51 protein-coding genes and 5 tRNA genes (2 of these 56 running past the window's edge) are annotated in these 56,697 nt (G+C 73.7%); 44 read left to right on the top strand and 12 right to left on the bottom strand.

The features are described 5' to 3' along the window. Nucleotides 1-829, top strand: the 3' portion of a protein-coding gene (ccsB, locus tag FE251_RS13665) for a c-type cytochrome biogenesis protein CcsB (protein ID WP_230976435.1). The gene continues 125 nt to the left of window position 1, outside the view; 829 of the gene's 954 nt are visible here — the last part of the coding sequence; its start codon lies off the left edge, out of view; it ends in the stop codon at nt 827-829. Between the two features lie 212 nt (nt 830-1,041). Here the strand turns inward: ccsB and FE251_RS13660 are convergent, their stop codons facing one another. Continuing rightward, entirely contained in the window at nt 1,042-1,452 is a 411-nt protein-coding gene (locus tag FE251_RS13660) for a PLD nuclease N-terminal domain-containing protein (RefSeq protein ID WP_139949045.1), read from the bottom strand. Between the two features lie 66 nt (nt 1,453-1,518). Between FE251_RS13660 and FE251_RS13655 the strand changes: the two genes are divergently transcribed. Further along, nucleotides 1,519-1,812, top strand: a complete 294-nt coding sequence (locus FE251_RS13655; RefSeq protein WP_139949044.1) for a DUF4229 domain-containing protein — start codon at nt 1,519-1,521, stop codon at nt 1,810-1,812. Nucleotides 1,813-1,818: 6 nt separating this feature from the next. Here FE251_RS13655 and FE251_RS13650 read toward each other — a convergent pair whose 3' ends face one another. Next, nucleotides 1,819-2,688, bottom strand: a complete 870-nt coding sequence (locus tag FE251_RS13650; RefSeq protein WP_139071339.1) for a 1,4-dihydroxy-2-naphthoate polyprenyltransferase — start codon at nt 2,686-2,688, stop codon at nt 1,819-1,821. A gap of 82 nt (nt 2,689-2,770) precedes the next feature. After that, nucleotides 2,771-3,958 carry an AMP-binding protein gene (locus FE251_RS13645; RefSeq protein WP_139949043.1) on the bottom strand — a complete coding sequence of 396 codons (1,188 nt, stop codon included), beginning with the start codon at nt 3,956-3,958 and terminating at the stop codon, nt 2,771-2,773. 62 nt (nt 3,959-4,020) lie between these two features. Between FE251_RS13645 and FE251_RS13640 the strand changes: the two genes are divergently transcribed. Then, nucleotides 4,021-5,076, top strand: a complete 1,056-nt coding sequence (locus tag FE251_RS13640) for a DUF3048 domain-containing protein (RefSeq protein ID WP_139949042.1) — start codon at nt 4,021-4,023, stop codon at nt 5,074-5,076. A 374-nt stretch (nt 5,077-5,450) separates the two neighbouring features. Here the strand turns inward: FE251_RS13640 and FE251_RS13635 are convergent, their stop codons facing one another. After that, on the bottom strand, nt 5,451-6,413 hold the full coding sequence (locus FE251_RS13635) for a 1,4-dihydroxy-2-naphthoyl-CoA synthase (protein ID WP_139071342.1): 963 nt from the start codon (nt 6,411-6,413) through the stop codon (nt 5,451-5,453). 108 nt (nt 6,414-6,521) lie between these two features. On the opposite strand from FE251_RS13635, the gene FE251_RS13630 reads away from it, so the two are divergent. The 4 genes from FE251_RS13630 to menD are packed head-to-tail and all read left to right on the top strand — an operon-like array spanning nt 6,522 to nt 10,126. Then, on the top strand, nt 6,522-6,881 hold the full coding sequence (locus tag FE251_RS13630; protein ID WP_139071343.1) for a DMT family transporter: 360 nt from the start codon (nt 6,522-6,524) through the stop codon (nt 6,879-6,881). Continuing rightward, a complete protein-coding gene (locus FE251_RS13625; RefSeq protein ID WP_139071344.1) occupies nt 6,874-7,464 on the top strand; it encodes a TetR/AcrR family transcriptional regulator in 591 nt (196 codons plus the stop codon). The genes FE251_RS13630 and FE251_RS13625 overlap by 8 nt, the downstream gene beginning before the upstream one ends. Nucleotides 7,465-7,496: 32 nt before the next feature. Further along, on the top strand, nt 7,497-8,468 hold the full coding sequence (locus FE251_RS13620; RefSeq protein WP_269144718.1) for an o-succinylbenzoate synthase: 972 nt from the start codon (nt 7,497-7,499) through the stop codon (nt 8,466-8,468). Continuing rightward, the gene (gene menD, locus FE251_RS13615) at nt 8,465-10,126 is read left to right on the top strand and encodes a 2-succinyl-5-enolpyruvyl-6-hydroxy-3-cyclohexene-1-carboxylic-acid synthase (RefSeq protein ID WP_230976434.1); all 1,662 of its coding nucleotides are present in this window, start codon (nt 8,465-8,467) and stop codon (nt 10,124-10,126) included. The genes FE251_RS13620 and menD overlap by 4 nt, the downstream gene beginning before the upstream one ends. Nucleotides 10,127-10,771: 645 nt before the next feature. Here the strand turns inward: menD and FE251_RS13610 are convergent. The 3 genes from FE251_RS13610 to FE251_RS13600 form a co-directional block, all read right to left on the bottom strand. Then, the gene (locus tag FE251_RS13610) at nt 10,772-12,520 is read right to left on the bottom strand and encodes a selenocysteine-specific translation elongation factor (RefSeq protein ID WP_139949040.1); all 1,749 of its coding nucleotides are present in this window, start codon (nt 12,518-12,520) and stop codon (nt 10,772-10,774) included. Then, nucleotides 12,520-13,815: an L-seryl-tRNA(Sec) selenium transferase gene (gene selA / locus FE251_RS13605; protein ID WP_139949039.1), complete on the bottom strand. Its 1,296-nt coding sequence runs from the start codon at nt 13,813-13,815 to the stop codon at nt 12,520-12,522. The genes FE251_RS13610 and selA overlap by 1 nt, the downstream gene beginning before the upstream one ends. 20 nt (nt 13,816-13,835) lie before the next feature. After that, nucleotides 13,836-13,930: transfer RNA gene (locus FE251_RS13600), tRNA-Sec, on the bottom strand. Between the two features lie 61 nt (nt 13,931-13,991). On the opposite strand from FE251_RS13600, the gene selD reads away from it, so the two are divergent. From selD to nrfD, 4 genes are all read left to right on the top strand, one after another. Then, nucleotides 13,992-14,987, top strand: coding sequence for a selenide, water dikinase SelD (gene selD, locus FE251_RS13595; RefSeq protein WP_168202744.1), 996 nt, complete (start codon nt 13,992-13,994; stop codon nt 14,985-14,987). Between the two features lie 67 nt (nt 14,988-15,054). After that, entirely contained in the window at nt 15,055-18,351 is a 3,297-nt protein-coding gene (gene fdh, locus FE251_RS13585; protein ID WP_223147547.1) for a formate dehydrogenase, read from the top strand. A gap of 2 nt (nt 18,352-18,353) precedes the next feature. Continuing rightward, a complete protein-coding gene (locus FE251_RS13580) occupies nt 18,354-19,301 on the top strand; it encodes a 4Fe-4S dicluster domain-containing protein (RefSeq protein WP_168202743.1) in 948 nt (315 codons plus the stop codon). Further along, complete coding sequence (gene nrfD, locus FE251_RS13575) at nt 19,298-20,341, top strand: NrfD/PsrC family molybdoenzyme membrane anchor subunit (protein WP_139949036.1); 1,044 nt, start codon at nt 19,298-19,300, stop codon at nt 20,339-20,341. The genes FE251_RS13580 and nrfD overlap by 4 nt, the downstream gene beginning before the upstream one ends. Here nrfD and fdhD read toward each other — a convergent pair. Then, nucleotides 20,311-21,144: a formate dehydrogenase accessory sulfurtransferase FdhD gene (gene fdhD, locus FE251_RS13570; protein ID WP_139071878.1), complete on the bottom strand. Its 834-nt coding sequence runs from the start codon at nt 21,142-21,144 to the stop codon at nt 20,311-20,313. The two genes, nrfD and fdhD, sit on opposite strands and share 31 nt — an antisense overlap. Nucleotides 21,145-21,393: 249 nt before the next feature. Here fdhD and FE251_RS13565 point away from each other — a divergent pair, with 249 nt between their 5' ends. Beyond that, complete coding sequence (locus tag FE251_RS13565) at nt 21,394-22,713, top strand: S1C family serine protease (RefSeq protein WP_139071877.1); 1,320 nt, start codon at nt 21,394-21,396, stop codon at nt 22,711-22,713. Nucleotides 22,714-22,768: 55 nt separating this feature from the next. Here FE251_RS13565 and FE251_RS13560 read toward each other — a convergent pair whose 3' ends face one another. Further along, nucleotides 22,769-24,061, bottom strand: coding sequence for an isochorismate synthase (locus FE251_RS13560; protein ID WP_139949035.1), 1,293 nt, complete (start codon nt 24,059-24,061; stop codon nt 22,769-22,771). A gap of 193 nt (nt 24,062-24,254) precedes the next feature. On the opposite strand from FE251_RS13560, the gene FE251_RS13555 reads away from it, so the two are divergent. The 18 genes from FE251_RS13555 (at nt 24,255) to htpX (ending at nt 45,290) form a co-directional block, all read left to right on the top strand. Further along, on the top strand, nt 24,255-25,547 hold the full coding sequence (locus tag FE251_RS13555; RefSeq protein WP_139071875.1) for a geranylgeranyl reductase family protein: 1,293 nt from the start codon (nt 24,255-24,257) through the stop codon (nt 25,545-25,547). 73 nt (nt 25,548-25,620) lie between these two features. Next, nucleotides 25,621-25,980, top strand: coding sequence for an NADH-quinone oxidoreductase subunit A (locus FE251_RS13550; protein ID WP_139949034.1), 360 nt, complete (start codon nt 25,621-25,623; stop codon nt 25,978-25,980). A 10-nt stretch (nt 25,981-25,990) separates the two neighbouring features. After that, nucleotides 25,991-26,545 (top strand): NuoB/complex I 20 kDa subunit family protein, encoded by a 555-nt coding sequence (locus tag FE251_RS13545; protein WP_139071873.1) that lies wholly within the window; start codon nt 25,991-25,993, stop codon nt 26,543-26,545. Further along, the gene (locus FE251_RS13540; protein ID WP_139949033.1) at nt 26,542-27,348 is read left to right on the top strand and encodes an NADH-quinone oxidoreductase subunit C; all 807 of its coding nucleotides are present in this window, start codon (nt 26,542-26,544) and stop codon (nt 27,346-27,348) included. The genes FE251_RS13545 and FE251_RS13540 overlap by 4 nt, the downstream gene beginning before the upstream one ends. After that, the gene (locus FE251_RS13535) at nt 27,348-28,685 is read left to right on the top strand and encodes an NADH-quinone oxidoreductase subunit D (RefSeq protein WP_139071871.1); all 1,338 of its coding nucleotides are present in this window, start codon (nt 27,348-27,350) and stop codon (nt 28,683-28,685) included. Before FE251_RS13540 ends, FE251_RS13535 begins: the two co-directional genes overlap by 1 nt. After that, a complete protein-coding gene (gene nuoE / locus FE251_RS13530) occupies nt 28,685-29,503 on the top strand; it encodes an NADH-quinone oxidoreductase subunit NuoE (protein WP_139071870.1) in 819 nt (272 codons plus the stop codon). Before FE251_RS13535 ends, nuoE begins: the two co-directional genes overlap by 1 nt. Further along, nucleotides 29,500-30,816 carry an NADH-quinone oxidoreductase subunit NuoF gene (gene nuoF, locus FE251_RS13525; RefSeq protein WP_139071869.1) on the top strand — a complete coding sequence of 439 codons (1,317 nt, stop codon included), beginning with the start codon at nt 29,500-29,502 and terminating at the stop codon, nt 30,814-30,816. Before nuoE ends, nuoF begins: the two co-directional genes overlap by 4 nt. Next, nucleotides 30,813-33,437, top strand: coding sequence for an NADH-quinone oxidoreductase subunit G (locus FE251_RS13520; protein WP_139949032.1), 2,625 nt, complete (start codon nt 30,813-30,815; stop codon nt 33,435-33,437). Before nuoF ends, FE251_RS13520 begins: the two co-directional genes overlap by 4 nt. After that, nucleotides 33,434-34,813, top strand: coding sequence for an NADH-quinone oxidoreductase subunit NuoH (nuoH, locus tag FE251_RS13515; protein WP_223147546.1), 1,380 nt, complete (start codon nt 33,434-33,436; stop codon nt 34,811-34,813). Before FE251_RS13520 ends, nuoH begins: the two co-directional genes overlap by 4 nt. After that, complete coding sequence (gene nuoI / locus FE251_RS13510) at nt 34,806-35,531, top strand: NADH-quinone oxidoreductase subunit NuoI (RefSeq protein ID WP_139071868.1); 726 nt, start codon at nt 34,806-34,808, stop codon at nt 35,529-35,531. The genes nuoH and nuoI overlap by 8 nt, the downstream gene beginning before the upstream one ends. Beyond that, complete coding sequence (locus FE251_RS13505) at nt 35,528-36,496, top strand: NADH-quinone oxidoreductase subunit J (RefSeq protein ID WP_139071867.1); 969 nt, start codon at nt 35,528-35,530, stop codon at nt 36,494-36,496. Before nuoI ends, FE251_RS13505 begins: the two co-directional genes overlap by 4 nt. Then, nucleotides 36,493-36,792: an NADH-quinone oxidoreductase subunit NuoK gene (nuoK, locus tag FE251_RS13500; protein ID WP_139071866.1), complete on the top strand. Its 300-nt coding sequence runs from the start codon at nt 36,493-36,495 to the stop codon at nt 36,790-36,792. The genes FE251_RS13505 and nuoK overlap by 4 nt, the downstream gene beginning before the upstream one ends. A 17-nt stretch (nt 36,793-36,809) precedes the next feature. After that, complete coding sequence (nuoL, locus tag FE251_RS13495; protein ID WP_139071894.1) at nt 36,810-38,768, top strand: NADH-quinone oxidoreductase subunit L; 1,959 nt, start codon at nt 36,810-36,812, stop codon at nt 38,766-38,768. A 15-nt stretch (nt 38,769-38,783) separates the two neighbouring features. Beyond that, nucleotides 38,784-40,373 (top strand): NADH-quinone oxidoreductase subunit M, encoded by a 1,590-nt coding sequence (locus tag FE251_RS13490; protein ID WP_168202742.1) that lies wholly within the window; start codon nt 38,784-38,786, stop codon nt 40,371-40,373. Then, on the top strand, nt 40,370-41,932 hold the full coding sequence (gene nuoN / locus FE251_RS13485; protein ID WP_139071865.1) for an NADH-quinone oxidoreductase subunit NuoN: 1,563 nt from the start codon (nt 40,370-40,372) through the stop codon (nt 41,930-41,932). The genes FE251_RS13490 and nuoN overlap by 4 nt, the downstream gene beginning before the upstream one ends. Beyond that, complete coding sequence (locus tag FE251_RS13480) at nt 41,929-42,933, top strand: polyprenyl synthetase family protein (protein WP_407925273.1); 1,005 nt, start codon at nt 41,929-41,931, stop codon at nt 42,931-42,933. Before nuoN ends, FE251_RS13480 begins: the two co-directional genes overlap by 4 nt. 112 nt (nt 42,934-43,045) lie before the next feature. Then, nucleotides 43,046-44,413 carry an FAD-dependent oxidoreductase gene (locus FE251_RS13475; protein WP_230976433.1) on the top strand — a complete coding sequence of 456 codons (1,368 nt, stop codon included), beginning with the start codon at nt 43,046-43,048 and terminating at the stop codon, nt 44,411-44,413. Between the two features lie 4 nt (nt 44,414-44,417). Further along, a complete protein-coding gene (htpX, locus tag FE251_RS13470) occupies nt 44,418-45,290 on the top strand; it encodes a zinc metalloprotease HtpX (protein ID WP_139949031.1) in 873 nt (290 codons plus the stop codon). A gap of 827 nt (nt 45,291-46,117) precedes the next feature. On the opposite strand, the gene FE251_RS13465 is transcribed toward htpX, so the two are convergent. Next, a complete protein-coding gene (locus FE251_RS13465; RefSeq protein WP_139071863.1) occupies nt 46,118-46,615 on the bottom strand; it encodes a YajQ family cyclic di-GMP-binding protein in 498 nt (165 codons plus the stop codon). A gap of 99 nt (nt 46,616-46,714) precedes the next feature. Here FE251_RS13465 and FE251_RS13460 point away from each other — a divergent pair. The 8 genes from FE251_RS13460 (at nt 46,715) to FE251_RS13425 (ending at nt 50,834) form a co-directional block, all read left to right on the top strand. Beyond that, nucleotides 46,715-46,796 (top strand) — tRNA-Tyr (locus tag FE251_RS13460). Between the two features lie 317 nt (nt 46,797-47,113). Further along, nucleotides 47,114-47,186 (top strand) — tRNA-Thr (locus FE251_RS13455). A gap of 62 nt (nt 47,187-47,248) precedes the next feature. Continuing rightward, nucleotides 47,249-47,322 (top strand) — tRNA-Met (locus tag FE251_RS13450). Between the two features lie 52 nt (nt 47,323-47,374). Then, nucleotides 47,375-47,545 carry a 50S ribosomal protein L33 gene (rpmG, locus tag FE251_RS13445; protein ID WP_139071862.1) on the top strand — a complete coding sequence of 57 codons (171 nt, stop codon included), beginning with the start codon at nt 47,375-47,377 and terminating at the stop codon, nt 47,543-47,545. Between the two features lie 19 nt (nt 47,546-47,564). After that, nucleotides 47,565-48,038 (top strand): FAS1-like dehydratase domain-containing protein, encoded by a 474-nt coding sequence (locus FE251_RS13440; protein WP_179954760.1) that lies wholly within the window; start codon nt 47,565-47,567, stop codon nt 48,036-48,038. Beyond that, the gene (locus tag FE251_RS13435; protein WP_139071861.1) at nt 48,035-48,445 is read left to right on the top strand and encodes a MaoC family dehydratase; all 411 of its coding nucleotides are present in this window, start codon (nt 48,035-48,037) and stop codon (nt 48,443-48,445) included. The genes FE251_RS13440 and FE251_RS13435 overlap by 4 nt, the downstream gene beginning before the upstream one ends. Next, nucleotides 48,442-49,638 carry an MFS transporter gene (locus FE251_RS13430; RefSeq protein ID WP_139949030.1) on the top strand — a complete coding sequence of 399 codons (1,197 nt, stop codon included), beginning with the start codon at nt 48,442-48,444 and terminating at the stop codon, nt 49,636-49,638. Before FE251_RS13435 ends, FE251_RS13430 begins: the two co-directional genes overlap by 4 nt. 62 nt (nt 49,639-49,700) lie before the next feature. Further along, nucleotides 49,701-50,834, top strand: coding sequence for a UDP-N-acetylmuramate dehydrogenase (locus tag FE251_RS13425; protein WP_139071859.1), 1,134 nt, complete (start codon nt 49,701-49,703; stop codon nt 50,832-50,834). Here FE251_RS13425 and FE251_RS13420 read toward each other — a convergent pair. Next, nucleotides 50,831-51,868 carry an adenosine deaminase gene (locus tag FE251_RS13420; protein ID WP_139071858.1) on the bottom strand — a complete coding sequence of 346 codons (1,038 nt, stop codon included), beginning with the start codon at nt 51,866-51,868 and terminating at the stop codon, nt 50,831-50,833. The genes FE251_RS13425 and FE251_RS13420 overlap by 4 nt on opposite strands. A 72-nt stretch (nt 51,869-51,940) precedes the next feature. Here FE251_RS13420 and FE251_RS13415 point away from each other — a divergent pair, with 72 nt between their 5' ends. Beyond that, nucleotides 51,941-53,146, top strand: a complete 1,206-nt coding sequence (locus tag FE251_RS13415; RefSeq protein WP_139949029.1) for a protein kinase family protein — start codon at nt 51,941-51,943, stop codon at nt 53,144-53,146. An 84-nt stretch (nt 53,147-53,230) separates the two neighbouring features. Here FE251_RS13415 and FE251_RS13410 read toward each other — a convergent pair whose 3' ends face one another. Beyond that, complete coding sequence (locus FE251_RS13410) at nt 53,231-54,457, bottom strand: pyridoxal phosphate-dependent aminotransferase (RefSeq protein ID WP_139949028.1); 1,227 nt, start codon at nt 54,455-54,457, stop codon at nt 53,231-53,233. Between the two features lie 215 nt (nt 54,458-54,672). On the opposite strand from FE251_RS13410, the gene FE251_RS13405 reads away from it, so the two are divergent. The 5 genes from FE251_RS13405 to rplA form a co-directional block, all read left to right on the top strand. After that, a tRNA-Trp gene (locus tag FE251_RS13405) sits at nt 54,673-54,745 on the top strand. 58 nt (nt 54,746-54,803) lie between these two features. After that, nucleotides 54,804-55,076: a preprotein translocase subunit SecE gene (gene secE, locus FE251_RS13400; RefSeq protein WP_139071855.1), complete on the top strand. Its 273-nt coding sequence runs from the start codon at nt 54,804-54,806 to the stop codon at nt 55,074-55,076. 48 nt (nt 55,077-55,124) lie between these two features. Continuing rightward, a complete protein-coding gene (gene nusG / locus FE251_RS13395; RefSeq protein ID WP_407925272.1) occupies nt 55,125-55,913 on the top strand; it encodes a transcription termination/antitermination protein NusG in 789 nt (262 codons plus the stop codon). Between the two features lie 91 nt (nt 55,914-56,004). Further along, nucleotides 56,005-56,436, top strand: a complete 432-nt coding sequence (gene rplK / locus FE251_RS13390; RefSeq protein WP_139071854.1) for a 50S ribosomal protein L11 — start codon at nt 56,005-56,007, stop codon at nt 56,434-56,436. Nucleotides 56,437-56,542: 106 nt separating this feature from the next. Further along, nucleotides 56,543-56,697, top strand: partial view of a 50S ribosomal protein L1 gene (rplA, locus tag FE251_RS13385; protein WP_139071853.1) — the 5' portion only. It continues 562 nt past the right edge of the window; the window shows 155 of its 717 coding nt (coding positions 1-155); it begins with the start codon at nt 56,543-56,545; its stop codon lies beyond the right edge, outside the window.

Genomic DNA, 56,697 nt, shown 5'->3' with positions numbered 1-56,697 from the left:
CCGCCGCGCCGCCGCGATCGCGATGACGACGACGGTCCTGGGCGTGGTCCTCCACGCCGTCGGCGTCGTGACGCGCGGGATCGCCGCGGGGCGCGTGCCGTGGGCGAACATGTACGAGTTCACGATCGTCTTCACGCTCGTCGCGGTGGGGACGTTCCTCCTCATCCAGCGCTGGCGCGACCTGCGCTACCTCGGCGCCCTCGTCATCACCCCGACCCTGCTGGCCCTCGGTCTGGCGGTCTCGGTCCTGTACATCGCGGCCGACGGCGTGCGCCCGGCCCTCGACCACTACTGGCTGGTCATCCACGTCTCCGTGGCGACGATGGCGATCGGCGTCTTCGCCGTCGCCGCTGCGCTGTCGGTGGTCCAGCTGGTCAAGGAGCGCGGCGAGCGCGCCTCCGCGCAGCAGCGCGAGCCCGCCGTCGCGCTGGCCGGCGGGTCCGGCGGCACCGAGGTGGACGTCGCCCCCGCACAGGAGACCGACCGCGGCTTCTGGGGCCGCCTCGGTGACTCCCTGCCGAGCTCGGCCGAGCTCGAGCGGTTCGCCTACCGGCTCAACGCCGTCGCCTTCCTCCTGTGGACCTTCACCCTCATCGCCGGGGCCATCTGGGCCGAGCACGCCTGGGGCCGCCCGTGGGGCTGGGACCCCAAGGAGGTCGGCACCTTCGTCGTCTGGGTCGTCTACGCGGCCTACCTCCACGCCCGCGCGACTCGCGGGTGGGACGGACGCAAGGCGGCCTACCTCGGGCTGTCCGGCTTCGCACTCGTGCTCGTCAACTACTTCGGCGTCAACCTCCTCGCGGACACCATCCACGGCTACGCGTTCTGAGGACGGCCGAAGGCGCGGCCCCGGCGCGGATGCCGGGGCCGCGCCTTCGTCGTCGGTGGAGCCGCGGGGCACGGTGTGGTGGGCCGCGCGGTGCGCGTGCCGGGGGGCGCGGTAGGGGCGCCGTGGGACGTGCGGGCGTCCGCGCCGCCGTCGTCGCGGGCGGAGGGGTGCCGGCCTCGTGGCCGGCAGAGCTCACGCCGCGAGCGTCTGGATCAGCTGCGCGGGGAGGGGTCCTCGTCCTGCGGGCCGGCGTCGGGCTCCGGGGCGTCCTCGCCCGCCGTGGCCTCGGGCTCCGTGGGGAGCTCGGGCTCCGGGCGCCCGAGGGAGGCGAGGAAGTCGGGGTCGTCGTCCGGGGCCAGCGGGCGGGATGCCGGTCCGCGCGAGGCAGAGGGGTGGGACTGGCCGCCACCGAAGAGCGGGCGCCCGGGGGTGCGCTGGCCCTGGCGGGCCACCCGGCTGACGACGAGCCAGGCGATGGCGCCGACGCCGGGGAACACGATGATGAGGATCACCCACACGGCCTTCGGCAGACCGACGGGCATGTCGGAGTCGTCGGAGCGTACGCAGTCGACCAGCGCGTACACGACGAGTGCGAGGGTGAGGATGACAGGGAGGAATCGCATATCGGCACCAGCCTAAGCGCTTCGCGTGCGGATCAGTACTGCTGGCGGGCGACGTAGGCTCTTCTCGTGCCGATCCTGCGATACACCCTCCTGCGGCTCGTCGTCCTCGCCGCTGTCCTCGGAGTGCTGTGGCTGGTGGGGATGCGCGGCTGGCTGCTGCTCGCCGTCGCGTTCCTCGTCGCCGCGCTCGTGTCGTTCCTCGTCCTGCCGCGCCAGGCGAACGACGCGGCCGCCGTCATCGCGCGGCGCCGCGGCGGACGGACCGGGGCGATGGACGCGGCGATCGCGCAGGACGCCGCCGAGGAGGACGCCCTCCTCGACCGCGAGCACCGCGAGGACAGCGACGGCCCGCGCGGCTGAACCGGCTCAGAGAGCCAGCCCGGCCCCCAGCAGCAGGCCGTAGCCGAGCTCGATGAGCCCGGTGTCGCGCAGCACGACGATGAGCTCGCGGCCCTGCGCCCCGCCGAGGACCCGCCGCGCGGCGATCACGACGCCGGGTACGACGGCGAGCGTGAGGAGCGCGAGCGGGTGGGCGAGGGCGACCACGAGGGCGAGCACGACGGGCAGGGCGATCATCGCGACGTAGACCCGGCGGGCGGCCGTGTCGCCCAGCCGCACGGCGAGCGTGCGCTTGCCGGTGACGGTGTCCGTCGGGATGTCGCGGATGTTGTTCACCATGAGCAGCGCGCACGCGATGAGCCCGATCCCCACGGCGCCGGCGACGGCGGGCCACGAGAGCCGCAGCGCCTGGGTCCAGGTCGTGCCGAGGGTGGCGACGAGCCCGAAGAAGACGAAGACGCCGACCTCGCCGAGGCCGCGGTACCCGTAGGGGTTGCGCCCGCCGGTGTAGTACCAGGCCGCGAGGACGCACAGGGCGCCGACGCCGAGGAGCCACCACGTCCCGGCCACGGCGCACAGGAGGAGACCGAGGACCGCGGCGACCCCGAAGGAGGCGAACGCGGCGGCCTTGACCGTGCCCGGCCGGGCGGCGCCCGAGCCCGTCAGCCGCGGCGGGCCGGTGCGCACGTCGTCGGTGCCGCGCACGCCGTCGGAGTAGTCGTTGGCGTAGTTCACCCCGATCTGGAGGGCGAGGGCGACGCCCGCGGCGAGCAGGGCGCGGACGACCGAGCCCTCACCCAGCGCGTAGGCGGCGCCGGTGCCGACGAGGACGGGGGCGGCGGCGGCCGGGAGGGTGCGGATCCGGGCGCCTTCCACCCAGTCGGCGAACGTGGCCATGGAGCTCCTTGGTGCGAGGGACGGCGTCCAGCGTAGTCGCGCCGCCGGCCGCTCCCCGCCGGTCCCCGGTCCCGCCGCGCCGCTAGGGCAGGCGTTCGGTGCCGGGGTCGGCGCCGGCGAGCAGGTCCCGGGCGAGGGCGGCGGCACCGAGCCGGTCGACCTTCCCGGGCCCGCGCAGCGGCAGCGCGGGGACCCGGACCAGGGCCCGCGGCGCATGGTGGCGGCCCAGGCGTGCGGCGACGTGCTCCCGGAGCTCCTCCAGCGGTGGGGCCGCGGTGGCCACGACGGTGACGACCGCGCCCCAGTGCTCGTCCGGGACCCCGACGACGACCGCCTCCCCCAGCCCGGGCAGGTCGCCCAGCGCCTGCTCCACCGCCCCCGCGGAGACGTTGAGCCCGCCGGTGAGGACGACGTCGTCGAGCCGGCCGAGGACGGTGAGCCGCCCGCCGGTGAGCTCGCCGCGGTCGTTCGTGCGCAGCCGGCGCCGTCCGTCGCGGACCTGGAACGTCTCGCGGTCGGCGGCCTCGTCGTCGAGGTAGCCGCGGGCGAGGACCGGGCCGCCGAGCCAGACCCGCGACTCGGCGTCGACCTCGACCTCGACGCCGTCGAGCGGCACCCCGTCGTAGACGCAGCCGCCGCCCGTCTCGGTCATCCCGTAGGTGGTGACGACGGTGAGGCCCGCGGCGCGTGCCTCGTCCAGGAGCGGGGCCGCCGTCCGGGCGCCGCCGACGAGGACGGCGGCCAGGCCGCGCAGGGCCGCGACGGCGTCGTCGTCGGCCATGACGCGCGCGAGCTGCGTCGGGACGAGGGAGAGGTAGCCGGGACGGCCGGGGTCGAGCCGGCGCACCGCGGCGGCCAGCTCCGCGGCGCGGAAGCCCGCGGTGGTGTCCAGGACGACGGGGCGGGTGCCGGCGACGACGGAGCGCACGAGCACCTGCAGCCCGGCGACGTGGTGGACGGGCAGGCAGGTGACCCACTGGCCGGGGCCGGCCAGGCGGGCGTGGGTGGCGTGCGCGGAGGCGAGCAGCCCCGCGCCGTCGAGCGCGACGAGGCGGCCGGTGCCGGAGGTCGAGCCGGAGGTCGTGACGAGGGCGGCCACGCCTGGCGGGGCGGTGACCGGGGAGGGGGGTCTCAGCGCCGGGTCGGTGGGCCGCACGGCCGGCCCGGTGCCGTCGAGGGCGGCGGGCAGGGCGGCGAGCAGGGCGGCGACCGCCCGGGGCCCGGTGCCGCCGGGCAGGACGGCGACGCGCCGTCCGGGCTGGGACCTCATGCCGCCAGGGTAGGGCCGGGGCGCCGGTACCGTGTCGGAGCAGTCACAGGTAGGAGGGTTGAATGTCCGCACGACGTCGTTTGGTCGCGGCACTGATGATGACGGTGCTCGCGGTGACCGGGTGTTCCTCGGCGGTGCCGCGGGCGGCTGCCCCGGCAGCCGTGGAGACGCCGACACCCACCCCGACGCCCACCCCCACCCCGGAGCCCACGCCCGAGCCGACGTGGCCGCTCACCGGCCTGCCGCTGGGCGACGCCGCGGGGGACGCCCCGGCGCTCGCGATCAAGGTCGAGAACACGGCGATGGCGCGGCCGCAGACGGGCCTGGAGGACGCCGACGTCGTGTGGGAGGAGATGGTCGAGGGCGGCATCACCCGCTTCAACGCCGTCTTCCACTCCCGGCTGCCGGAGGTCGTCGGCCCGATCCGCTCGCTGCGTCCGATGGACGCGGGCATCGTCGCGCCGCTCGGTGGGCCGCAGGTCATCTCCGGTGGCCAGCCGCTGTTCCTCGCCTCGGTGCAGGCCGAGGGGGTCCAGCTCATCTCCAACGACGCCGGGCACGCCGGGTTCTTCCGAAGCCAGGAGCGCCGCGCGCCGCACAACCTCTACGGCCGCCCCGCGGACTTCCTCCTCCAGTCCCTCGCGACGGAGCCGCCGCCCGAGCAGTTCCTCTTCGCCGAGAACGCCGCCGAGGCCACGGCCGTCGTCGGCGGCGAGGCCGCCACCGCCCTCCACCTGCGCTTCCCGCAGACCGCCCCGTCGTGGACGTGGGACGCGGCGACGCAGCGGTGGCTGCGGGACGAGGCGGGCACGCCGTCGGTGTCCGCCACCGGGGAGGTGCTCGGGGCGGAGAACGTCGTCGTCCTGCGGGTGCAGGTCGTCGCCTCCGCCGGACGTGACCAGGCCGGCAGCGCCGTGCCGGAGACCGTGATGACCGGTGGCGGGCAGGCCCTCGTCGCCTCGGGCGGACGCACCGTCGAGGCCACGTGGTCCAAGGACGCGACGAGCGAGCGGGTGACCCTGCGGACCGCCGACGGCGCCGAGGTCACCCTCGTCCCGGGCACGACATGGGTCGAGCTCGTGCCGGTCGACCGCGGCGGCGTCGAGATCGCCCGCTGACCGTCCTGCGAAGGTCGCACCGGATCGTCATTCCTCCGCGGGATGATCGGCCCCGCAAATCGATGCGGGAGGCCGATTCCCGCGCCCGTCCCCGGGCTGCACACTTGTCACGTGACCGCGCTCCACGTGCTTCTTCGAGGATGCAGGGGGTGTGGCAGGCACGGTAACGGGGGGCGTGCCCGCTAGAGCAGGAGTGGAGGCCTGCGCGACGCGGACACGTACAGGCCGTACCCGCAGCGGCTGACAGGGATGGAGGGCCCGGGCGCTGCGGGTACGGCCACTTACCGGGTCGGCGCGGTCACCACGACGACGCACTGAGCGGCGCCGCCCACCGGGCGGCGCCGCTCAGTCGTACGGCTCAGTAGTAGTACGGCTCAGTAGTAGTACGGGAAGCGCGACCAGTCCGGGTCGCGCTTCTCGAGGAAGGCGTCGCGTCCCTCGGCGGCCTCGTCGGTCATGTAGGCCAGGCGCGTGGCCTCCCCGGCGAAGACCTGCTGGCCGGCCAGGCCGTCGTCCACCATGTTGAACGCGAGCTTGAGCATGCGGATCGCCTGCGGCGACTTCCCCGCGACCGTCAGCGCCCACTCCAGCGCCGTCGTCTCCAGGTCGGCGTGGTCGACGACCTCGTTGACCACGCCCCAGCGCTCGGCGTCCTCGGCGGAGTACTCCCGGGCGAGGAAGAAGATCTCCCGGGCGCGCTTGTCACCGGTCTGCCGGGCGAGCAGTCCCGAGCCGTAGCCCGCGTCGAAGGAGCCGACGTCGGCGTCGGTCTGCTTGAACCGCGCGTGCTGGCGCGAGGCGAGGGACAGGTCGCACACGACGTTGAGCGAGTGCCCGCCTCCTGCGGCCCAGCCGCTCACCGCGGCGATGACGACCTTGGGCATCGTGCGGATGAGGCGCTGGACCTCGAGGATGTGCAGCCGGCCCGCGCGGGCGGGGTCGATCTGCTCGCGCCGCTGGGCGGTCCCGGCGAGCGCGTCGGCGTCCTGCGTCTCGTAGCGGTAGCCGTCCCGCCCGCGGATGCGCTGGTCCCCGCCGGAGCAGAAGGCCCAGCCGCCGTCCTTGGGGCTCGGGCCGTTGCCGGTGAGGATGACGGCGGCGACGTCGGAGGTCATCCGCGCGTGGTCCAGGGCCCGGTAGAGCTCGTCGACCGTGTGCGGGCGGAAGGCGTTGCGCACCTCGGGGCGGTCGAAGGCGATCCGGACGGCCGGCAGGTCCCGGGTGGTGCCGTCCGGGAGGTGCTCGACGGCGCGGTGGTAGGTGATGTCGGTGAGGTCGAAGCCCTCGACCGGGCGCCAGCGGCGCGGGTCGAAGGGCTGGTCGGGCTGGGCGCTCATGCGCGTCAGCCTACGGCGCAGGTGCAGCCCTCGACCCGCGACGCCGCACCGCCACTACTGGTACGGTCGTACCGGACATGGTGGTACGACCGTACTTGGAGGAGCGTCATGGCGTGGATCGTGCTGGTGGCCTCGGGGCTGCTCGAGTCGGCCTGGGCGCTCAGCCTCAAGGCCTCGGAGGGGTTCACCCGGCTGTGGCCCTCGGTGATGTTCCTCGTCTTCGCCACCGTGAGCTTTCTCGGCCTGGCCTACGCGCTGCGGGTGCTGCCCGTCGGCGTGGCCTACGCGGTGTGGACCGGGATCGGCGCCGCCGTGACGGCGACCATCGGCATGGTCTGGCTCGGCGAGGGCGTCTCCCTGGTGAAGGTCGTCTCGATCCTCCTCATCATCGCCGGCATCGCCGGGCTGCAGCTGAGCACGAACGGGGCCGCCCCGGATGCCGCACCGGCGGTGACGACCGGTGAGTGAGACCGTCGAGCCCACCCAGGGCAACGAGCCCGCCCAGGGCAAGGGGGCCCGCCGGCGCGCGGAGCTCGTCGAGGCGGCGGCCACGCTCATCCTCGAGCGCGGACCGGCGGAGGTGACCCACCGGCGGGTCGCCGAGCAGGCCCGGTGCTCGCTCTCGGCGACGACGTACTACTTCCGTGACCTCGCCGAGCTCGTCGGGGCCGGGGCCGAGCTCATCAGCGACCTGTGGGCCGAGCAGGCCGAGTGGGTCGCCGAGCGTGCCGAGACGCGCGCGGCGCAGGGGCCCGTCCCCGCCGCGGAGGCCGCCGACCTGCTCTGCGAGGCGCTCCTGCCGCCCGCCGCCGGGGTCCGTGGCCACTACGAGCAGCTCGCGGCTGCCGGGCGCAGCCCCGAGGTCGCCGCCGCCTACCGCGCCGGGCGCCGGAGGCTCGACGCCGCGATCACCCGGGTGCTCGCGGCCGCCGGGAGCAGCTGCCCGCCCGAGCTCGCCCTCGCCGTCGTCGACGGCGCCGCCGTCGCCGCGCTCAGCGAGGGCCGCGACCCGCGCGAGAACACCGCCCGGCTCCTCGGCCTCGTCCTGTGAGGGACCGGCACGCCCCCGCCTACCCTGGGGGTGTGTCCACCTCGACCGGCCACCTGCCGCCCGCCGCCGTCTACTCCACGCCGATGACCACCCGCTTCCGCGGGATCACGACGCGTGACGGCGCCCTGCTGCGCGGCGACGCCGGCTGGGGCGAGTTCTCCCCGTTCTGGGACTACGACGACGCCGAGTCCGCGCCCTGGCTCGCCGCCGCCCGCGAGGCCGCCGACGTCGGCTGGCCCGCGCCGCTGCGCGACCGGGTGCCCGTCAACGTCACCGTCCCCGCCGTCGGCCCCGAGCAGGCGGCCGCGATCGTCGCCGCGAGCGGCGGGTGCCGCACCGCGAAGGTCAAGGTCGCCGAGCCCGGTCAGTCGCTCGCCCAGGAGCAGGCGCGCCTCGAGGCCGTCCGCGACGCGCTCGGGCCCGAGGGGCACATCCGCATCGACGCCAACGCCGCCTGGGACCTCGACACCGCCCTCGTCCGCCTCGCCGTCCTCGACCGTGCCGCCGGCGGCCTGGAGTACGCCGAGCAGCCGTGCCCGGACGTCGCCGACCTCGCCGCGCTGCGCCGCCGCACCGACGTCCCCATCGCCGCTGACGAGTCGATCCGCCGCGCCGCGGACCCGCTCGCGGTGCGGCGCGCGGAGGCGGCCGACGTCGTCGTGCTCAAGGTGCAGCCGCTCGGCGGCGTGCGCGCGTGTCTGCGGCTGGCCGAGGAGGTCGGGCTGCCCGTGGTCGTGTCCTCCGCGCTCGAGTCCTCGGTCGGCATCGCCGCCGGGGTCGCCCTCGCCGCGGCGCTCCCCGAGCTCCACCACGCCTGCGGGCTGGGCACCGTGCGGCTGCTCGAGCGCGACACCGTGCCCGACCCGCTCGTGCCCCGCGAGGGACACCTGCCGGTGCGGGCCGCCGTCCCGACGCCCGAGAGCCTCGGCGCCGCCGCCGCCCCGCCGGAGGTGCACGAGCGGTGGGCCCGGCGCCTGCGCGACGTCGCGGCGGTGGCCCGGTGAGCGGCGAGGCGCCCTCGGCGCTGCTCGCCCGCGAGCTCGTCACCGCGCTCGTGCGCGGCGGCGTGCGCCACGTCGTCCTGTCGCCCGGGTCGCGCAGCGCGCCGCTCGCCTACGCCCTGCTCGCCGCGCACGACGCCGGCTGGCTGCGGCTGCACGTGCGGGTGGACGAGCGGGTGGCGGGCTTCGTCGCCCTCGGTCTCGCCCGCGCCGACGGCGTCCCGGCGGCCGTCGTGACGACCTCGGGGACCGCGGTGGCCAACCTCCACCCGGCGGTGCTCGAGGCCGCGCACAGCGGAGTCCCGCTCGTGGTCGTGTCCGCGGACCGCCCGCACGAGATGCGGCGGACCGGGGCCAACCAGACGACCGAGCAGGTGGGGATCTTCGCCTCGGCACCGCGGTGGGAGGCGGACCTGCCCGCCGACACCCCGCCGGCCGCCGTCGGCCAGGTCGTCGTGCGGGCGCTCGCCGCGGCGACCGGCGCCCGCTCCGGTGAGCCGGGCCCGGTCCACCTCAACGTCGCCTTCCGCGAGCCCCTCGTCCCGGCCCGCGCCTGGGAGCCGGGGGAGGTGCCCGGGAAGCGTGAGGTCGTCGCGCCGCGGCAGCCGGGCGGCGTCGTCGAGATCCCGGCCGGCGGGCGAACCGTCGTCGTCGCCGGCGACGGCGCGGGGCCCGCGGCCGCCGCGCTCGCCGAGGCCGGCGGCTGGCCGCTGCTCGCCGAGCCCACGTCCGGCGCGCGGAGCGGCCCCAACGCCGTCCCGGCCTACCGGCTGCTCCTCGGGGAGCTCGGCGGACAGGTCGAGCGCGTCGTCGTGCTCGGGCACCCGACCCTCTCGCGCCCGGTGAGCGCGCTGCTCGCCCGCACCGAGCCGGAGGTCGTCGTCGTCGCGCCAACCGGACGCGTGTGGCCCGACGTCGCCGGCACCGCGGACCGGGTCGCCGGCGCCGTCCGGGTGGTGCCCGGGGAGGACGACGGCGCTGACTGGCTGGGGCGCTGGCAGCGGGCCGGTGCCGCGGCGGCGCAGGTGCTCGCCGGCCGGGACGTGCTCGACGGGCTCACCGTCGCGCGCGCCGTCGTGGCCGCGGCCGCCGGCGAGCCCGCCACGCTCGTCCTCGGCTCCTCGATGACCGTGCGCGACTGGGACCTCGCCCTGCCCGCGCTGCCCGCGGGGCTGCGGCTCGTCGCCAACCGTGGGCTCGCCGGCATCGACGGCACCCTCTCGACGGCGACCGGGTTGGCGCTCGCGAGCCGGGCGCCGGTGCGTGCGGTGGTCGGGGACCTCACGTTCCTCCACGACGTCGGCGGCCTGCTGCGGGGCGCGCTCGAGGAGGAGGTCGACCTGCAGGTGGTGCTCCTCAACGACGGCGGCGGGTCGATCTTCGCGACGCTGGAGCACGGCGCGCCCGAGCGGGCCGCGACCTTCGAGCGGGTGTTCGGCACGCCGCAGGCGGTGGACGTCGCCGCGCTGTGCGCCGGGTACGGCGTGCGCCACGTGCTCGCCCGGAGCCTGCCGGAGCTGGAGGCCGCCGTCGCGGCGCCCGTCCGGGGCCGCTCGGTGGTCGAGGTCCCCCTCGACCGCTCGACCCTCCGCGCCGATCGCACCACCCTCGCCGAGGCCGTCACCACCGCCGTCCGCAACGCCCTCCCCTCCACCCCCTGACCCCCCACCCCGACAGCCGACTTCCGCCCGACAGCCGACTTTGTCGCGAGAGCGGACTTCGTCGCGAGAGCGGACTTCCGCGCGAGAGCGGACTTTGTGGCGAGAGCGGACTTCTGCCCGACAGTCGACTTTGTGGCGAGAGCGGACTTCTGCCCGACAGTCGACTTTGTGGCGAGAGCGGACTTCTGCCCGACAGTCGACTTTGTGGCGAGAGCGGACTTCTGCCCGACAGTCGACTTTGTGGCGAGAGCGGACTTCTGCGCGAGAGCCGACTTCCTCGAGAGGCACGACTCAACGCCGTGGGATCGGCTGTCACTGCGACCGGCTCCGGTCTGACATCACTCTCGTGCGGAACTCCGCTCTCGTGCGGAAGTCGGCTCTCGTGCGGAAGTCGGCTCTCGTGCGGAAGTCGGCTCTCGTGCGGAAGTCGGCTCTCGTGCGGAAGTCCGCTGTCGTGCGGAACTCCGCTGTCGCGCGGAACTCCGCTCTCGTGCGGAAGTCGGCTGTTGCACGGAAGTCGGCTATCGCGCGGAAGTCGGCTCTCGTGCGGAAAGTCCGCTGTCGTGCGGAAGTCGGCTGTCGTGCGGAAGTCGGCTGTCGTGCGGAAGTCGGCTGTCGCCGCCGGGGGGGAGTCGGGGGCGGGCGTCAGGTGAGGTGGCGGCGGTCGTCGGGGAGGCGGCGGGTGCGACCGGTGCGGTCGAGGTGGACGAGCAGCGGCAGCGCCACCCGCCGGCTCGTGCGCAGCGCCTGCCGCGCCTCGCTCGCACTGAACGGCCCGGGCAGCGTCGCGAGGACCTCGACGGCGCGGTCGGCGGCGTCGGCCAGGAGCACGATGCCCGGGGCCGGGCGCAGCACGAGGCCGGCCCGCGCCGCGGCCGCCAGTACCTTGGGCACGAGCCCGAGGGCCTCGAGCTCGGCGGCGGTGGGCGCGGCGAACGGCTCGGCGTCCAGGTGTGCGGAGAGCGCCTCCACCGCCGCGACGACCTCGGCGGGCACGCACGCCGCAGCGGCCTCGACGACGCGCCCCGCCTCGACCCGCAGCGGGTCGTGGACGACGGCGGCCGCGACCTCGGGCCCGGGCAGCCCGAGCCGTTCGGCGAGCGCGGGCAGGGTGAGTGCGGGCTCGAGCGGCGCGGCCCGCGCGTGCTCACGGACGACGGCGGCGGCCTCGCGCGCGGCCTCGGCGAGTCGGGCGGTGCTGAGCAGCCACCCGCCGGCCCGCACGACTCCCGGTGCGGCACCGTCCGCCGGCACCCCGATCCGGGTGAGCAGCTCGGCCTCGACCAGCCCGCGCCGGGCGACCTCGGCGCCGAGGTCGGCCCGCCCGTCGGCGTCGGCGAGCGCCGCGGCCCGCAGCCGCGCGGCACCGCGCCGGCGCAGCGGCGGGGGAGCGGGGTCGAGCACGGTGACCGCCCACAGGCGGCGCGTGCCGGGGTCGCGCAGCAGCAGCCGGTCGCCCACCCGCAGCGGCAGCGGACGCTCGACCGTGAGCCGTGCCAGGCCCTCGGCGAGCGGGCGGTGGTGCACGGGGAGCGCGGCCGAGCCGACGTGGAGGAGCGGGCGCCGCGGCGGGTCGCCGCGGCCCAGGCGGGTGGGTCCGAGACGCACGTCGAGCACCTCGGTGTGCTCCCACGCCCCGGGCGTGACGAGCACGTCGCCGCGCTCGACGTCGCCGGAGAGGTTGAGCGCGACGCGCGCCGTGCCGGTGACCTCCTCGACCGCCCGGCCGAGGGAGTGGACGACGCGGACACGGTGCCCGCCGCGCAACGAGGTGAGCCCGTCGCCGGGGCGCACCCGCCCGGCGGGCAGGGTGCCGGTGACGACGGTCCCCGCCCCGGGCATGGTGAAGCTGCGGTCCACCCACAACCGGACCGGGACCTCGGCCGACGGCTGGGGCAGCGTGGCGAGCATCTCGACGAGCGCCTCCCGCAGCTCCGCCAGCCCGTCCCCGGTCCGCGCGCTCACCGCCACGGCCCGGGCGCCGGCCAGCGAGGTGACGCTCAGCTGGTCGAGGGCGCGTTCGCGGGCGGGGGCGGGGTCGGCGAGGTCGGCGCGGGTGACGGCGAGGACCCCGCGGTCCACCCCGAGCGCGTCGAGGGCGGCGAGGTGCTCGGCGGCCTGCGGCATCCACGGGTCGTCCGCGGCGACGACGAAGAGGACGGCCGGGACCGGGCCGAGGCCGGCGAGGGTCGTCGTGATGAACCGCTCGTGCCCCGGGACGTCGACGAACGCGACCTCACCCGCGCCCGGCAGCGTGGTCCACGCGTAGCCGAGCTCGATCGACAGCCCGCGCCGGCGCTCCTCCTCGAGCCGGTCCGGCTCGCCGCCGGTCAGCGCGCGGACGAGGGCGGACTTGCCGTGGTCGACGTGTCCCGCCGTCGCGACGACCCGCATCACGGGGCCCCGGCGGCGGCGCGCACGGCCCGGACGAGGGCCTCGTCCTGGTCGGCGGGCACGGCGAGGAGGTCGAGCAGCAGCCGCCCGCGGTGCGCGCGGCCGAGCACGGGCGTGGCCCCGGTGCGCAGCGGGAGGGCCCACCGCTCGTCCACGGCGACGGCGGCGCTGGGCAGCTCGACGCCCGGCGCCCCGCCCCCGCCGACGGCGCCGACGCTCTCCACGGCCTCGGCCGGGACGTCGGGGGCGAGGGCGGCGGCGAGCGCCCGCGCCCGGCGCAGCAGCTCGGCGGGGTCGGCCTCCAGCGCGGCCCGGACCGGCGGGAGCGGCCCCCGCAGGGTCGCCTCGAGCGCGGCCAGCGTGAGCTTGTCGACGCGCAGCGCGCGGGCGAAGGGGTGGCGCCGCAGGCCCTCGACGACGCCGGCCTCGCCGAGCAGCAGCCCGCACTGCGGGCCGCCGAGGAGCTTGTCCCCCGAGGCGGTGACGACGGTGGCACCCGCCCGCAGCGCGGCAGCGGCGGTGGGCTCCTCGGGCAGTCGCGGGTGGGGTGCGAGCAGCCCGGACCCGATGTCGACGACGACGGGCACCGGGAGGCTCGCCAGCTGCTCGACGGGCACCGCGGAGGTGAAGCCGGTGACCCGGAAGTTCGAGGGGTGCACCTTGAGGACGAACGCGACGTTTTCGTCGACCGCCTCCGCGTAGTCCTCCAGCCGCACCCGGTTGGTCGTCCCGACCTCCCGCAGCCGGGCCCCGACCGACTCGAGCAGCTCGGGGATGCGGAACCCGTCGCCGATCTCGACGAGCTCGCCGCGCGCGACGACGACGCGCCGCCCGGCGGCCAGAGCGAGGGTGACGAGCGCGAGCGCCGCCGCCCCGTTGTTCACCACGTGCACGGCTCCGGCGTCCGGCACCGCCCGGGCCAGGGCGTCCAGCGCCCCCCGGCCGCGCCGCCCACGCCGTCCGGAGGACAGGTCGAGCTCGACATCGCTCGTCCCGGCCGCGACGGCGAGCGCCTCGACGGCGGCGGGCGACAGCGGCGCGCGGCCGAGGTTGGTGTGGACGAGCACGCCGGTGGCGTTGAGGACGGGACGCAGCGTCGTCGCCGTCGCCGGCAGGGACGCGAGGACGACGCCGGCGACGTCGCCCGGCTCGACCAGGCCCGTGCGGCACGCGGCGAGGACGTCGTGGACGACGTCGCGGACGAGGGCCGGCCCGAGGCGGCCGGCGGCGGCGGTGAGGGCAGGGTCGGCCAGGACCGTGTCGGTGCGCGGCGTCGCACGCCGGGGGTCGGGCACCAGTGCCTCCCAGGGGTCGGTGGCGGAGGCGGACGGGAATCGAACCCGCCTGGCCGAGATCCTCGACCACAACGGCTTTGAAGACCGCGCCCGTCACCAGACGAGGTACGCCTCCGTGGGGCAGCCTAGCGAGACACCCCTGGCCACGGCTCACGTCGGCCCATACTGTGGCCGCTGTGACGACCACCACTCCGCCCGCCCTGCGCCTCACCCAGTACGCCGCCGGGGGCGGCTGCGCCTGCAAGGTGCCGCCCGGTGAGCTCGAACGGGTGCTGGGCACCCTTCCGCTCAGCACCCACCCCGACCTCGTCGTCGGCCTGGAGAACGGCGACGACGCCGCTGTCGTGCGCATCGACGGCACCCGCGCCGTCATCGCCACCGCGGACTTCTTCACCCCCGTCGTCGACGACCCGTACGACTGGGGCCGCATCGCCGCGGCGAACGCGCTGTCCGACGTCTACGCGATGGGCGGCACACCGGTGGTCGCGGTCAACCTCCTCACCTGGCCGCGAGACCGCATCCCCTTCGACGTCGCCGCCGAGGTGCTGCGCGGCGGCGCGGCGGTGTGCGCGGAGGCGGGCACGGTGCTCGGCGGCGGGCACAGCGTCGACGGGCCCGAGCCGAAGTACGGGCAGGCGGTCACCGGGATCGCGGACACCGCGCGGCTGCTGCGCAACGACGCCGGCCGCGCCGGGCTGCCGCTCACGCTCACCAAGCCGCTCGGGCTCGGCGTCCTCAACAACCGGCACAAGGCCACGGGGGAGCGGTTCGAGGAGGCCGTCGCGGTCATGACGACGCTCAACCGGGAGGCCTCGGCCGCGGCGCTCGCCGCGGGCGTCGAGGCGGCCACCGACGTCACCGGCTTCGGGCTGCTCGGCCACCTCTTCAAGCTCGCCCGGGCGAGCGGGGTGAGCGCCGTCGTCGACGCCGCCGCGGTGCCCTACCTCGAGGGTGCGCGCGCGTCGCTGGCCGCCGGGTTCGTCCCGGGCGGCAGCCGCCGCAACCTCGACTGGGTGCGCCCCCACCTCCTGCCCGAGGTCGAGGAGGACGAGCTCCTCCTCCTCGCCGACGCGCAGACCTCCGGCGGGCTGCTCGTCGTCGGGGAGCTGCCGGGGCACCCGGTGGTCGGCGAGCTCGTCCCGGCGCAGGAGTGGACGGTGCGGGTGCGCTGAGCGCTCCCAAGACCGGTGCGGACGTCGGGGCGGGGCGCTACGGTGGCCGCACGCGGGAGGTGAGGCGATGACGACGTTCCTCAGCTGGCCGGTGCTGCGGCAGCTCACCGGGCCGGACGTGCTCGGCCGAGGCCTGGCCGCCAGGTCGCGCAGGACCGAGGAGATCACCCCGCGCACCGCGACCGCCGACCGCGTGGCCCGCAGCGTGTGCCCCTACTGCGCCGTCGGGTGCGGGCAGCGGGTCTTCGTCAAGGACGAGCAGGTCGTCCAGATCGAGGGGGACCCGGACAGCCCGATCTCCCGCGGCAGGTTGTGCCCCAAGGGCTCGGCGAGCAAGAGCCTGGTCACCGGGGCGAACCGGCTCGACAAGGTCCGCTACCGGCGCCCCCACGGCACCGAGTGGGAGGACCTCGACCTCGACGTCGCGATGGAGATGATCGCCGACCGCGTCCTGGCCACCCGGGCCGCCACGTGGCAGCAGACCGACGCCGAGGGACGCCACCTGCGGCGCACGATGGGCATCGCGGCGCTCGGCGGGGCGACCCTGGACAACGAGGAGAACTACCTCATCAAGAAACTCTTCACGGCGATGGGCGCCGTGCAGATCGAGAACCAGGCACGTATTTGACACTCCGCCACGGTCCCCGGTCTGGGGACCAGCTTCGGCCGAGGAGGGGCCACCAACTTCCAGCAGGACCTCGCGAACGCGGACTGCATCGTCATCCAGGGGTCGAACATGGCCGAGGCGCACCCGGTGGGCTTCCAGTGGGTGATGGAGGCCAAGCGGCGCGGCGCCAAGGTCATGCACGTCGACCCCAGGTTCACCCGCACGAGCGCGCTCGCGGACACCTTCGTGCCGATCCGGGTGGGCACCGACATCGTGTTCCTCGGCGCGATCGTCAACCACATCCTCAGCAACGAGCTCGACTTCCGCGAGTACGTCCTGGCCTACACCAACGCCTCCTCGATCCTCTCGGAGGACTACCTCGACACCGAGGACCTCGACGGCCTGTTCTCCGGCTTCGACCCCGAGACGCGCACCTACGACACCGCGACGTGGCAGTACGCGGGCGCGGAGGCGGCGGGCGTGGACGAGGACGACGCCGCCGCGGACCGGTCTACCGCCTCGGGCATGCAGCACGAGTCCCACGGCATGCCGGTGCCCGAGGAGCACGAGCGTGACGAGACGCTCCAGCACCCGCGGTGCGTCTACCAGGTGCTCAAGCGGCACTTCGCCCGCTACACCCCCGAGCTCGTCGAGGAGGCGTGCGGGGTGAGCCGTGAGCAGCTGCGGGAGGTGGCCGAGGCGTGGGTGGCGGCCTCGGGCCGGGAGCGGACCACCGCTCTGGTCTACAGCGTGGGCTGGACCCAGCACAGCGTCGGCGCCCAGTACATCCGCACCGGCGCGATCATCCAGCTGCTGCTGGGCAACATGGGCCGCCCGGGCGGGGGGATCATGGCGCTGCGCGGCCACGCGAGCATCCAGGGCTCCACCGACATCCCCACCCTGTTCAACCTGCTGCCCGGCTACCTCGTCATGCCCGACGCCCGCCGCCACCCCGACCTCGCGTCGTGGGTGCAGGACATGAGCATGCCCGGTCGCAAGGGCTTGTGGGGCAACGGCGCCGCCTACGCCGTCAGCCTGCTCAAGGCCTACTGGGGGGAGGCGGCCACCGAGGACAACGACTGGTGCTACGACCACCTGCCACGCATCGACGGCGACCACGGCACCTACCGCACCGTCCTGGACATGATCGAGGGCAAGGTCAAGGGGTACTTCCTCCTCGGGCAGAACCCCGCGGTCGGCTCGGCCCACGGCCGGGCCCAGCGCCTGGGGCTGGCGAACCTCGAGTGGCTCGTCGTGCGCGACCTCTACGAGATCGAGAGCGCCTCGTTCTGGAAGGACTCCCCGGAGATCGAGACCGGGGAGATCGTCACCGAGGAGTGCGCCACCGAGGTCTTCCTCCTGCCCGCCGCCTCGCACGTGGAGAAGGAGGGCACCTTCACCCAGACGCAGCGGATGCTCCAGTGGCGCGAGAAGGCCGTCGACCCCACCGGGGACCGCCGCTCGGAGCTGTGGTTCTTCTACCACCTCGGTCGGATCGTGCGGGAGCGGCTGGCGGCCCGCGGGGAGGAGCGTGACCGCCCGCTCCTCGACCTCACGTGGGACTACCCGGTCCACGGCGAGCACGACGAGCCGAGCGCCGAGGCGGTGCTCCGGGAGATCAACGGCGTCGACGTCGCGACCGGGCGGCCGCTGTCCACGTTCACCGAGCTGCGCGCCGACGGCTCCACCGCCGGCGGCTGCTGGATCTACACCGGCGTGTACGCCGACGGCGTCAACCAGGCCGCGCGCCGCAGGCCCGGGGCCGAGCAGTCGTGGGTGGCCCCGGAGTGGGGCTGGGTGTGGCCGGCGAACCGGCGGATCCTCTACAACCGCGCCTCGGCCGACCCGGACGGCCGGCCGTGGAGCGAGCGCAAGGCCTACGTGTGGTGGGACGAGGAGGCCGGCGAGTGGACCGGGCACGACGTGCCCGACATCGAGCGGACCAAGCCGCCGTCCTACCGCCACGAGCCCGGCGCCGTCGGCGTCGACGCGCTCGACGGCACCGACGCCTTCGTCATGCAGGGTGACGGTCGCGGTGCGCTGTTCGTCCCGAACGGGCTCCTCGACGGCCCCCTGCCCACCCACTACGAGCCGGTCGAGTCCCCGTTCGGCAACCCGCTCTACGGCCAGCAGGCCAACCCCACCCGGGTGGAGTACCGCGAGCAGGTCAACCCCATCCACCCGAGCCCGCCGGCCGAGGACCCGCAGGTCTTCCCGTTCGTCTTCACGACGAGCCGGCTCACCGAGCACCACACCGCCGGGGCGATGAGCCGCCAGCTGGAGTACCTCGCCGAGCTGCAGCCGGAGATGTTCGTCGAGGTCTCCCCGGCGCTCGCGCGCGAACGAGGCCTCGAGCACCTCGGCTGGTGCCACGTCGTCACCGCGCGCGCCGCCGTCGAGGGCCGCGTCGTCGTCACCGACCGGCTGCGGCCGCTGCGGGTCGCCGGGCGGGTGGTCCACCAGGTGTGGCTGCCCTACCACTGGGGGAGCAAGGGCCTGGTCACCGGGGACTCGACGAACGACCTGTTCGGCATCAGCCTGGACCCCAACGTCCTCATCCAGGAGACGAAGGCCGGCACCTGCGACGTGCGCCCCGGCCGGCGGCCGCGCGGCGCCGCCCTGCTCGACCTGCTCGAGGGCTACCGCACCCGCGCCGGGACGGCGGACCGCCGTCCGATCGTCACCGCCGACCCCCGGGCCGTCACCAGGTCCGCCGGCCGCGCCGACGCGCCGCACCGACCCGAGGAGGGCAGCTGAACGTGGCAGGCAGGAACAGCCTCTTCGGGCCGGTGGACCCGGCCCGCGACGCCGGGTACGCCGACCCGCCGCCCCGCAAGGGCTTCTTCACCGACACGAGCGTGTGCATCGGCTGCAAGGCGTGCGAGGTCGCGTGCAAGGAGTGGAACCTCATCCCCGGCGGGGAGGACTACGACCTCCTCGGCCAGTCCTTCGACAACACCGGAGCACTCGGGGCCAACTCGTGGCGGCACGTCGCGTTCGTCGAGCAGCGGCGCCCGGCGGTGGACCTCGGGATGCCGGGCAGCGGACCGCCCGTCACCACCCCGGAGCCCACGGTCACCGCGCCGGACCTGCTCATGGCCGACGAGGACGACGCCGCGTCCGGCCTGCGCTGGCTCATGGCCTCCAACGTGTGCAAGCACTGCACCCACGCCGGCTGCCTCGACGTGTGCCCCACCGGCGCGCTGTTCCGCACGGAGTTCGGGACCGTCGTCGTCCAGGCGGACGTGTGCAACGGGTGCGGGTACTGCGTGGCCGCCTGCCCCTACGGCGTCATCGAGCGCCGCCGCGGCCCGCAGGGGGCACCGAACGTCGGCGTCGCCCAGAAGTGCACGCTGTGCTACGACCGGCTGGGGGACGGGCTCACCCCCGCGTGCGCGCAGGCCTGCCCCACGGAGTCGATCCAGTACGGCGACGTCGAGGAGCTGCGCGAGCGCGCGGAGCGGCGTCGGGAGGAGCTGCACGAGCAGGGCGTGGCCGAGGCCCGCCTCTACGGGCACGACCCGCACGACGGCGTCGGCGGCACGGGCGCCTTCTTCCTCCTCCTCGACGAGCCGGAGGTCTACGGCCTGCCCCCGGACCCGGTCGTCCCCACCCGCGACCTCGCCCGGATGTTCAGCAGGGCGACGACGGCCGCCGTCGCCCTGTTCGCGGGCGCCGCCCTCGCCTTCGTGGGACGCAGGCGATGACGGCGACGGCGGACCGCCCACGCCGCCCACGCACCCGGCGCGACCGGGCGGGGGACCAGCCGGTGCCCGAGGCGGAGTTCACCTCCTACTACGGACGCCAGGTGGTCAAGCCCGCGCCGTGGGACGCGCGCATCCCGCTCTACATGTTCTTCGGTGGGCTGGCTGCCGGGTCCTCGCTGCTCGCGGCCGGCGCCCAGCTCACCGGCCGCCCCGCGCTACGGAGGGCCGGGCGGCTCGGCGCCGCCGGAGGGCTGGCGGTGAGCATGGCGCTGCTCGTGAGCGACCTCGGCCGCCCCGAGCGGTTCCTCAACATGCTGCGCACGGTCAAGCTCACCTCCCCGATGTCGGTGGGGACGTGGCTGCTGAGCATCTACGGGGCGCCCGCGGCGCTCGCGGCCCTCGACGAGGCCGCCGGGCTCCTCCCGCTGCCCGCCGACGCCAGGGCGGTGCGGCTGCTGCGCGCCGCCGGCCGCCCCGCCGGGGTGCTCGCCGCCGTCACCGCCCCGCCGGTGGCCGCCTACACCGCCGTCCTCCTGTCCGACACCTCGACGCCGTCGTGGCGCGACGCGCACGGGGAGCTGCCCTTCGTCTTCTGCGCCTCCGCGGCGGCGTCCTCCGGCGGGCTGGCGATGGTTCTCGCACCCGCCGCGCAGGCCGGCCCGGCGCGCCGGATGGCCGCGGCGGGCGCGCTGGTCGAGCTCGTCGCGGAGCGGGTGATGGAACGGTCGATGGGGCTGTCGGCCGAGACGCTGCACACCGGACGCGGGGGGCGCTGGACGAGGGCGGCCAAGGCGCTGACCGCGGCCGGCGGCCTCACCGCGCTCCTCGCGGGCCGGCGCCGCTGGGCCGGGGTGGTCGGCGGTGCCGCGCTCGTGGCCGGCTCGTTGTGCACCCGGATGGGGGTCTTCGAGGCGGGGCAGGCCTCGGCGCGCGACCCGCGCTACACCGTCGTCCCCCAGCGTGAGCGCCTCACCGAGGGACGCCCGGTGCGCTGGACGCCGCCGGAGGCTCAGGGCAGGACGCGCTCGGCCCCCGCGTAGACGTTCGCGGAGTCCCCGCGGCTGAAGGCGACGAGCGTCATGCCGGCCTCGGTCGCGAGCTCCACCGACATCGCCGAGGGGGCGCTCACCGCGGCGAGCACCGCGATCCCCGCCATCCGCGCCTTCTGGACGAGCTCGAAGGACGCCCGGCCGGACACCTGGAGCACGCAGCGCCGCAGCGGCAGGCCGTGCTCCCGCAGCGCCCAGCCGATGACCTTGTCGACGGCGTTGTGCCGGCCGACGTCCTCGCGCAGGCACAGCAGCTCGGCCCGGCCGTCGTCGTCGAGCCGGAAGAGACCGGCGGCGTGGACCCCGCCGGTGTCGGCGAAGAGCCGCTGGCGCTCACGCAGCCGCTCGGTCATGGCGAGCAGCTCGCCGAGGGGGACGCGGACGTCGTCGGCGACCGGGACCCGCGCCACGCGCGTGACGGCGTCGATGGAGGCGGTGCCGCAGATCCCGCACGAGCTCGACACGTAGACGTGCCGCTCGTGGGAGGTGTCGGGGGGCGCGACGCCGGGGGCGAGGCGGACGTCGACGACGTTGTAGCTCGACGTGCCGTCCGGGTTGACCCCGGCGCCGTAGGAGATCGCGGTGACGTGCCCCGCGTCCCACACGACGCCCTCGGAGACGAGGAACCCGAGCGCGAGGTCGAAGTCCTCACCGGGGGTGCGCATCGTCACCGTCCACGCGCGGCCGTCGACCCGCAGCTCCATCGGCTCCTCGCCGGCGAGCACGTCGCTGCGCGCGCTGGAGGCGCCGCCGGCGGAGAGCCGCACGACCTTGTGCCTTCTGGTCCGTCGCACCCGTCCTCCTCGCCGGCGCCGAGGCCCCGATCGTATCCGCGGCCCGCCCCGCCGCCCCCGCGTTCGCCGCGCCCCTCTGGGTCGTGCTTTCGCGGCCGGCGGGCGTGCTGGGTGGGGTGTCCTCGGGCGCCAGGGGGCGTCCCAGAGGGAGGGGCGGAGATTTTCAGGGAGTTCTCAGGTGGTCCTCAGAGGCGTTCAAGGTGCGTCGGGTTCCCTGGATGCATCAACGTCAGGAGGGAAACCACACACATGAGCGACATCGAGCGCGACGAGAGCATCCGGCCGCACCTGCCGGCCGACGACGAGCGGGTCACCCGCGAGCAGGCGGAGGTCGACGCCGTCCTCCTCGGCCGCAAGGGCACGACCCCCGAGGCCGCCACCACCCCCACCACCGAGCAGCCGATGCCCGCGCCGCACCCGGCCCACCGCGTCCCCTTCGCCGGGGAGCAGACCGCCGCCGCGACGCCGGCCCCGCGCGTCCTGCCGCACGGGCGCCGCCGGGGCTGGGCAGCGCTCGGCGCCACGGCCGCCACGGCCGCGCTGCTCGCGAGCCTCGGCACCGCCGCGGTCACCGGCGCCCTCGCCGACGACGAGACCGTCGGCACGACCACCGCCACCACCTCGCAGGTCATCCCCGCGAGCTCGACCTCGACCACCCCGGACTGGCAGGCCGTGACCTCCGCAGTCGGGCCGTCCGTCGTCGCCATCGACGTCGCGGGCGCCGAGGGCGCGGGCCAGGGCTCGGGCGTCGTCATCGACACCGAGGGCCACGTCCTCACCAACAGCCACGTCGTCGACGGCGCGCAGGAGATGAGCGTCACCCTCGCCGACGGCCGGATCTACCAGGCCGAGCTCGTCGGCCAGGACGAGACCACCGACCTCGCCGTCGTGCAGATCGTCGACCCGCCGGCCGACCTCTCGCCCGCGACGCTCGGCACCTCCTCCGACCTCGCCGTCGGGCAGGCGGTCCTCGCCATGGGCAACCCGCTGGGCCTCGACTCGACGGCCACGACGGGCATCATCTCCGCCCTCGACCGCCCGGTCGTCACCCAGAGCCGCACCGAGTCGGTCGTCACCAACGCCATCCAGGTCGACGCGGCCGTGAACCCGGGCAACTCCGGCGGTCCGCTCTTCGACGCGCAGGGCAGGGTGATCGGCATCAACAGCTCGATCGCCACGCTGTCCAACGGCGGCGGCCAGGCCGGCAGCATCGGCCTCGGCTTCGCGATCCCGGTCGACCAGGCGGCGACCGTCGCCGAGCAGCTCATCGAGAACGGTGAGGCGGAGCACGCCTTCCTCGGTGTCGGGCTCGCCGACACGGACGTCGAGGTCGACGGTGTCACGCGCGACGGCGCGGGCATCGGCAGCGTCGAGCAGGGATCGCCCGCCGCGGACGCCGGCCTGGAGCGCGGCGACGTCGTCACCGCCATCGACGGCCGCCCGGTCGACAGCGCCGCCTCCCTCACCGGCTACGTGCGCCAGTACACCTCCGGGGAGAGCGCCACGCTCACCGTCGTGCGCGACGGCAAGGCCCAGGACGTCCAGGTGACCCTGGCGACCCGCGCCTGACCCCACCCGGCCGCGCCCCGTGCCGCTCACGCGAGCAGCACGGGGCGTCGTCGTCTCAGGAGGTGAGGGCGCTGCGCATCGGGGTGAGCTTGGCCTCGGACTCGCGGGCCTCGGCGGCCGGCTCGGAGGCCGCGACGATGCCGCACCCGGCGAACAGCCGCACCGACCGCGGGCCGGTGACCTGACCGGAGCGCAGCGCGATTCCCCACTCCCCGTCGCCGTCGGCGCCCATCCACCCGACGGGGGCGGCGTAGCGGCCGCGGTCCATCCGCTCGGCCTCGGCGAGCAGCTCCACCGCCCGGGCGGTGGGGGTGCCTCCGACCGCGGCCGTGGGGTGCAGGGCTGCGGCGAGGGCGAGGGAGCTCGGCCCGCCGGAGTGCGAGCGGTCCAGGACGCCGGTGACGTCGCTGGCCAGGTGCATGACGTTGGGCAGGTGGAGCACGAAGGGGGAGTCGGGGACGTTGAAGCTCGAGCAGTACGGCCCCAGCGCCTCCGCGACGGACGCGACGGCGAGCTCGTGCTCCCCGAGGTCCTTGGAGGACCGGGCGAGCTCGGCGGCACGGCGCAGGTCCGCGGCGTCGTCGCCGGTGCGCTGGATGGTGCCGGCGAGCACCCGGCAGGCGACGAGGCCCTGGTCGCGGCGGACGAGGAGCTCGGGGGTCGCCCCGACGAGCGAGTCCACCGAGAACGTCCAGCACGTCGGGTACTGGTCGGCGAGGTTGCGCAGCAGGTGGCGCACATCGAGGTCGGCGCCCGTGCGCGCGACGACGTCGCGGGCCATGACGACCTTCTCCACCTCACCGCCGCGGATGGTGGCGACGACCTCGGCGACCGCCTGCTGCCACTCCTCGCTCGTCAGGGCGCCGTCGGTGAAGGAGACCTCGCCGGGGCCGGTGACCGGCGTGACCTCGCCGCGGCAGGCGGCGAGGGACGGGGTCGGGCCCAGCCCGGCCGGGCCGACGGCGGTGAGCCAGCTGCGGCCCTCCCGGCGTCCGACGAGCACCTGGGGGACGAGGAGCGTCCCACCCGAGTCGGAGCGGCGGGAGAAGGCGAAGGACCCGAAGGCGACCGGGCCGGTGCCCGGCAGCCGCACGTCGTCGCGCACGACCATGGTGCCCGCGGTCTCGCGCCACCAGGCGTCTGCGTCGACCATCCGTGTGGCGCCGTGGGTGTCGACCCGCGCGGCGACTCCCCAGCCGACGAGCCCGTCACCGCGGCGCACCCAGCTGACCGTCGCGGCGGCGTCGGGCCGCGGGAGGAGGTCGAGGAGGTCGCCGGGATCGGCGATGGGCACGGTGCGCGCCAGCAGCGGAGTGGGTGCCGGGGCCCCGGCGGGTGCGGTCGACATCGTCTCGATCCTATGGGCGCCCGACGGCCCGGGCGCCCGCCCCGTGCGCAAAGAGACCTTGGTCACCGGGCCCACGGGAGGGCGCGGTAGTTAGGGCAGCCTTAGCGGATCGCGCCTCGTGACCTTTGTAGACTGCCCTGGCATCCCGGCCGCCCTTCTCGTGCCGGTGAGCACCGGAAGCAGGAGAGGTGACGTGCGCGCAGCCCATGAGGACGCCGACGTCATCGTCGTCGGCGCAGGCCCGGCGGGCTCGGCCACTGCCCACTACCTCGCGCAGACCGGGCTCGACGTCCTGCTGCTCGAGAAGGGCGTCTTCCCCCGGGACAAGGTCTGCGGCGACGGTCTGACCCCGCGCGCGGTCGCCGAGCTCATCCGGATGGGCGTGCCCACGCCCGAGTCCGAGGGCTGGATCCGCAACTGGGGGCTGCGCACCTACGGCGCCGGCCACTGCATCGAGATCCCCTGGCCCGAGCTCGCCGAGATGCCCGCCTACGGGCTGGCCCGCTCGCGGATGAACCTCGACGAGACCCTCGCCCGGCACGCGGCCGCGAGCGGAGCGCGTCTCCACGAGGGCGTCGCCGTCACCGGCCCGGTGCGCCACGAGCGCTCCGGACGCATCCTCGGGGTCACCTCCCGGCTGGTCGACGAGAACGGCCGCCGGACCGGCGAGGAGCGCACCTACCGTGCGCGCATCGTCGTCGACGCCGGTGGGGTCTCCGCCCGTCTCGCGACGACGATGGGCATCGAGAAGAACGACAACCGCCCGATGGGCGTGGCGATCCGCACCTACTTCAAGAGCCCGCGGCACGACGACCCGATGATGGAGTCGCACCTGGAGCTGTGGGACGGCGAGCCGGGCAGGTCGAACCTCCAGCCCGGCTACGGCTGGATCTTCGCGCTCGGCGACGGCACCGTGAACGTCGGCCTCGGGTCGCTCAGCTCCACCGCCAAGCCGACGCACCTCGACTACAAGGGCCTGTTCGCGCAGTGGATGCGCAACGCCCCCGCCGAGTGGGAGTTCACCCCGGAGAACCAGGTGGGCGAGCTGCGCAGCGCCGCCCTGCCGATGGCGTTCAACCGCAAGCCGCACTACTCCCAGGGTCTGCTCCTCGTCGGTGACTCCGGCGGCATGGTCTCCCCGTTCAACGGCGAGGGCATCGCCTACGCCATGCAGTCCGGGCGGATCGCGGCCGACGTCGTCTCCCAGGCGCTCGCGCGGCACACCCCGTACGCCCTGGAGAAGGCGCTGCGGACCTACCCCAAGATCCTCTCCGAGGAGCTCGGCGGCTACTTCACCCTCGGTCAGGGTTTCGCCCGCCTCATCGAGCGTCCGGAGATCATGCGCATGTGCGTGAAGTACGGTCTTCCCCGGCCCGTCCTCATGCGCTTCGTCATGAAGCTCCTGTCCGACGGCTTCGATCGCCGCGACGGGGACTGGATGGATAGGCTCATCGCGGCACTGAGCAAGGCGGTCCCCTCATCGTGAGCACACGACACGGACACGACAACGGCCGGCAGGTCACCGCGCACACGGCGCGCCGAGCAGCAACGGAGGCACGATGAACCCCTTCGTCCCGATCCTCATCATGGGAGCGGTCTCCGCACTGCTCGCGATCGGGGGCCTCGCGGCGAGCGCGGTCATCGGCCCCCGGCGCTACAACCGGGTCAAGGTCGCGAACTACGAGTGCGGCGTCGAGGCGACGCCCCGCGCCGCAGCGGCAGGCCGTTTCCCGATCAAGTACTACCTCGTGGCGATGACGTTCATCGTCTTCGACGTCGAGGTGATCTTCCTCGTGCCGTGGGCGATCGCCTTCACCGAGCTCGCGACCTTCGGCCTCGTGGCCGCGCTCGCGTTCATCGCCATCATCACCGTGCCCTTCATCTACGAGTGGCGGCGCGGCGCGCTGGAGTGGGACTGAGGAGGACAACATGGGTCTGGAAGAGAAGCTCCCCGCAGGGTTCCTGCTCACCACGGTCGAGAAGGCCGTCGGGCTGGCACGCAAGTCCTCGATGTGGCCCGTCACCATGGGCCTGGCCTGTTGCGCCATCGAGATGATGGCGGCCGGCACCCCGCGCTTCGACATCTCGCGCTTCGGCATGGAGGTCTTCCGGGCCTCCCCGCGCCACGCCGACCTCATGATCGTCTCGGGCCGGGTGAGCCAGAAGATGGCCCCGGTCGTGCGGCAGATCTACGACCAGATGGCCGAGCCCAAGTGGGTCATCTCCATGGGCGTGTGCGCCTCGAGCGGCGGCATGTTCAACAACTACGCCGTGATCCAGGGCGTGGACCACCTCGTCCCGGTCGACATCTACCTGCCCGGCTGCCCGCCGCGGCCCGAGATGCTCATCAACGCGATCATGGCGCTGCACGACCAGGTCCGGAACGAGCCGCTGGGCGTCAACCGTGAGGCCGCAGCGCGGGCCGCCGAGCAGGCCGCCCTCGCGGCGACCCCCACCCACCAGATGAAGGGGCTGCTGGCGTGAGCGAGCGCGACGACGAGAAGAAGTCCGCGGCCGACACCGTCAAGCCGGGGACCGGGGAGGTCGGCGCGCAGTCGACGACCTCTGCCGCCCTCGAGGCGGGTGGCCAGAACGTGCCCGCCGGGCCGCGTGGCGGGCGTACCCAGCTCGAGGTCGTCGACGTGCGCCGCGGGATGTTCGGCGTGCACGGCTCGGGCGACACCTCCGGCTTCGGCGGGCTGGTGAGCCCCGTGGCGATGCCGCCGGCCTCCGAGCGTCCCTACGGCGGCTGGTTCGACGAGGTCGTCGACGTCCTCGTCGAGCTGCTCGAGGGGGAGGGCATCGACCCCGACGCCGCGATCGAGAAGGTCGTCGTCGACCGCGGTGAGCTCACGATCTTCCTCTCCCGCGAGCACCTGCGCCGCGTCGCCCAGTGGCTGCGCGACGACCAGGACCTGCGCTTCGAGCTGTGCCTGGGCGTCTCCGGCGTCCACTTCCCCAACGACGTCGACCGCGAGCTGCACGCCGTCTACCACCTCCTCTCGCTGACCCACAGCCGCCAGCTGCGCATCGAGGTCACCTGCCCCGACGCCGACCCGCACGTGCCCACCCTCGTGGACGTCTACCCGGGCAACGACTGGCACGAGCGCGAGACCTGGGACCTCATCGGCATCGTCTTCGACGGTCACCCCTCCCTCGCGCGCACCGCGCTCCCCGACGACTGGGTCGGTCACCCGCAGCGCAAGGACTACCCGCTCGGCGGGATCCCGGTCGAGTACAAGGGTGCGACCGTCCCGCCGCCCGACACCCGGAGGTCTTACAGCTGATGGCCACGAACCTGCACGCCACGGGGCCTGCGCTCGACTCCCACACCGGCCCGGAGTTCACCGCCGAGGGCGGGGACTGGGCATCGATCGCCGCCGAGGCCGAGCGCCTCGGCGAGGAGCGGATCGTCGTCAACATGGGCCCGGTGCACCCCTCGACCCACGGGGTCCTGCGTCTCATCCTCGACATCGAGGGTGAGACGGTCAACGAGCTGCGCGTCGGCACCGGGTACCTGCACACGGGTATCGAGAAGAACATGGAGTACCGCACCTGGACCCAGGGCGTGACGTTCTGCACCCGCATGGACTACGTCGCCCCCTTCTTCCAGGAGGTGCCCTACTGCCTCGCGGTGGAGAAGCTGCTCGGCATCACCGACGAGGTGCCCGAGCGCGCCACGCTCATCCGGGTCCTGCTCATGGAGCTCAACCGGATCGCCTCCCACCTCGTCGCCATCTGCACCGCCGGCAACGAGCTCGGCGCGACGACGATGATGACCATCGGCTTCCGCGCCCGCGAGGAGATCCTGCGGATCTTCGAGCACATCACCGGCCTGCGGATGAACCACGCCTACATCCGCCCCGGCGGCGTCGCGCAGGACATCCCGGCCGACACCACCGAGATGGTCCGCCGTCTGCTCCCCAACGTCCGCCGGGACATCGGTGAGCTGCAGGACCTCACGATGGCGAACCCGATCTACAAGGCGCGTCACGAGGACGTCGGGTACATCTCGCTGTCCGCCGCGCTCGCCCTGGGCCTCACCGGGCCGTGCCTGCGCGCCGCCGGCTACCCGCTCGACCTGCGCAAGGTCTCCCCGTACTGCGGTTACGAGACCTACGACTTCGACGTCATCACCGAGACGGCGTCCGACGCCATGGCTCGCGTCAAGGTCCGCTGGGCCGAGTGCTACGAGTCCATGAAGATCGTCTACCAGGTCCTCGACCGGCTCGACGCGACCCCCGGCCCCGTCATGGTCGCCGACAAGAAGGTCGCGTGGCCCGCGCAGCTGTCGATCGGCAGCGACGGCCAGGGCAACTCGCTGGACCACATCCGCGAGATCATGGGCACCTCGATGGAGTCGCTCATCCACCACTTCAAGCTCGTCACCGAGGGCTTCCGGGTCCCGGCCGGGCAGGTGTACCAGACCATCGAGCACGCCAAGGGCGTCATGGGCGTGCACCTCGTGTCCGACGGCGGCACCCGCCCCTACCGGGCCCACTTCCGTGACCCGTCGTTCTCGAACCTGCAGTCGATGTCGATCATGAGCGAGGGCGGCCAGCTGGCCGACGTCGTCGTCACGCTCGCCTCGCTCGACCCTGTCCTGGGAGGGGTGGACCGCTGATGAGCGTCACCGCTTACGCACCCGAGGCGGAGGAGAGGCTGCGCGGCGAGGCCGCGCAGATCATCTCCCGCTACCCGCAGGCGCGCTCCGCGCTCCTGCCGATGCTCCACCTCGTCCAGTCCGAGGACGGGTACGTCAGCGCCCGCGGCATCGCGCTGTGCGCCGACGTCCTGGGCCTCACCCGGGCCGAGGTCTCCGCGGTCGCGACGTTCTACACCCAGTACAAGCGCCACCCCAACGGTGAGTACACCGTCGGGGTGTGCACGAACGCGCTGTGCGCGGTCATGGGTGGCGACCTCATCTACGAGCGTGTCTCGGAGCACCTGGGCATCGGGCACGACGAGACCACCGAGGACGGCAAGATCACCCTCGAGCAGGTCGAGTGCAACGCGGCGTGCGACTACGCGCCGGTGATCGTCGTCAACTGGGAGTTCTTCGACAACCAGACCCCGACGTCGGCGGTCGAGCTCGTCGACCAGCTGCGCGCCGGGCGCCCGGTCACCCCGACCCGTGGCGCCGCCACCGTCGGCACGTTCAAGGAGATCTCCCACGTGCTCGCCGGCTTCGAGGACGGACGCGCCGACGAGGGACCCGCCGCGGGCCCCGCGACGCTCGCCGGCCTGTCGATCGCGCGTGAGCACGGCTGGCGCGCGCCCTCGCTGGACAGCTCGGACGGTGACGCGTCCGGCACCACCGGAGACGTCCCCGACCCCTACGGCAGCGCCGAACGGCCGCCGACCACCCCTGACGACTCCGACCCGGCGGGCAAGCGTGGCCCCGCCGGCGAGGGCGCCACGGCCGAGGAGGGCAAGCAGTGAGCACGACGCAGCTGACGCCGGTCCTGTCCGACCCCTGGGACGCCGAGCGCTCCTGGACGCTGGACACCTACCGCTCCCGTGGCGGGTACGAGGGCCTGGCCAAGGCCTTCACCATGGCCCCGGCCGACATCGTCGACACCGTCAAGGCCTCCGGGCTGCGCGGCCGCGGCGGCGCGGGCTTCCCGACGGGCCTCAAGTGGTCCTTCCTGCCCCCGGCCGACGGCGGACCGCGGTACCTCGTGGTCAACGCGGACGAGTCCGAGCCGGGTGCCTGCAAGGACATCCCGCTCATGATGGCCAACCCGCACGCCCTCATCGAGGGCGTGGCGATCACGTCCTACGCGATCGGCGGGCACCACGCGTTCATCTACCTGCGCGGCGAGGTCGTCCACGTCTACCGCCGCCTCCTCGCGGCGGTCCGCGAGGCCCGCGAGGCCGGGCTCATCGGCAAGGGGCTGGGCCCCAACGGCGACTACGACCTCGAGATCACCGTGCACGCCGGCGCCGGCGCCTACATCTGCGGTGAGGAGACGGCGCTGCTCGACTCCCTCGAGGGCCGGCGCGGCCAGCCACGGCTCAAGCCCCCGTTCCCGGCGGTCGCCGGCCTGTACGCGCGCCCGACGGTCGTCAACAACGTCGAGTCCGTCGCCTCCGTCCCCACGATCATCCGCGGGGGAGCGGAGTGGTTCACCTCGATGGGCACCGAGAAGTCGGCCGGCCACGGGTTCTTCTCCCTGTCCGGCCACGTCACCCGGCCCGGCCAGTACGAGGCGCCGCTCGGCATCACCATGCGCGAGCTGCTCGACATGGCCGGCGGCGTCCGGGCCGGGCACCGCCTGAAGTTCTGGGTGCCCGGTGGCTCCTCCACGCCGATCCTCACCGAGGAGCACCTCGACGTGCCCCTCGACTACGACTCGGTCGGGGCAGCGGGTTCGATGCTCGGTACCCGGTCGCTCATGGTCTTCGACGAGACCGTGTCGGTCGTCCGGGTCGTCTCCCGCTGGACCGACTTCTACCAGCACGAGTCCTGCGGCAAGTGCACCCCCTGCCGCGAGGGCACGTACTGGATGAAGCAGGTCATGCACCGGCTCGAGGCCGGCAAGGGCCTGCCCAGCGACATCGACCTCCTGCTCGACGTCTCCGCCAACATCGCCGGCCGCTCGTTCTGCGCGCTCGGTGACGCCTCGGCGGTCCCGATCCAGAGCGGGATCAAGCACTTCCGCGCCGAGTTCGAGGCCGGGACCCACACCCCGGCCAGCGAGCTGTTCCCGTACGAGGCTTCCGCCCTGTTCTCCGAAGTAGGTGCCCGATGACGACGACCCCCGCGAAGGTCGAGGAGGAGCTCCTCACCGTCACGATCGACGGCGTCGAGGTCGATGTCCCCAAGGGCACGCTGGTCATCCGGGCTGCCGAGCAGGTGGGCATCCAGATCCCCCGGTTCTGCGACCACCCGCTGCTCAAGCCCGCCGGCGCCTGCCGGCAGTGCCTCGTCGAGGTCTCCATGCCCGACCGCGAGGGCAACCTGCGGGCCATGCCCAAGCCGCAGGCCTCCTGCACGCTCGAGGCCACGCCCGGGATGGTCGTCGCGACCCAGCACACCTCCGCCGTCGCCGACAAGGCGCAGCACGGGATGATCGAGTTCCTCCTCGTCAACCACCCGCTCGACTGCCCCGTCTGCGACAAGGGCGGGGAGTGCCCGTTGCAGAACCAGGCGATGAGCAACGGCCGGGCCACCACCCGGTTCGTCGACATCAAGCGGACCTTCCCCAAGCCGCTGAAGATCTCCAGCGAGATCCTCCTCGACCGCGACCGCTGCATCCTGTGCCAGCGCTGCACCCGCTTCTCCGACCAGATCGCCGGTGACCCGTTCATCGCGCTCCAGGGTCGCGGCGGCGGCACCCCCGGCCGGGAGGTCCACGCGACCCACGGCTCGCAGGTCGGCACCTTCGACGCCGACGTCCTCGACTTCGCCTACGCCGGCGGGCACGCCCCGCGGGTGACCGACGACGGCCTCAGCGGCCCCGTCCAGGGCGAGCCGGGGATCGAGGTCGGCCTGTCCGCCGGCCCGATCGGCGTCGCCGAGACCGACACCACCGGTCGCCCGTTCTCCTCCTACTTCTCGGGCAACACGATCCAGATCTGCCCGGTCGGCGCGCTCACCTCGGCCACCTACCGCTTCCGCTCGCGGCCCTTCGACCTCGTGTCGACGGACTCGGTCTCCGAGCACGACGCGAGCGGCTCGGCCATCCGCGTGGACCACCGCCGCGGCGTCGTCGTGCGCCGCCTCGCGGGCGACGACCCTCAGGTCAACGAGGAGTGGATCACCGACAAGGACCGCTTCGCCTTCGCGTGGCAGACCGCCCCCGACCGCCTCGAGTACCCGCTCGTGCGGGACGAGGAGACCGGCGAGCTCGTCGAGACCAGCTGGTCCGAGGCCCTGCACCTTGCGGCCCGCGGCCTCGAGCAGGCCCGCGAGGCCGGCGGCGTGGGTGTCCTGCCCGGTGGCCGCCTCACCCTCGAGGACTCCTACGCCTGGTCGCGCTTCGCCCGCGCGGTTCTCCGCACGAACGACGTCGACCACCGCGCCCGCCCGTCCTCCGCCGAGGAGGCCGACTTCCTCGCCCGCCGCGTCGCCGCCGGGTCGATGGACGTCACCTACTCCGGGCTGGAGCAGGCCGGCCACGTCCTCCTCGTCGCCCTGGAGCCGGAGGAGGAGTGCGGCACGATCTTCCTGCGGCTGCGCAAGGGGATGCTCGCCGGGACGGTCGCCGTCTCGACGATCGCGCCCTTCGCCACCCGCGGCACGACCAAGCTGCGCGCCTCGCTGCTCCCGACGGCCCCCGGCTCCGAGCCGGGCGTCCTGGACGCCATCACCCCGGACTCCGGCGAGGTCGCCCACGCTGCGATCGCCCAGGCGCTGGCCGCGCCGGGCTCGGCCATCCTCGTCGGCGAGCGGGCCGCGGCGCTGCCCGGCACGCTCAGCGCCGTCGAGCGGCTCGCCGACCGCACCGGGGCGCGGGTGGCCTGGGTGCCGCGGCGCGCCGGTGAGCGCGGCGCCGTCGAGGCCGGCCTGCTGCCCGGGCTGCTGCCCGGCGGCCGGCAGGTCACCGACGCCGAGGCCCGCGTCGACGCCGCGGCCGCCTGGGGCGTGGACCGCCTGCCCGCCGAGGTCGGCCGCGACCTGCCCGCGATCCTCGAGGCCGCGGCCGCCGGACAGCTCGGTGGGCTCCTCGTCGGCGGCGTCGACGTGCGCGACCTGCCCGACCCCGCGCTCGCGCGCCGGGCCCTGGCCGCCGCCGGGTTCGTCGTCCAGCTCGAGGTGCGCCGCAGCGAGGTCACCGACCACGCCGACGTCGTCCTGCCCGTCGCCCCGCCCGTGGAGAAGGGGGGCACCTTCGTCAACTGGGAGGGTCGCCGCCGGCCCTTCGGGCAGGTGCTCGTCTCCCACCACCTCAGCGACCACCGGGTCCTCGACGGCCTCGCCGCCGAGCTCGGGGTGACCCTCGGGTCCGCCACCCTCGCCGAGGTCCACGCGCAGATCGGCGAGCTCGCCGGCTGGCAGCCGTCCCAGGCCCCGGCCCCCGTGCCGGCCGAGGCCGGCGCCGCGCCGGTCGCCGGCCCGGGACAGGCGGTCCTCGCCACCTGGAAGCTCATGCTCGACGACGGTCGCGGGCAGGACGGCGAGCCGCACCTCGCCGGCACCGCCCAGCGCCCGGTCGTCCGCCTCTCGGCGGCGCGCGCCGCCGAGCTCGGCGCCACCGACGGGACCGCGGTCACCGTCCGTGGCCCGGCCGGTAGCATCACCCTGCCGCTGGCCGTCACGACGATGCCCGATGACGTCGTCTGGCTCCCGGAGAACTCCCCGGGGTCCCACGTGCACGAGATGCTCGGCGCGGGCGCCGGCACCATCGTCGACCTGGAGGTGACGCGATGATCTTCGCGCCCATGGTCATCAGCGACCCGTCGGCCGGCCCGTCCGCCGACTTCAGCAACGACACCTGGTGGATCTGGGTGATCAAGGCGGTGGCGATCATCGTCATGCTGCTGCTCTTCGTGCTCGTCGCCATCTGGGCCGAGCGCAAGGTCCTCGCCCGCATGCAGACCCGCCCCGGCCCCAACGTCCACGGCCCCGCCGGCTCGTTGCAGTCGGTCGCCGACGCGATGAAGCTGCTGCTCAAGGAGGACTTCAACCTCAAGGGCGCGGACCGCTTCGTCTACCTCCTGGCGCCGTTCATCGCCGCGCTGTGCGCGTTCATGATCTACGCGGTGATCCCGTTCGGGCCCGAGGTCTCGATGTTCGGGGTGACGACGCCGCTGCAGCTCGCCGACTCCTCGGTCGCCGTGCTCTACATCCTCGGCATCACCGCCATCGGCGTGTACGGCATCGTCCTGGGTGGCTGGTCGTCCAACTCGACCTTCCCGCTGCTCGGCGCGGTCCGCTCCTCGGCCCAGGTCATCTCCTACGAGCTGGCGATGGCGCTGTCCCTCGCCTCGGTCTTCCTCGTCTCCGGCTCGGCGTCGACCTCCCAGATCGTCGACTCCCAGACCCGGCTGTGGTGGGCGATCGTCCTGCTGCCCGCGTTCCTCGTCTACCTCGTGTCGATGGTCGGTGAGGTCAACCGGCTGCCCTTCGACCTTCCCGAGGCCGAGGGCGAGCTCGTCGCCGGCCACATGGTCGAGTACTCCTCGATGAAGTTCGCCTGGTTCTTCCTCGCCGAGTACGTGAACATGCTCAACGTCTCGGCCGTCGCCGCCACGCTCTTCCTCGGTGGCTGGCGCGCCCCGTGGCCGCTGTCGGCGATCAACGACGGCATGTTCAACGAGGGCTGGTGGCCGCTGCTGTGGATGGTCGCCAAGATCTGGCTCGTCATGTTCTTCATGTTCTGGCTGCGCGCGACGCTCCTGCGCTTCCGCTACGACCAGTTCATGAACCTCGGCTGGAAGATCCTCATCCCGGTCGCGCTCGCGTGGCTCGTCGCCGTCGCCGTCGTCCAGGGCCTCCTCCAGTTCGGTGACATCGACCTGCGCACACTGCTCTTCGTCCTCGCCGGCATCCTCGTCGTCGTCCTCGTCGTCACCCTGCTCTGGCCGGAGAAGAAGCCCGAGCCGGAGCCCGAGCCGGCGGACGCCACCGGCACCGGCGGCGTCGTCGTCGACTCCGAGTTCGACGCGTTCGCCGGCGGCTACCCGGTGCCCCCGATGCCGGGCCAGCAGCTGCCGCCCTCGCCGCGGCGCAGGCTGCGCGAGCAGCAGGCCCCCGGCGCCACCCAGACCATTTCGGCACCCGCACAGGAGGCCACCGATGAGTAAGCGCCAGGATCACGAGCCGCGCAAGGAGCGGCTGCGCAAGCAGCTGGCCAAGCCGTCGAAGGCGCGGGGCGAGGTCGCCCGTCCCCTGCCGATGAAGTTCGAGCGGGACGAGAAGGGCGCCCTCGGCGAGCTCCTCGCCCCCGTCGCCGGGTTCGGTGTCACCTTCTCCTCGATGTTCCGTCCGACGGTCACCGAGCAGTACCCCTTCGAGAAGGTGCCGACCCAGCCGCGCTACCACGGTCGCCACCAGCTCAACCGGTACGCCGACGGCCTGGAGAAGTGCATCGGCTGCGAGCTGTGCGCCTGGGCCTGCCCGGCCGACGCGATCCTCGTCCAGGGTGGCAACAACAGCCCCGACGCCCAGTTCTCGCCCGGCGAGCGCTACGGCCGCGTCTACCAGATCAACTACCTGCGCTGCATCTTCTGCGGGTACTGCATCGAGGCCTGCCCCACCCGCGCGCTGACGATGACCAACGAGTACGAGCTCACCGGTCCCACGCGCGAGGGCATGATCTACGAGAAGCAGGACCTGCTGGCCCCGCTCGCCCCCGGCATGCTCGCCCCGCCCCACCCGATGGTCGCGGGCACCGAGGACGACGACTACTACCGCAACGAGATCAGCGGACCGACCGACGCACAGGTCGAGTGGGTCCGCGAGCGCCGTCCCGAGGACCCGAGCCTCGAGACGGTCCGCACCGTCAAGGAGGCCCGGGCATGAGCCTGCCGATGAGCCTGGCCGAGACCGGGGTGGTGAGCACCGGCGAGACCGTCTTCTTCTGGATCGTCGCACCGCTCGCCGTGCTCGCGGCCCTCGGCCTGCTGTTCGCGCGCAAGGCGGTCTACGCCGCGATGTGCGTCGTGTTCGTCATGATCGCCCTCGCCGGGTTCTACATCGTCCAGGAGGCGCTGTTCCTCGGCGTCGCCCAGATCGTCGTCTACACCGGCGCGATCATGATGCTGTTCCTCTTCGTGCTCATGCTCGTCGGCGTCGACGCCTCGGACTCCGTGATCGAGACGCTCAAGGGCCAGCGGTGGATCGCCGCGATCGGAGGCCTCGGCCTCATCGCGCTCATCGCCGCCGTCGCCCTGCGGGCCACGATGCCCGCCCCGCGCGGCCTCGAGCTCGCCAACGAGGACACCAACCCCGTCGGCGTCGCGCGCCTCCTGTTCTCCGACTACGTCCTCGTCGTGGAGATCTCCGGCATCCTGCTCGTCACGGCCGCCGTCGGCGCCGTCGTCCTCACCCGCGCGGAGCGGCTGCGCCCCAAGCGCACCCAGCGTGAGGTGCTGGCGGAGAAGATGGCCGCCTACGCGGCCAGCGGCGACACCCGCCTGCGCAACCTGCCCGCCCCCGGCGTCTACGCCCGGCACAACGCCGCCGACGTCCCCGCGCTCGGGGCCGACGGCAAGCCGATCGAGGAGTCCGTGCCGCGCGTGCTGCGCATCCGCGGCCAACAGCGCTCCATCGCCTCGGTCAGCCCCGAGCTCGCCGCCCAGCTCGCCGCCTCGGCGAGCACCCACCCGGGTGACGGTGGTGCCCGCAGCGTCACCCAGTCCGGCGAGGCCGGGATGCCGGGCACCGACCCGGCCCCGGGCACGAGCACCGTGGACGGCGAGCGACCCACGAGCCAGAGCACCGAGGACACGGGCACCAAGCGCGCCGAGCAGGAGGACCAGCAGTGACCCTCGTCAACTACCTCGTCCTGTCGGGCATCCTCTTCTCCATCGGCGCGATGGCGGTGCTCCTGCGCCGCAACAGCATCATCGCGCTCATGGGTGTGGAGCTCATGCTCAACGCGGCGAACCTCACGCTCATCACCTTCGCGCGCTGGCACGGCAACCTCCACGGTGAGGTCTTCGCCTTCTTCGTCATGCTCGTCGCGGCCGCCGAGGTCGTCATCGGCCTGGCGATCGTCGTCTCCATCTTCCGAACCCGCCGGTCGGCGTCCATCGACGACGTCAACCTGCTCAAGAACTGACGGGGAGCAACGTGCTAATGCTGGGAACACCGGCGCTGTCCGTACCCACAGCCGCGGTCGACGCGACCACGGCCGGCGGGGCGGCCTCCTTCGCCTGGCTCATGGTGGCCCTGCCGCTCCTCGGAGCGGCAGTGCTCCTGCTGACCGGGCGGCGCTCCGACCGCTGGGGGCACTGGCTGGGCGTCCTCGCCTCCGGTGGTGCCTTCGTCGTCGGCCTCCTCGTCGTCCTGCAGATGATCGGGCTCGACCCGGCCGAGCGGGTGATGGACCTGCACCTGTTCACCTGGCTGCCGGTCGGTGAGCTCACGGTCGACGCGGGCATGCGGCTCGACCCGCTGTCGATGTCCTTCGTCATGCTCGTCACCTTCGTGGGCACGCTCATCCACGTGTACTCGGTGGCGTACATGGAGCACGACGTCGACCGTCGCCGGTTCTTCGCCTACCTCAACCTCTTCGTCGCCGCGATGCTCGTCCTCGTGCTCGCCGACTCCTACGTGCTGCTGTTCGTCGGCTGGGAGGGCGTGGGCCTGGCCTCCTACCTCCTCATCGGCTTCTGGAACTTCCGCACGGACTACGCCGTCGCCGCGAAGAAGGCCTTCGTGATGAACCGCGTCGGCGACCTCGGTCTGCTCCTCGCGATGATGACGATGTTCGCCGCCTTCGGCGCCGTCGACTTCGACAGCGTCTTCGCCGGCGCCGCCGGGGCATCCCAGGGGCTGCTCACCGCGATCGGGCTCCTCCTCCTGCTCGCCGCCTGCGGCAAGTCGGCGCAGTTCCCGCTCCAGGCGTGGCTCGGGGACGCGATGGCCGGCCCGACCCCCGTCTCGGCGCTCATCCACGCAGCGACCATGGTCACCGCCGGTGTCTACCTCGTCGTGCGCTCCGCCCCGGTCTTCGACGGCGCCCCCGCGGCGCAGCTCGTCGTCGTCATCGTCGGTGCGATCACCCTGGTCTTCGGGGCCGTGGTCGGTTCGGCCAAGGACGACATCAAGAAGGTGCTCGCCGCCTCGACGATGTCCCAGATCGGCTACATGATGCTCGCCGCGGGCCTCGGCCCGGTGGGCTACGCCTTCGCGATCTTCCACCTCATCACCCACGGCTTCTTCAAGGCCGGGATGTTCCTCGGGGCGGGGTCGGTCATGCACGGCATGGACGACCAGGTCGACATGCGGCGCTTCGGTGGCCTGAGCAAGTACATGAAGATCACCTGGCTGACCTTCGGGGCCGGCTGGCTCGCGATCATCGGCTTCCCCGGCCTGTCCGGCTACTGGAGCAAGGACCTCATCATCGAGGCCGCGTTCGTCGGCGAGGGCTGGCGCCCGTGGGTGTTCGGCACCGTCACGCTGCTGGCCGCGGGGCTCACCGCCTTCTACATGTCGCGCCTGTTCTTCATGACGTTCCACGGCAAGGAGCGCTGGACACCCACCCGTGAGGGCGGGGAGCAGCACCCGCACGAGGGCTCGGCCCTCATGACCGTGCCGATGATCATCCTCGCGCTCGGCTCGGTCGGCCTGGGTGCGGTGCTCGCCGCCGGTGACACCTTCGTCACCTGGCTCGAGCCGTCCATCGGCCACGTGGAGCACCACGACCCCGTGCTGCCCATCCCGGTCATCATCGGCGCGACGCTCGCCCTCGTGGCGGTCGGCGTGTTCCTCGCCTGGCGCCAGTACGCCGCGTCCACCGTCCCGGTGGAGGCCCCCCGCGGATCGGTGCTCACCCGCGCCGCCCGCCGCGACCTCTACCAGGACGCCGTCAACGAAGGAGTGTTCATGCGCCCGGGTCAGTACCTCACCCGCGGCCTGGTCTACGCCGACTCCGCCGTGGTCGACGGCGCGGTCATGGGCCTGGCCCGGGGCACGTCCGGGACCGGCGGCGTGCTGCGCCGCCTGCAGACCGGGTACATCCGGTCCTACGCCGCGATCATGCTCGTCGGTGTCGTCGCCGCCCTTGTCGTCGTCCTCGCCTCGCGCGGCTGAGCCCAGGAAGCGAACATGCAGAACATCAGTGACCTTCCCTGGCTGACGATCCTCATCGTCGTGCCGCTCGTCGCGGCCGCGGTGATCTGGCTCGTGCCGGGTGTCCAGCGCGCCGCCCGCACCATCGGTCTGGCCGTCTCCCTCGTCGTGCTCGCCGGCTTCGTCGTCATGGCGAGCGGCTTCGACCTGGGCCTGGCGGGTGAGTACCAGTTCGTCGAGCAGGCCTCGTGGATCCCGCAGCTCGGGGTCTCCTACGCCCTGGGCGTCAACGGTCTGGGCCTCACCCTCGTCGGCCTGTCCGTCTTCCTCGTCCCGATCGCGCTCCTCGCCGCCTGGCGGGAGCAGGAGGTCGTGCCCGAGGGCGCCGTCGTCGCCCGCCGCCAGGCCGGGTTCGTCGCCCTCGTCCTCGCCCTGGAGGCGACGATGGTGGCGGTCTTCTCGGCCCGCGACGTCTTCCTCTTCTACGTCGTCTTCGAGGCGATGCTCGTCCCGGTGTACTTCCTCATCGGTGGCTTCGGCGGCACCCGCCGTCGCTACGCGGCGACGAAGTTCCTCGTCTACTCCCTGGCGAGCGGCCTCGTCATGCTCGTCGGCGTCATCGCGCTGGGCGTGCTCGGCCCGGGTGGCCCCGACGGGTTCCTCATCGACACGCTCACCGGCGCCGAGCTCGGCGTGTGGACCGAGCGGTGGATCTTCATCTCCTTCTTCATCGCCTTCGCGGTCAAGGCACCGATGTGGCCGGTCCACACGTGGCTGCCCGACGCCGCCCAGCAGGCCTCCCCGGGCACCTCCGCGCTGCTCGTCGGCGTGCTCGACAAGGTCGGCACCTTCGGGATGCTCGCGCTGTGCCTCCCGCTGTTCCCCGAGGCCTCGCGGTGGGCCGCGCCGGTGATCATCGTGCTCGCCGTCGTCTCGATCCTCTACGGCGCGTTCGTCGCCCTGGGGCAGCGGGACGTCATGCGGCTCATCGCCTTCACCTCGGTGTCCCACTTCGGCTTCATCGTCCTGGGCATCTTCGTCCGCGAGGAGGTCGCGCTCGTCGGCGCCATGCTCTACATGGTCGCCCACGGTGTCTCGACCGCGGCCCTGTTCCTCATCTCCGGCTTCCTCACCCAGCGGGGCGGCACCCAGGAGATCGGTGGCTACAGCGGCATGCAGCGCGTCACGCCGGTGCTCGCCGGGACCTGGCTCATCGCCGGCCTCGCGACCATCGCACTGCCGGGCCTGTCCGGCTTCGTCCCGGAGTACCTCGTGCTCCTGGGGACGTTCCGGGTCAACATCGTCGCCGCCGTCTTCGCGGTCCTCGCGGTCATCATCGCGGCGCTGTACATCCTGCTGCCCTACCAGCGGATCTTCACCGGCCCGCGCAACGAGACGCTCGCGGCCCTGCCCGACCTCGGTGCCCGGGAGAAGTGGGTCGTCGCGCCGCTCGTCGCCGCGATGCTCGCCCTGGGCATCGTGCCCGGCCCGGTGATCGACGTGCTGCGGCCGGTGGCCGAGGAGGCCGCCATCGAGCAGCCCAGCTCGGTGGACGCCATGGCGGGGGCCCTTACTGACGGATCGAGCGACGCGGCCGCCGCGTTCGCCGAGGGGAGCGAGAAGTGAACTTCGCACCACCGACCATCGACTGGGCCGCGCTGACGCCCGTCCTCATCGTGCTCGGCGCGGGCCTGCTCGGCGTGCTCGTCGCCGCCTTCGTGCCGCGCCCGGCCCGGCGCGGCGCCCAGGTGGTGCTCACCGCCCTCGCCCTCGCCGGTGCGCTCGTCGCCGTCGTGTGGCGCTGGACGGTCGTCAGCGTGAACGGCCCGGCGGAGATCGTCGGAGGCTCGCTCATCGAGGACGGCCCGGCCCTCCTCGCGCAGGGGATCATCGCGCTCGTCGCCCTCGTGGGCCTGCTCGTCATCGCCGACCGCTCCGAGTGGGGCGAGGACGCGTTCGCCGCCCAGGCCGCCACCCGGCCGGGCAGCCAGGACGAGGACGAGGCGCAGCGCGCCGGCCTGAGCCAGACCGAGGTCTTCCCGTTCGTCCTGTTCTCGGTCGGCGGCATGCTCCTCTTCCCGGCCGCCGGTGACCTCGTCATGATGTTCGTCGCCCTCGAGGTGCTCTCCCTGCCGCTCTACCTGCTCTCCGGCATGGCGCGCCGCCGTCGCCTCCTGTCCCAGGAGGCCGCGCTCAAGTACTTCGTGCTCGGGGCGTTCTCCTCGGCGTTCTTCCTCATGGGCGCCGCGCTGCTCTACGGCTTCTCCGGCAGCCTGCGGCTGTCCGAGCTCGCCACCGCGGTGCCGAGCACCGTGGGCATGGACGGCCTGCTCCTCGCGGGCAGCGTCCTCGTCATCGTCGGCCTGCTCTTCAAGGTCGGTGCCGTCCCGTTCCACGTGTGGACCCCGGACGTCTACCAGGGGGCCCCGACGCCGATCACCGGCTTCATGGCCGCCGCCACGAAGGTCGCGGCCTTCGGCGCGCTCCTGCGCTTCGTCTACGTCGTCGTCCCCGGCCTGGGCTGGGACCTCGAGCCGCTCATGTGGGGCATCGCGATCCTCACCATGGGAGTGGGCACCGTCGTCGCCCTCGTCCAGACGGACGTCAAGCGCATGCTCGCCTACTCCTCGATCGCCCACGCGGGCTTCGTGCTCGTCGGCGTCGTCGCGCTCGTCCAGGAGGGCATCGCCGCGGTGCTCTTCTACCTCCTCGCCTACGGCCTGGCCACGGTCGGTGCGTTCGCCGTCGTCACGCTCGTGCGTGAGCGCGACGCCGCCGGCACCGTGACCGGCGAGGCCCTGCACCTGTCCCAGTGGGCGGGCCTGGGCCGGCGCAGCCCGGCCCTGGCCCTGGCGATGACCCTGTTCCTGCTGTCCTTCGCGGGCATCCCGCTCACCGGCGGGTTCATCGGCAAGTTCTCGGTCTTCGCCGCCGGCGTGGCGGGCGGGGCCACCGTGCTCGTCGTCATCGCCGTGCTCGCCAGCGCCGCGGCCGCGTTCTTCTACGTCCGCCTCGTCGTGCTCATGTTCTTCACCGAGCCCGACGGCGAGCGCACCGCGGTCGTCCGCTCCGAGGGCCTGACCTCCGTCGCCGTCGCTGTCTGCGCGCTCGGCACGGTGCTCCTCGGTGTCGCGCCCGGTCCCGTCCTCGACCTCGCCCAGCAGGCGGCGACGTTCCTGCCGTGACCGCGACCATGTTCCAGCTCGGCGACGACGAGCTCACCGACCGCCTCGCCGGGGCGATGGCGGACGTCGAGGACCGGCTGCGCGAGGCGGTCACCGGCGCCGACGAGCTCGTCGACGCCCCGATGCGCCACCTCGCCGCCGCCGGCGGCAAGCGGCTGCGCCCCGCGCTCACGCTCCTCACCGCCGAGCTCGGGACCCCGGGCCGCGACGAGGTCGTGCGCGCCGCCGTCGCCGTCGAGCTCACCCACCTGGCCACGCTCTACCACGACGACGTCATGGACTCCGCGGACATGCGCCGCGGGGCGCCGAGCGCGCACGCCGTGTGGGACAACTCGGTGGCCATCCTCACCGGTGACCTCCTGTTCGCCCGCGCCTCCCAGCTCGTCGCCTCCCTCGGTGCCGACGCGGTGCGCGTCCACGCCGAGACGTTCGAGCGGCTGTGCCTCGGCCAGCTGCACGAGACGCTCGGGCCGCGCGAGGGGGAGGACCCGATCGCGCACTACATCCAGGTGCTCGCGGACAAGACCGGCTCGCTCATCGCCGCCTCCGCGCGGTACGGGGCCGTGTTCAGCGGCGCCGGTGAGGACCTCGCGGTCATCCTCGAGCGGTACGGGGAGAAGGTCGGCGTGGCCTTCCAGCTCGCCGACGACGTCATCGACCTCGCCTCGGACTCCGAGACCACCGGCAAGACCCCCGGCACCGACCTGCGCGAGGGCGTGGCCACCATGCCCGTGCTGCTCCTGCAGCGACGGGCCGCCGAGGGGCGCCTGGACGAGCGGGGCGCCGCTGTCCTCGAGCGGCTCGGCACCGACCTGCGCTCGGACGCCGCGCTGCGCGCCGCCGTCGAGGAGCTGCGTGACCACGAGGTGCTCGAGGAGGCGCGTGAGCTCGCCCGCCAGTGGGCGCGCGACGCCGTCGCCGAGCTCGAGCCGCTGCCCGCGGGGTCGGTGAAGGACGCGCTCGAGGCGTTCGCCGGCCTCATGGTCGACCGCCTCGCCTGACGCCACCCCCGATGTGCCCGCCGACGTGACGGCGGGCACATCGGCGTGCCCGCGCCCACGGCATAGACTGGACGGCGGATTTGCCCCCTTCCATCCGACCAGACGAGGCTCTGTGACCAGCCCACTGCGCGTTGCCCTCATCGGTGCCGGCCCGGCCGGCATCTACGCCGCCGACATCCTGTCCAAGACGGGTCTGGACGTCGCCATCGACCTCTACGAGCGACTGCCCGCACCCTTCGGGCTCGTGCGCTACGGCGTGGCCCCCGACCACCCGCGGATCAAGCAGATCATCGTCGCGCTGCAGAAGATCCTCGCGCGCGGCGACATCCGCCTCGTCGGGAACGTCGACGTCGGCACGGACGTGTCGATGGAGGAGCTGCGCCGTCACTACGACGCCGTCATCATCTCCACCGGCGCCGACAAGGACGCCCCGCTGCCCATCCCCGGCATCGACCTGCCCGGCAGCTACGGCGCCGCCGACTTCGTCTCCTGGTACGACGGGCACCCCGACGTCCCGCGGACCTGGCCGCTGGAGGCGCAGAGCGTCGCCGTGCTGGGCGTCGGGAACGTCGCCCTCGACGTCGCGCGCATCCTCGCCAAGCACGTCGAGGACCTCATGCCCACCGAGGTGCCGGCGAACGTCGTCGAGGGGCTGCGCGCCAGCCCGGTGACCGACGTCCACGTCTTCGGCCGCCGCGGTCCCGCGCAGGTGAAGTTCACGCCGCTGGAGCTGCGCGAGCTCGGCAAGGTCCCGGACGTCGACGTCATCGTCTACGAGGAGGACTTCGAGTTCGACGAGGCCTCCGAGGCCGCGATCCGCTCGACGAACCAGACCAAGCAGGTCGTCAAGACGCTCACCGACTGGACCCTGCGCGACCCGGAGGAGCTCACCGCCTCCCGGCGCATCCACCTCCACTTCCTCCACCGCCCGGTGGAGATCCTCGGCACCGACCGGGTCACCGGGATCCGCACCGAGCGCACCGAGCTCACCGGGGACGGCAACGTCCGCGGGACCGGCGTCTTCGTCGACACCCCCGTCCAGGCGGTGTACCGCGCCGTCGGCTACTTCAGCTCCCCGATCGAGGGCGTCGCCTTCGACGACGTCGCGGGTGTCGTGCCCAACGACGAGGGCCGCGTGCTCGACGAGGACGGCGCGATCGTCCCCGGCCTGTACGCGACCGGCTGGATCAAGCGCGGCCCCGTCGGCCTCATCGGCTCGACGAAGTCCGACGCCCAGCAGACCATCGGCCACCTCGTGAGCGACGTCGAGCAGGGGACCATCGCCCCCGGCTCCGCCGAGGGTGACCCGGACGCGCTCATCGCCCGTCTCGAGGAGGCCGGCGTGCCCCTGACGAGCTGGGCCGGCTGGGAACTTCTCGACGCGTACGAGCGTTCCCTCGGAGAGGCCGAGGGTCGTGAGCGGATCAAGGTCGTGCCCCGGGACGAGATGACCCGGATCTCGCGAGGTGAGGAGAGCTGAGGACATGGATGCTGGTCGCCGGCACCTGAACGGGGTGAAGACCGCTGCGCTGTTCGGCGTCATGTGGGCGGTGCTCCTGGGGATCGGGGGTCTCATCGCCAACGGCACCGGCTCGGGGGCGTTCATCTGGCTCTTCGCGCTCATCGGCCTGGCCACGACGTTCTACAGCTACTGGAACTCGGACAAGATCGCGATCCGCGCGATGGGGGCCCGCCCGGTCTCCGAGGCCGAGGCGCCGGCGATGTACCGCATCGTGCGCGAGCTCTCCACCACCGCGCGCCAGCCCATGCCGCGGCTGTACGTCTCCCCGACGATGCAGCCCAACGCCTTCGCCACGGGTCGCAACCCCCGCAACGCGGCCGTGTGCTGCACGGCGGGGATCCTGCAGATCCTCGACGAGCGTGAGCTGCGCGGGGTGCTGGGCCACGAGCTCATGCACGTCTACAACCGCGACATCCTCACGTCCTCGGTGGCGGCGGCGATCGCCGGGCTCATCACCTCGGCCGCCCAGTTCCTGCTCTTCTTCGGCGGCGGCCGGGACCGCGGCGGCAACCCGCTGGCGATGCTCGCCACGGCGATCCTCGCGCCGGTCGCGGCCTCCCTCATCCAGCTCGCGATCTCCCGCACCCGGGAGTACGACGCGGACGAGGACGGCGCCCGGCTCACGGGTGACCCGATGGCCCTGGCCTCGGCGCTGGCCAAGCTCGAGCGGGGCACCGCGGCCGCGCCGCTGCGCCCGGACCCGCGCCTCGAGGACGTCTCGCACATGATGATCGCCAACCCCTTCCGGGGCGGCGGCATGACCAAGCTCTTCGCCACCCACCCGCCGATGGCCGACCGCATCGCCCGCCTGGAGCAGATGGCCGGCTACCGCTGACGGTTCGCCGCTGAGGCCGGCGCTGGTGGCCGCTCGTCGGCCGCAGGCACCCCGCCCGGCACCTGCGCCGGTGGGTTCCCTGCCGACCTCGCCGCGCGGCGCCACGTTCCTGCCACCAGGTCCGCGCCGCGCGGAGCGCCACGCCGTCGCAGGGGTGCTGGTGGGGCCGGTGTGAGGACTTTGTGGCAGGTTCGGCCCTGCTGAGGTGCCGTGGGCCGAAGAGGCTTCCTGCCACCTCGCCTCGCCCGCCGAGCACTTCCTGCCACCAGGTCCGCGCCGCGCCGCCCGCCACGCCGACGCGGGGTGCTGGTGGGACTGGTGTGAGGACTTTGTGGCAGGAACTGCCACGGCGGCTGCGCTGTCGCGCCGGGGGCAGCGTCCTTGCCGCGCGTGCGGCGTCGGCTTCGGTCGGTCGCGCCGGCGCTGCACGATTCCTGCCACCGAGTCCGAGCCACGCCGCGCGCCACGCCGGCGCCGGGTGCTGATGGGACCGGTGTGAGGACGGGGTGGCAGGGAGACGTGGCTGCGTGGTGGGGGCCAGGCCGGGGTGCCCGCACCGGCCCACGCGCCGAGCCCCACTGAGCCCCACAGGAGGCTCCCGGGCGTCTCGGCCCACGCGCCGAGCACCACTGAGCCCCACACGAGGCTCCCGGGCGTCCGCGTCCGCTCGGCGCCTCCCGTGCCACTCTCAGGCCCTCCAGGGGCCCCGTGGAGTCGCTCCGGACGCCCTGGGAGCGCTCAGCGGGCCGTCAGGCTGCCCTCTGGGACCGCCCCTGGGCTGTCGCCCCGGCCGGCTGCCTCAGCGCCCCTCAGGCGCTCAGCGAGCCTCAGCGGTAGTTGACGAACTGGAGCGCGGCGTCGATGTCGGCGCCCTTGAGGAGGGCGATGACCTCCTGGAGGTCGTCGCGGCTCTTGGAGGAGACCCGCACCTCGTCCCCGGTGATCTGGGTCTTGACGCCCTTGGGGCCCTCGTCGCGGATGAGCTTGGTGATCTTCTTCGCGTTCTCCGAGCTCAGCCCCTCCTTGAGCGCCGCCACGAGGCGGTACTCCTTGCCCGAGGGCTTGGGCTCGTCGTCACCGGTGTCGAGCGCCTTGAGGGACACCCCGCGCTTGATGAGCTTGGTCTGCAGGACGTCCAGGACGGCGAGCACGCGCTCGGGGGAGTTGGCCGTGAGGAGGATGGCGTCCTCGCCGCTCCACGCGACGGACGCCCCCACGCCCTTGAAGTCGTACCGCTGGGCGATCTCCTTGGCGGCCTGGTTGACGGCGTTGTCGACCTCCTGGCGGTCGATCTTGCTCACGACGTCGAAGGACGAGTCGGCCATCGCGGTCTCCTAGGGTCGGTGCGAGGGGGATCACGCGGCGCCCGGTTAGGAGCACCCGCTACGGCTTGCTATTCTTCCACTCGGTCCTTCGCGGACCAAGGCGGGTTGCCCGAGCGGCCAAAGGGAGCTGACTGTAAATCAGCCGCGGAATGCTTCGCAGGTTCGAATCCTGCACCCGCCACGTGCACAGCCCGGGCCCTCAGGGGCCCGGGCTGTTGTCGTACCAGGCCCCCGCGCCCCGTCGGTCCAAGGGGGCGGCGGCTGCCCGCTGGGGAGCTCGGCCGGCATCCGGGCGGAGCCCGTGACGCGTCAGCGGTGCGTCGCCGGCGGCCCCCCGACCAGCCCCGCCACCCGGCGGGAGCCGAGTGGGGCCATCCGCCCGACAGGTGCCGACGGCCGAGTTATCCGCGTCCTGACGGGCCTGAGGGCCGACGTGAGGAAGCGCACGTCTCGACGATTTCGTCTTCCGGCCCCGGGCCAGGTAGTCTCATCCCCGCTGCCCCGATAGCTCAGTCGGCAGAGCGTCTCCATGGTAAGGAGAAGGTCAAGGGTTCGATTCCCTTTCGGGGCTCCGATCGACGTCCACGTCGTGCGTCACGTAACATGGCGTGCCGGCCATGGGTCGACGATCATGGCGGGGTAGCTCAGGTGGTTAGAGCACACGGCTCATAATCGTGGTGTCGCGGGTTCGAGTCCCGCCCCCGCTACTGAACGACACGGCTCCGGGGCCCCGGAGCCCCGATGAACGCGAGGAAACACGTGGCCAGCAAGTCCAGTGACGTTCGCCCGAAGATCACTCTCGCCTGCGAGCAGTGCAAGGAGCGGAACTACATCACGAAGAAGAACCGGCGGAACAACCCCGACCGGCTCGAGATGAAGAAGCACTGCCCGCGCTGCAACGTTCACACCACGCACCGCGAGACCCGCTGACGCCCTTACGCTTGACCGCGTGACCGACAGCGCAGCCCGCCCCACCAGCGTCAACACGACGCTCGTGGGGCGTTCTTTTTCCCCGACCGAGACCTACCAGGTGTCCGCCGTGAAGATCGCCGAGATGGCCGCGGCCACCGGCTCGGCGCACCCCGCCCACACCGACCGGGACGCCGCCCGCGCGCTCGGCTACGACGACGTCGTCGCCCCGCCGACCTTCGCCGTCGTCGTCGCGCAGCGGGCCGAGCAGGCGTACATCGCCGACCCCGAGTCCGGCATCGACTTCTCCCGCGTGGTCCACGCCGAGGAGCGCTTCACCCACCACCGCCCGATCGTCGCCGGGGACCTCCTGCGCACCACCGTCCACGTCGACGCCGTCACCGAGCGGGCGGGCGTCGCGATGGTGAGCACCCGGGCCGAGATCGTCGACGACGACGGCGCCCCGGTCGCCACCGTGCGCTCCACCCTCGCCGTGCGGGGGGAGGGCCGATGAGCGACCTCGTCGTCGGGGACGAGCTGTTCACCCGCACCTTCACCGTCGACCGGGCGCTGCTCGTGCGCTACGCCGGCGCCTCCGGGGACTTCAACCCGATCCACTACAACGAGCGGGTCGCCCGCGAGGTGGGCCTGGACGGCGTCATCGCCCACGGGATGGCGACGATGGGCCTGGCCGCGGCCGCCGTCACCGAGTGGGCCGGGGACCCGGGCGCCGTCCTGGACTACGGCGTGCGCTTCACCAGGCCGATCGTCGTTCCGGACCCGGGCGAGGTCGAGCTCGAGGTCACCGGCAAGGTCGGAGCCCTCGACCCCGAGGCCGGGACCGTGCGGGTCGACCTCACCGCCCGCGCCGCGGGCGTCACCGTGCTCGCCAAGGCCCAGGCGCTGGTCCGGACCCGGTGACCGCCGCCGCAGTGGCGGGCCGCCGCGCCGCGGTGGCCGTCGTCGTCGTCTTCGCACTCAACGGGTTCCTCTTCGCCAACTGGGTCTCGCGCCTGCCGGCCGTCCGGGACGCGCTCGGGCTGACTCCCGGGCAGATGGGCCTGCTGCTGCTCGTCGGCTCCGTCGGGTCGCTGCTCGCCCTCCCGGCAGCCGGCGCGGTCGCGCAGCGCTGGGGGACCGCCCCGACCGTCCGGGGCTCGTCGCTCGTCGCGGCCGGCGGCTTCGTCGTCGTCATCCTCGGGCTCCTCGCGGGGTCCGTCCCCGTGCTCGCGCTCGGGCTGCTCGTCGCGCAGGTGGGCATCGCGGGCTGGGACGTGGCGATGAACGTCGAGGGCGGCGTCGTCGAGCACGCGATCTCCCGCGAGATCATGCCGCGGTTCCACGCCGGCTTCTCGATCGGCACCGTCGCGGGAGCCGGGGTCGGCGCGGTCGCGGCCCTGCTCCGCGTCCCGGTGACCGTCCACCTCGCGGTCGTCGCCGTCGTCGTCGTGCTCGGGGTGCTCGTGGCGACCCGGGGCTTCCTGCCCCACGTCCCGGCACCCACGCGGGGCAGCCGCCGCCGAGGGCTCGCCGCGGCGCTGGCGGGGTGGCGCGAGCCCCGCACCGTCCTCGTCGGCGTCATGGTGCTCGCCTTCGCCCTCACCGAGGGGGCCGCGAACGACTGGGTCGCCCTCGCCGTCGTCGACGGCTTCGAGACGTCCGACGCCGTCGGGGCGGTCGGTTTCGGTGTCTTCGTCGTGGCGATGACGCTCATGCGCCTGGCGGGGGAGCGGCTGCTCGCCCGCTTCGGCCGCGTCACGGTGCTGCGCGCCACGACCCTCGTCGCGCTCGCCGGCCTGCTCCTCTTCGCCCTCTCCCCGTGGCTGTGGCTCGCGTTCGCCGGGGCGTTCCTCTGGGGCCTGGGGGCGGCGCTCGGCTTCCCGGCCGGGATGAGCGCGGCGGGCGACGAGCCGCTCCACGCCGCCATGCGGGTGTCGGTGGTCGCCTCGATCGGCTACCTCGCCTTCCTCTGCGGACCGCCGCTGCTCGGACTGCTCGCCGAGCACGTCGGCTACCGGTACGCGCTCCTCGCCATCGCCGGCCCGCTCCTCCTCGGCTTCGTCGTCAGCGGGGCCGCCCGGCCCCTCGCGGACACCCGTCCGGCCCGCGTGTGAGGTGCCGCGCACGTCCCGGCCGCCGAGCGCGGCCGGGACCCGCGCGCGTCTAGATTGGTCGGGTGAGCCCGAACGCGACCACCCCCACGCTGGCCGACCTGACCACCCTGCGCGTCGGCGGACCCGTCGGCCGGCTCGTCGACACCGACACCGAGGCCGACCTCGTCGCCGCCGTCCAGGCGGCCGACGACGAGGGCACCCCGCTGCTCGTCCTGGGCGGTGGCTCCAACCTCCTCGCCTCCGACGACGTCTTCCCGGGCGTGGTCGTGCGCGACCGGCGGCGCGGCATCGAGCGGCGTGAGCAGTACGCGTGCGCCGGTGCGTTCGTCGCGGTGCCCGCCGGCCAGCCGTGGGACGAGGTCGTGGCGACCGCCGTCGAGGAGGGCTGGCGGGGGATCGAGGCGCTGTCCGGCATCCCGGGCTCCACCGGCGCCACGCCCGTCCAGAACGTCGGTGCCTACGGCCAGGAGGTCGCCGACACCCTCGAGACCGTCCGGGTCTACGACCGGCTGACCCGTCGCGTCCGTTCGCTCGTCGCCTCGGAGCTGGGCCTGGGCTACCGCACGAGCGTGCTCAAGCGCTCGCTCACCGACCCGGCCGCCGGAGGCGGACGCACCTGGGGACCCACGGGCCGCTACGTCGTCCTCGAGGTCGGCTTCCAGCTCGCCCTGGGGACGTCCTCCGCCCCGGTGCGGTACGCCGAGCTGGCCCGCACCCTCGGCGTGGGGCTCGGCGAGCGCGCCCCGGCCGCCCGGGTCCGCGAGGCGGTCCTCGAGCTGCGACGCGGCAAGGGCATGGTCCTGGACGACGCCGACCACGACACCTGGTCCGCGGGCTCCTTCTTCACCAACCCGATCCTCACCACCGAGCAGGCGGACACGCTGCTGCCCGCCGACGCGCCCCGCTTCCCGGTCGAGGACCGCTCCCGGCCGTCCCTCGGGGGCGAGCCGCGCACCGTCGAGGGGCTGGTGAAGACCTCCGCCGCGTGGCTCATCTCCCGCGCGGGCTTCGAGCGGGGCTACGGCGACCCCGAGCGGGCCGCACTGTCGGGCAAGCACGTCCTGGCCCTCACCAACAGGGGCCGGGCGAGTGCGGCGGACATCCTCGGGCTCGCCGCGCACATCCGCGACGCCGTGCGGGACCGGTTCGGCATCGCGCTCGTGCCCGAGCCGGTCGTCGTCGGCCTGGACCTCTAGACGGTCGGCCCGGACGGCGGGGCGGCGGGCGCGGCCAGCCAGTCGTCGATCTCCGCGAGCCAGCGCCGCTTGCTCGCCTCGGAGGCGAGGCTGCCCCGGACCGACATGCGCGCGAGCTCGGCGAGCTGGGCGTCGTCCATGCCGTGGTCCTCGCGGGCGATGCGGTACTGGTCGGCGAGCCGGGAGACGAACAGGAGCGGGTCGTCGGCGCTGAGGGCGATCTGCGCCCCCGCCTCGAACAGGCGGCGCAGCGGGACGTCGGCGGCCGTGGGGTAGACGCCGAGGGCGACGTTGCTCGCCGGCGCGAGCTCGAGGGTGATGCCGGCCTCGGTGACCTTCTCCAGCAGCGACAGGTCGTCGGCGAGCCGCACCCCGTGGCCCAGCCGCGTGGGTCCGAGGTGGGCGAGGACGTCGCGGACGTGGTCCGGGCCGAGCAGCTCCCCGCCGTGCGGGAGGCTGGCGAGCCCGGCCCGGCGGGCGATCGAGAAGGCTCCGGCGAACAGGCTCGTGTCCCCGCGGCGCTCGTCGTTGCTCAGCCCGAAGCCGACGACGCCGTCAGGCTGGTGATGCACCGCCAGCCGGGCCAGCGTGCGAGCGTCGAGCGGGTGGCGCATGCGCGAGGCGGCCACGACGACGGCGACCTCCACCCCGGTGGCGCGGCTCGCCGACCGGGCCTCGTCGAGGACGATCTCCAGCGCCGGGGTGAGCCCTCCGACGAACGGGGCGTAGGACGTCGGGTCGACCTGGATCTCCAGGCGGCGCGAGCCCTCGGCGGCGTCGTCCTCGGCGGCCTCGCGGACGATGCGGCGCATCGCGGCCTCCGAGCGCACGACGGCGCGGGCGGCGTCGTAGAGGCGTTGGAAGCGGAACCAGCCGCGCTCGCTCGCCGGTACCCGGAGCGCGACGCCGTCGAGCAGCGCGGGCGGGAGGCGGACCCCGGCCTCGTCGGCGAGCTCGGCCAGCGTCGCGGGCCGCATCGAGCCGGTGAAGTGCAGATGCAGGTGGGTCTTCGGCAACGTCGTGAGGTCCCGCACGGGGCAGAGTCTCCCACGACCACGCCCCGGACAACGGGTCCAGCACGCCGCGGACGTGGTGGACTGTGCGCCATGGACGAGGCGCTGACCCAGGCGGAGCGGGACGACGTCGCCCTGCTCACCGGCCCCGGGGCGCGCGAGATCCTCCAGGCGGCGCTGGCCGCCGAGGGTGCGGCGCTCGGCCGGTGGGAGGTCCACACCGTGCACCACCGGCCGGGCGCGGGGGTGACCGTGGGCTACACGGTGTCCGCGCGGGGGCAGGACGACTACCTGTGCGCCACGACCGGCCGGGTCACCGCACCCGCGGGCGACGGGCTGGTGCGGCTGGAGAGCGGCGGCAGCGTGGTCCACGTGTGGCGCCACCCGGCCGACCCGGAGCTGCCCGCCCTCGGGGACGCGTGCTCGCCCGCGGGGCTGGCCGGGAGGCTGGGCGTGGCCCGGCCCCCCGCCGTCGAGCTCCTCGCCTACCGTCCGCTGCGACGCGCCGTCGTCCGTGCGCGCGGTGAGGCGCTCGCCGACGGGCAGGTCTACGCCAAGGTCGTGCGGCCCAGGACGCTGCGCGACCTCGCCACCCGGCACCGGCTGCTCACCGAGGCCGGGGTGCCCGCCCCGGAGGTCCTCCTCGCCGCGGAGGACGGCCTGCTCGTCATCCGCTCGGGGCGTGGCGCCTCCCTCGCGTCCGAGCTCGCCCGCGGCATGGGTACGGCGCGGGCGCGGGCGACCCTCGAGAACGTCGTCGCCGTCCTGGACCGGCTGCCCGCGGCCGTGCTCGACCTGCCGCGGCGCGCGGCGTGGGCCGAGCGTGCCGACCACTACGGACACGCCGCGAGCGTCGTCCTGCCCGAGCACCGCGCGCGCATCGAACGGCTCGCGGCGGGGGTCGGCGCGGCGCTGGGCCGCACCGACCCGGGGCCGGTGGTCCCGACCCACGGCGACCTCTACGAGGCGAACCTCCTCATGGCTGCCGACAGGGTGAGCGCGGTGCTCGACGTGGACTCCGTCGGGCCCGGCCACCGCGTGGACGACCTCGCGTGCCTCCTCGCGCACGTGAGCGTGCTGCCGCACCTCGCGCCCCGGACCTACCCGCAGGTGCCGGCCGTCCTCGCGACGTGGACCGAGATGTGCTCGCGGTGGGTGGACCCCGGCGCGCTGCGCGCACGGGCCGCCGGCGTGGTGCTGTCCCTCGTCGCGGGGGCACGGCGGCGCGAGGCCCCCGACTGGCGGGTGGACGCCGAGGGCCGGCTCGCGGAGGCGGAGCGCTGGCTCGCCGGCGCCTGAGCCCTCCCCGCGCACTCCCTCCCCGCCGGGGAGGACGCCGACGGCCCCGGGCACACATGTGCACCCGGGGCCGTCAGAACGGGGTCAGCGCAGGAGGTCCTGCATTCGGCTGATGCCCTCGACGAGGTCGTCCATGCCGAGCGCGTAGCTCAGCCGCAGGTACCCGCTCGGGCCGAACGCCTCGCCCGGGACCACGGCCACCTCGACCTCCTCGAGGATGAGCTCGGCGAGCTCGGCGGACGTCCGGGGCGTGCGGCCGCGGAACGTGCGGCCGAGCAGCCCCTCGACGTTCGGGTAGGCGTAGAAGGCGCCCCGCGGCGTCGGGACCTCGACACCGTCGATCTCGCGGAGCATTCGCACCATCGTGCGTCGGCGCTCGTCGAAGGCCTCGCGCATCGTCTCGACGGCGGACAGGTCCCCGGCGACGGCGGCGAGGGCGGCCCGCTGGGAGACGTTGGAGACGTTGGACGTGAGGTGCGACTGGAGGTTCGTCGCGGCCTTGACGACGTCGGCCGGGCCGACCAGCCAGCCCACGCGCCAGCCGGTCATCGCGTACGTCTTGGCGACGCCGTTGAGCACGATCGTCGTGTCGGCCAGCTCGGGGACGACCTTGAGGATCGAGGTGAACTCGGCGTCGTCGTAGACGAGGTGCTCGTAGATCTCGTCGGTGACGACCCAGATGCCGTTCGCGTGCGCCCAGCGGCCGATGGCTGCGGTCTGCTCGGGGGAGTAGACGGCGCCGGTCGGGTTGGACGGCGAGCAGAACAGCAGCGCCTTGGTCCGGTCGGTCCGGGCGGCCTCGAGCTGCTCGACGGTGACGAGGTAGTCCTGGTCCGTCCCCGCGAAGACCTCGACGGCGCTGCCACCGGCGAGCGCGATGGCCTCGGGGTAGGTCGTCCAGTACGGAGCGGGGAGGAGGACCTCGTCGCCCGGGTCGATGATCGCGGCGAACGCCTCGTAGACCGCCTGCTTGCCACCGTTGGTCACGAGGACCTGGTCGGGGGAGATCTCGTAGCCCGAGTCGCGCAGCGTCTTGGCCGCGATCGCCTCGCGGAGGACCGGCAGGCCCTTGGCGGGGGAGTAGCGGTGGTTGACCGGCTCCTGCGCCGCGGCGACGGCCGCGTCGACGATGTACTGCGGGGTGGCGAAGTCCGGCTCGCCGGCGCCGAACCCGATGACGGGCCGACCGGCGGCCTTGAGCGCCTTCGCCTTGGCATCCACGGCGAGGGTCGCGGACTCGGCGATCGCCGCGAGCCTGGCGGACACGCGCCGCGGGGACGGAATGGTCGGGGTGCTCGTGTTCTCGGTCACCCCGCTATGGTGTCACGGGGACGATGTCTCGTGACCGTCCGTCCAGCCCGCGATCCGGCGGCGCGACGAGGGTCACGGGGTGCCGGGTTCGACCTGGGGCACGCAGACGCGTACACTCGTTCCCTGGTGGCTGATCGCCTCCGGACTGGAACGTGCGCTCCACCGCCTCGTGCGGGGATCGCGGACGGGTCGGTCGGGTCGCAAGAGGTCCCCGAAGGGCAGTGGCGCAATTGGTAGCGCACCGGTCTCCAAAACCGGCGGTTGTGGGTTCGAGTCCCTCCTGCCCTGCAAGAGCGGCGTCGACGCGACGTCCCGGCCCAGACACCCAGACCAGTGAGGAACGCCTGTGAGTGAGTCCGCGAGCACGACCTCGGGCAAGCCCGAGCGTGCCGGTCGCCCGGCTGGTCCGGGTGCGACGAAGAAGCGTGGCCTCTTCGCCCGGATCGCACTCTTCGTGCGCCAGGTGATCGCCGAGCTGAAGAAGGTCGTCCGGCCGACCCGTAACGAGCTGTTCACGTTCTTCGTCGTCGTCATCGTCTTCGTGCTGGCGATCATGGCCTACGTGGGCGTGATCGACCTGGGCTTCGGGCGGCTCGCGCTGTGGGTGTTCGGCGGCTGACCCGCCCCCCGCACGACTGAACTACGACGCAGAAAGTTGGTGACCTTCGTGACTGAGGAGACCGTGCACACCACGGCCCAGGGCGAGGTTCCAGACGACGTCCCCACCGACCTGCCGGGTGCAGAGGCCGAGAGCCTCGCCGCGCAGGAGGAGAGCGACGTCGCCGACGAGGACACGAGCCCTGTCGAGGAGCCCGTCGAGGCGGAGACCGCCGTCGACGAGCAGGCCGAGGAGGTCTCCCCCGAGGAGGAGTTCCGCCGCGAGCTGCGCATGCTGCCGGGCCACTGGTACGTCGTGCACTCCTACGCGGGCTACGAGAAGCGCGTCAAGGCGAACCTCGAGAACCGCATCCAGAGCCTCAACATGGAGGAGTACATCTTCCAGGTCGAGGTTCCGATGGAGGACGTCGTCGAGATCAAGAACTCCCAGCGCAAGCTCGTCAGCCGGGTCCGTATCCCGGGCTACGTGCTCGTGCGCATGGACCTGACCGACGAGTCGTGGGGCGCGGTGCGCCACACGCCCGGTGTCACCGGCTTCGTCGGCCACACCCACCAGCCGGTGCCGCTCACCGAGGACGAGGTCTTCTCGATGCTCGCCCCGGCGCTCGCGCCCAAGGAGTCGGCCAAGGCCGACTCCGGCGCCGGCACTACGAGCACCCCGATCGAGGTCGAGTTCTCCGTGGGCGAGTCCGTCACGGTCACCGACGGCCCCTTCGAGACGCTTCCCGCGACGATCTCCGAGATCACCCCGGAGTCCCAGAAGCTCAAGGTGCTCGTCTCGATCTTCGGCCGGGAGACCCCGGTCGAGCTGTCGTTCTCCCAGGTCGCCAAGATCTGAGCGGACGACTCCCCGGCGCACGCCTCTGCTGTGTCGGGCCCCGCAAGGCGGCGTCGGCGGTCACCGACGCCCAGGAACAAAAGGACGCACCATGCCTCCCAAGAAGAAGGTTGCAGGCCTGATCAAGCTCCAGATCCAGGCCGGCGCCGCGACCCCCGCGCCGCCGATCGGCCCCGCGCTCGGTCAGCACGGCGTGAACATCATGGAGTTCTGCAAGGCGTACAACGCGGCGACCGAGTCGCAGCGTGGCAACGTCATCCCGGTGGAGATCACGGTCTACGAGGACCGTTCCTTCACCTTCGTCACCAAGACGCCGCCGGCGGCCGAGCTCATCAAGAAGGCTGCGGGCGTCGCGAAGGGCTCCGGCACCCCGCACACCGCGAAGGTCGGCTCCCTCACCATGGCCCAGGTCCGCGAGATCGCCGAGGGCAAGATGGTCGACCTCAACGCCAACGACGTCGACGCCGCCGCGAAGATCATCGCCGGCACCGCCCGCTCCATGGGCATCACCGTCACGGACTGAGGCAACCGGACGCCTCCCGCGTCCACCGTTCCCGGCGCCCCGGCGCCATGTGGCAGGGTCCGCGCGGACCCGCAGACCACACCTGCTTGACCAGAGGAGAAGCAGCATGACCACGCGCAGCAAGAACTACCGCTCGGCGGCCGAGAAGATCGACCGCTCGCAGGTCTACGCCCCGCTCGAGGCCGTCCGCCTCGCCAAGGCCGGCGCGACCGCCAAGTTCGACTCGACCGTCGAGGTCGCCTTCCGTCTCGGCGTCGACCC

This window comes from Georgenia wutianyii (assembly GCF_006349365.1).
GTDB classification, from domain to species: domain Bacteria; phylum Actinomycetota; class Actinomycetes; order Actinomycetales; family Actinomycetaceae; genus Oceanitalea; species Oceanitalea wutianyii.
The sequence above is the reverse complement of the archived record's forward strand: the minus strand, read 5'-3'. Positions and strand labels throughout refer to the sequence as shown.

What these genes read in the sequence shown, in the direction of transcription:
- FE251_RS13660 (WP_139949045.1), bottom strand. Translation starts at nt 1,452, where the DNA reads ATGCGATTCCTCCCTGTCATCCTCACCCTCGCACTCGTCGTGTACGCG.
- FE251_RS13650 (WP_139071339.1), bottom strand. Translation starts at nt 2,688, where the DNA reads ATGGCCACGTTCGCCGACTGGGTGGAAGGCGCCCGGATCCGCACCCTC.
- FE251_RS13645 (WP_139949043.1), bottom strand. Translation starts at nt 3,958, where the DNA reads ATGAGGTCCCAGCCCGGACGGCGCGTCGCCGTCCTGCCCGGCGGCACC.
- FE251_RS13640 (WP_139949042.1), top strand. Translation starts at nt 4,021, where the DNA reads ATGTCCGCACGACGTCGTTTGGTCGCGGCACTGATGATGACGGTGCTC.
- FE251_RS13635 (WP_139071342.1), bottom strand. Translation starts at nt 6,413, where the DNA reads ATGAGCGCCCAGCCCGACCAGCCCTTCGACCCGCGCCGCTGGCGCCCG.
- FE251_RS13630 (WP_139071343.1), top strand. Translation starts at nt 6,522, where the DNA reads ATGGCGTGGATCGTGCTGGTGGCCTCGGGGCTGCTCGAGTCGGCCTGG.
- FE251_RS13610 (WP_139949040.1), bottom strand. Translation starts at nt 12,520, where the DNA reads ATGCGGGTCGTCGCGACGGCGGGACACGTCGACCACGGCAAGTCCGCC.
- nrfD (WP_139949036.1), top strand. Translation starts at nt 19,298, where the DNA reads ATGACGGCGACGGCGGACCGCCCACGCCGCCCACGCACCCGGCGCGAC.
- FE251_RS13565 (WP_139071877.1), top strand. Translation starts at nt 21,394, where the DNA reads ATGAGCGACATCGAGCGCGACGAGAGCATCCGGCCGCACCTGCCGGCC.
- FE251_RS13560 (WP_139949035.1), bottom strand. Translation starts at nt 24,061, where the DNA reads ATGTCGACCGCACCCGCCGGGGCCCCGGCACCCACTCCGCTGCTGGCG.
- FE251_RS13550 (WP_139949034.1), top strand. Translation starts at nt 25,621, where the DNA reads ATGAACCCCTTCGTCCCGATCCTCATCATGGGAGCGGTCTCCGCACTG.
- FE251_RS13545 (WP_139071873.1), top strand. Translation starts at nt 25,991, where the DNA reads ATGGGTCTGGAAGAGAAGCTCCCCGCAGGGTTCCTGCTCACCACGGTC.
- FE251_RS13535 (WP_139071871.1), top strand. Translation starts at nt 27,348, where the DNA reads ATGGCCACGAACCTGCACGCCACGGGGCCTGCGCTCGACTCCCACACC.
- nuoE (WP_139071870.1), top strand. Translation starts at nt 28,685, where the DNA reads ATGAGCGTCACCGCTTACGCACCCGAGGCGGAGGAGAGGCTGCGCGGC.
- FE251_RS13520 (WP_139949032.1), top strand. Translation starts at nt 30,813, where the DNA reads ATGACGACGACCCCCGCGAAGGTCGAGGAGGAGCTCCTCACCGTCACG.
- nuoH (WP_223147546.1), top strand. Translation starts at nt 33,434, where the DNA reads ATGATCTTCGCGCCCATGGTCATCAGCGACCCGTCGGCCGGCCCGTCC.
- nuoI (WP_139071868.1), top strand. Translation starts at nt 34,806, where the DNA reads ATGAGTAAGCGCCAGGATCACGAGCCGCGCAAGGAGCGGCTGCGCAAG.
- FE251_RS13505 (WP_139071867.1), top strand. Translation starts at nt 35,528, where the DNA reads ATGAGCCTGCCGATGAGCCTGGCCGAGACCGGGGTGGTGAGCACCGGC.
- nuoL (WP_139071894.1), top strand. Translation starts at nt 36,810, where the DNA reads ATGCTGGGAACACCGGCGCTGTCCGTACCCACAGCCGCGGTCGACGCG.
- FE251_RS13490 (WP_168202742.1), top strand. Translation starts at nt 38,784, where the DNA reads ATGCAGAACATCAGTGACCTTCCCTGGCTGACGATCCTCATCGTCGTG.
- htpX (WP_139949031.1), top strand. Translation starts at nt 44,418, where the DNA reads ATGGATGCTGGTCGCCGGCACCTGAACGGGGTGAAGACCGCTGCGCTG.
- FE251_RS13465 (WP_139071863.1), bottom strand. Translation starts at nt 46,615, where the DNA reads ATGGCCGACTCGTCCTTCGACGTCGTGAGCAAGATCGACCGCCAGGAG.
- FE251_RS13435 (WP_139071861.1), top strand. Translation starts at nt 48,035, where the DNA reads ATGAGCGACCTCGTCGTCGGGGACGAGCTGTTCACCCGCACCTTCACC.
- FE251_RS13415 (WP_139949029.1), top strand. Translation starts at nt 51,941, where the DNA reads ATGGACGAGGCGCTGACCCAGGCGGAGCGGGACGACGTCGCCCTGCTC.
- rplK (WP_139071854.1), top strand. Translation starts at nt 56,005, where the DNA reads ATGCCTCCCAAGAAGAAGGTTGCAGGCCTGATCAAGCTCCAGATCCAG.